General features: G+C 41.6%; 53 protein-coding genes and 1 pseudogene (2 of these 54 cut by a window edge). 20 read left to right on the top strand and 34 right to left on the bottom strand.

The window, feature by feature from the left end; translation table 11 throughout:
- On the top strand, positions 1–1,088 hold the 3' portion of the coding sequence (locus tag EDC44_RS06815) for a Gfo/Idh/MocA family protein (RefSeq protein ID WP_131976687.1). 58 nt of this gene lie to the left of the window's left edge; the window shows 1,088 of its 1,146 coding nt (coding positions 59–1,146); its start codon lies off the left edge, out of view; it ends in the stop codon at positions 1,086–1,088.
- A gap of 115 nt (positions 1,089–1,203) precedes the next feature.
- Positions 1,204–2,118 (top strand): N-acetylglucosamine kinase, encoded by a 915-nt coding sequence (nagK, locus tag EDC44_RS06810; RefSeq protein WP_131976737.1) that lies wholly within the window; start codon positions 1,204–1,206, stop codon positions 2,116–2,118.
- A gap of 48 nt (positions 2,119–2,166) precedes the next feature.
- Here nagK and EDC44_RS06805 read toward each other — a convergent pair whose 3' ends face one another.
- The 4 genes from EDC44_RS06805 to EDC44_RS06790 all read right to left on the bottom strand — a co-directional run bounded on the left by EDC44_RS06805 (position 2,167) and on the right by EDC44_RS06790 (position 7,297).
- On the bottom strand, positions 2,167–3,624 hold the full coding sequence (locus tag EDC44_RS06805) for a glycoside hydrolase family 32 protein (protein WP_131976685.1): 1,458 nt from the start codon (positions 3,622–3,624) through the stop codon (positions 2,167–2,169).
- A 143-nt stretch (positions 3,625–3,767) separates the two neighbouring features.
- Entirely contained in the window at positions 3,768–4,691 is a 924-nt protein-coding gene (locus EDC44_RS06800) for an aminoimidazole riboside kinase (protein WP_131976683.1), read from the bottom strand.
- A 55-nt stretch (positions 4,692–4,746) separates the two neighbouring features.
- Positions 4,747–5,934, bottom strand: coding sequence for a tyrosine--tRNA ligase (gene tyrS / locus EDC44_RS06795; protein WP_131976681.1), 1,188 nt, complete (start codon positions 5,932–5,934; stop codon positions 4,747–4,749).
- Between the two features lie 70 nt (positions 5,935–6,004).
- Positions 6,005–7,297 (bottom strand): tetratricopeptide repeat protein, encoded by a 1,293-nt coding sequence (locus EDC44_RS06790; RefSeq protein WP_131976679.1) that lies wholly within the window; start codon positions 7,295–7,297, stop codon positions 6,005–6,007.
- Positions 7,298–7,463: 166 nt separating this feature from the next.
- Here EDC44_RS06790 and manA point away from each other — a divergent pair, with 166 nt between their 5' ends.
- A complete protein-coding gene (gene manA, locus EDC44_RS06785) occupies positions 7,464–8,648 on the top strand; it encodes a mannose-6-phosphate isomerase, class I (protein WP_131976677.1) in 1,185 nt (394 codons plus the stop codon).
- A 47-nt stretch (positions 8,649–8,695) separates the two neighbouring features.
- On the opposite strand, the gene yedE is transcribed toward manA, so the two are convergent.
- A complete protein-coding gene (gene yedE, locus EDC44_RS06780; protein WP_131976675.1) occupies positions 8,696–9,757 on the bottom strand; it encodes a YedE family putative selenium transporter in 1,062 nt (353 codons plus the stop codon).
- A 935-nt stretch (positions 9,758–10,692) separates the two neighbouring features.
- Between yedE and EDC44_RS13220 the strand changes: the two genes are divergently transcribed.
- A complete protein-coding gene (locus EDC44_RS13220) occupies positions 10,693–11,619 on the top strand; it encodes a sigma 54-interacting transcriptional regulator (RefSeq protein ID WP_424276103.1) in 927 nt (308 codons plus the stop codon).
- Between the two features lie 54 nt (positions 11,620–11,673).
- Here EDC44_RS13220 and cysK read toward each other — a convergent pair whose 3' ends face one another.
- Complete coding sequence (gene cysK, locus EDC44_RS06770; RefSeq protein WP_131976671.1) at positions 11,674–12,624, bottom strand: cysteine synthase A; 951 nt, start codon at positions 12,622–12,624, stop codon at positions 11,674–11,676.
- A 224-nt stretch (positions 12,625–12,848) separates the two neighbouring features.
- Between cysK and EDC44_RS06765 the strand changes: the two genes are divergently transcribed.
- A complete protein-coding gene (locus EDC44_RS06765) occupies positions 12,849–14,153 on the top strand; it encodes a nucleobase:cation symporter-2 family protein (protein ID WP_131976669.1) in 1,305 nt (434 codons plus the stop codon).
- 304 nt (positions 14,154–14,457) lie between these two features.
- On the top strand, positions 14,458–14,793 hold the full coding sequence (locus EDC44_RS06760) for a zinc ribbon domain-containing protein YjdM (protein ID WP_131976668.1): 336 nt from the start codon (positions 14,458–14,460) through the stop codon (positions 14,791–14,793).
- A 61-nt stretch (positions 14,794–14,854) separates the two neighbouring features.
- Here EDC44_RS06760 and ndk read toward each other — a convergent pair whose 3' ends face one another.
- Complete coding sequence (gene ndk, locus EDC44_RS06755; protein ID WP_131976666.1) at positions 14,855–15,274, bottom strand: nucleoside-diphosphate kinase; 420 nt, start codon at positions 15,272–15,274, stop codon at positions 14,855–14,857.
- Positions 15,274–16,605, bottom strand: a complete 1,332-nt coding sequence (gene pepB, locus EDC44_RS06750; RefSeq protein ID WP_481219194.1) for an aminopeptidase PepB — start codon at positions 16,603–16,605, stop codon at positions 15,274–15,276. The genes ndk and pepB overlap by 1 nt, the downstream gene beginning before the upstream one ends.
- A 159-nt stretch (positions 16,606–16,764) precedes the next feature.
- On the opposite strand from pepB, the gene trmB reads away from it, so the two are divergent.
- Positions 16,765–17,535 (top strand): tRNA (guanosine(46)-N7)-methyltransferase TrmB, encoded by a 771-nt coding sequence (gene trmB / locus EDC44_RS06745; RefSeq protein WP_131976662.1) that lies wholly within the window; start codon positions 16,765–16,767, stop codon positions 17,533–17,535.
- A 37-nt stretch (positions 17,536–17,572) separates the two neighbouring features.
- Positions 17,573–17,914 (top strand): YggL family protein, encoded by a 342-nt coding sequence (locus EDC44_RS06740; RefSeq protein ID WP_131976660.1) that lies wholly within the window; start codon positions 17,573–17,575, stop codon positions 17,912–17,914.
- A 42-nt stretch (positions 17,915–17,956) separates the two neighbouring features.
- On the opposite strand, the gene EDC44_RS06735 is transcribed toward EDC44_RS06740, so the two are convergent.
- Genes EDC44_RS06735 through rph form a run of 3 tightly spaced genes read right to left on the bottom strand, consistent with a single transcriptional unit; the run spans position 17,957 to position 20,047 of the window.
- Entirely contained in the window at positions 17,957–18,634 is a 678-nt protein-coding gene (locus tag EDC44_RS06735; RefSeq protein ID WP_131976658.1) for a DUF8095 domain-containing protein, read from the bottom strand.
- Between the two features lie 45 nt (positions 18,635–18,679).
- Positions 18,680–19,321 carry an orotate phosphoribosyltransferase gene (pyrE, locus tag EDC44_RS06730; protein WP_131976656.1) on the bottom strand — a complete coding sequence of 214 codons (642 nt, stop codon included), beginning with the start codon at positions 19,319–19,321 and terminating at the stop codon, positions 18,680–18,682.
- A gap of 12 nt (positions 19,322–19,333) precedes the next feature.
- A complete protein-coding gene (gene rph, locus EDC44_RS06725; protein WP_131976654.1) occupies positions 19,334–20,047 on the bottom strand; it encodes a ribonuclease PH in 714 nt (237 codons plus the stop codon).
- Between the two features lie 109 nt (positions 20,048–20,156).
- On the opposite strand from rph, the gene EDC44_RS06720 reads away from it, so the two are divergent.
- Genes EDC44_RS06720 through glnE form a run of 4 tightly spaced genes read left to right on the top strand, consistent with a single transcriptional unit; the run spans position 20,157 to position 25,478 of the window.
- The gene (locus EDC44_RS06720) at positions 20,157–21,020 is read left to right on the top strand and encodes a YicC/YloC family endoribonuclease (RefSeq protein WP_131976652.1); all 864 of its coding nucleotides are present in this window, start codon (positions 20,157–20,159) and stop codon (positions 21,018–21,020) included.
- Between the two features lie 9 nt (positions 21,021–21,029).
- Positions 21,030–21,971: a tRNA-modifying protein YgfZ gene (ygfZ, locus tag EDC44_RS06715; RefSeq protein ID WP_131976650.1), complete on the top strand. Its 942-nt coding sequence runs from the start codon at positions 21,030–21,032 to the stop codon at positions 21,969–21,971.
- Position 21,972: 1 nt separating this feature from the next.
- The gene (locus EDC44_RS06710) at positions 21,973–22,590 is read left to right on the top strand and encodes an HI_0552 family protein (protein WP_131976648.1); all 618 of its coding nucleotides are present in this window, start codon (positions 21,973–21,975) and stop codon (positions 22,588–22,590) included.
- A 5-nt stretch (positions 22,591–22,595) separates the two neighbouring features.
- Complete coding sequence (gene glnE / locus EDC44_RS06705) at positions 22,596–25,478, top strand: bifunctional [glutamate--ammonia ligase]-adenylyl-L-tyrosine phosphorylase/[glutamate--ammonia-ligase] adenylyltransferase (protein ID WP_243647915.1); 2,883 nt, start codon at positions 22,596–22,598, stop codon at positions 25,476–25,478.
- A 77-nt stretch (positions 25,479–25,555) separates the two neighbouring features.
- Here glnE and EDC44_RS06700 read toward each other — a convergent pair whose 3' ends face one another.
- From EDC44_RS06700 to sfsA, 3 genes and pseudogenes are all read right to left on the bottom strand, one after another.
- The gene (locus EDC44_RS06700; RefSeq protein ID WP_131976645.1) at positions 25,556–26,164 is read right to left on the bottom strand and encodes a glutathione S-transferase N-terminal domain-containing protein; all 609 of its coding nucleotides are present in this window, start codon (positions 26,162–26,164) and stop codon (positions 25,556–25,558) included.
- Positions 26,161–26,438 (bottom strand): annotated as a pseudogene (locus tag EDC44_RS06695) (alternative ribosome-rescue factor A). The gene EDC44_RS06700 and the pseudogene EDC44_RS06695 overlap by 4 nt, the downstream one beginning before the upstream one ends.
- Positions 26,439–26,684: 246 nt before the next feature.
- Positions 26,685–27,398 (bottom strand): DNA/RNA nuclease SfsA, encoded by a 714-nt coding sequence (gene sfsA, locus EDC44_RS06690; protein ID WP_131976643.1) that lies wholly within the window; start codon positions 27,396–27,398, stop codon positions 26,685–26,687.
- A 222-nt stretch (positions 27,399–27,620) separates the two neighbouring features.
- On the opposite strand from sfsA, the gene pntA reads away from it, so the two are divergent.
- Together pntA and pntB are read left to right on the top strand one after the other, a co-directional pair.
- Positions 27,621–29,159, top strand: coding sequence for a Re/Si-specific NAD(P)(+) transhydrogenase subunit alpha (gene pntA / locus EDC44_RS06685; protein ID WP_131976641.1), 1,539 nt, complete (start codon positions 27,621–27,623; stop codon positions 29,157–29,159).
- A 10-nt stretch (positions 29,160–29,169) separates the two neighbouring features.
- Positions 29,170–30,567 (top strand): Re/Si-specific NAD(P)(+) transhydrogenase subunit beta, encoded by a 1,398-nt coding sequence (gene pntB, locus EDC44_RS06680; protein ID WP_131976639.1) that lies wholly within the window; start codon positions 29,170–29,172, stop codon positions 30,565–30,567.
- A gap of 82 nt (positions 30,568–30,649) precedes the next feature.
- Here pntB and EDC44_RS06675 read toward each other — a convergent pair whose 3' ends face one another.
- The gene (locus EDC44_RS06675) at positions 30,650–30,946 is read right to left on the bottom strand and encodes a DUF5377 family protein (protein ID WP_131976637.1); all 297 of its coding nucleotides are present in this window, start codon (positions 30,944–30,946) and stop codon (positions 30,650–30,652) included.
- A 188-nt stretch (positions 30,947–31,134) separates the two neighbouring features.
- On the opposite strand from EDC44_RS06675, the gene metX reads away from it, so the two are divergent.
- Complete coding sequence (gene metX, locus EDC44_RS06670) at positions 31,135–32,214, top strand: homoserine O-acetyltransferase MetX (protein WP_131976635.1); 1,080 nt, start codon at positions 31,135–31,137, stop codon at positions 32,212–32,214.
- 66 nt (positions 32,215–32,280) lie between these two features.
- Here the strand turns inward: metX and fur are convergent, their stop codons facing one another.
- The 4 genes from fur to EDC44_RS06650 all read right to left on the bottom strand — a co-directional run bounded on the left by fur (position 32,281) and on the right by EDC44_RS06650 (position 34,660).
- Positions 32,281–32,715, bottom strand: a complete 435-nt coding sequence (gene fur, locus EDC44_RS06665; RefSeq protein ID WP_131976633.1) for a ferric iron uptake transcriptional regulator — start codon at positions 32,713–32,715, stop codon at positions 32,281–32,283.
- Positions 32,716–32,815: 100 nt separating this feature from the next.
- Positions 32,816–33,340, bottom strand: a complete 525-nt coding sequence (gene fldA, locus EDC44_RS06660) for a flavodoxin FldA (protein ID WP_131976631.1) — start codon at positions 33,338–33,340, stop codon at positions 32,816–32,818.
- A gap of 1 nt (position 33,341) precedes the next feature.
- Positions 33,342–33,629, bottom strand: a complete 288-nt coding sequence (gene ybfE / locus EDC44_RS06655) for a LexA regulated protein (RefSeq protein ID WP_131976629.1) — start codon at positions 33,627–33,629, stop codon at positions 33,342–33,344.
- A gap of 101 nt (positions 33,630–33,730) precedes the next feature.
- Positions 33,731–34,660 carry an AEC family transporter gene (locus EDC44_RS06650; RefSeq protein ID WP_131976627.1) on the bottom strand — a complete coding sequence of 310 codons (930 nt, stop codon included), beginning with the start codon at positions 34,658–34,660 and terminating at the stop codon, positions 33,731–33,733.
- A 112-nt stretch (positions 34,661–34,772) separates the two neighbouring features.
- Between EDC44_RS06650 and EDC44_RS06645 the strand changes: the two genes are divergently transcribed.
- The gene (locus EDC44_RS06645; protein WP_131976625.1) at positions 34,773–35,219 is read left to right on the top strand and encodes a DUF441 domain-containing protein; all 447 of its coding nucleotides are present in this window, start codon (positions 34,773–34,775) and stop codon (positions 35,217–35,219) included.
- A gap of 25 nt (positions 35,220–35,244) precedes the next feature.
- Positions 35,245–39,141: an ATP-dependent RNA helicase HrpA gene (gene hrpA / locus EDC44_RS06640; protein WP_131976623.1), complete on the top strand. Its 3,897-nt coding sequence runs from the start codon at positions 35,245–35,247 to the stop codon at positions 39,139–39,141.
- A gap of 35 nt (positions 39,142–39,176) precedes the next feature.
- Here the strand turns inward: hrpA and EDC44_RS06635 are convergent, their stop codons facing one another.
- Genes EDC44_RS06635 through udk form a run of 3 tightly spaced genes read right to left on the bottom strand, consistent with a single transcriptional unit; the run spans position 39,177 to position 41,466 of the window.
- Positions 39,177–40,217 (bottom strand): hypothetical protein, encoded by a 1,041-nt coding sequence (locus EDC44_RS06635; RefSeq protein ID WP_131976621.1) that lies wholly within the window; start codon positions 40,215–40,217, stop codon positions 39,177–39,179.
- Positions 40,218–40,226: 9 nt separating this feature from the next.
- Positions 40,227–40,811 (bottom strand): dCTP deaminase, encoded by a 585-nt coding sequence (gene dcd / locus EDC44_RS06630; protein ID WP_131976619.1) that lies wholly within the window; start codon positions 40,809–40,811, stop codon positions 40,227–40,229.
- A 10-nt stretch (positions 40,812–40,821) separates the two neighbouring features.
- A complete protein-coding gene (udk, locus tag EDC44_RS06625; RefSeq protein WP_131976617.1) occupies positions 40,822–41,466 on the bottom strand; it encodes a uridine kinase in 645 nt (214 codons plus the stop codon).
- A 151-nt stretch (positions 41,467–41,617) separates the two neighbouring features.
- Between udk and EDC44_RS06620 the strand changes: the two genes are divergently transcribed.
- The 3 genes from EDC44_RS06620 to fbpC all read left to right on the top strand — a co-directional run bounded on the left by EDC44_RS06620 (position 41,618) and on the right by fbpC (position 45,916).
- A complete protein-coding gene (locus tag EDC44_RS06620; protein ID WP_131976615.1) occupies positions 41,618–42,658 on the top strand; it encodes an ABC transporter substrate-binding protein in 1,041 nt (346 codons plus the stop codon).
- Positions 42,659–42,740: 82 nt separating this feature from the next.
- Entirely contained in the window at positions 42,741–44,798 is a 2,058-nt protein-coding gene (locus EDC44_RS06615; protein WP_165870235.1) for an ABC transporter permease, read from the top strand.
- A 65-nt stretch (positions 44,799–44,863) separates the two neighbouring features.
- Positions 44,864–45,916 carry a ferric ABC transporter ATP-binding protein gene (fbpC, locus tag EDC44_RS06610; RefSeq protein ID WP_131976613.1) on the top strand — a complete coding sequence of 351 codons (1,053 nt, stop codon included), beginning with the start codon at positions 44,864–44,866 and terminating at the stop codon, positions 45,914–45,916.
- A gap of 73 nt (positions 45,917–45,989) precedes the next feature.
- On the opposite strand, the gene bioB is transcribed toward fbpC, so the two are convergent.
- The 12 genes from bioB to rsxC all read right to left on the bottom strand — a co-directional run.
- Positions 45,990–47,006, bottom strand: a complete 1,017-nt coding sequence (gene bioB / locus EDC44_RS06605) for a biotin synthase BioB (RefSeq protein WP_424276102.1) — start codon at positions 47,004–47,006, stop codon at positions 45,990–45,992.
- 25 nt (positions 47,007–47,031) lie between these two features.
- Positions 47,032–47,316 carry a DUF1294 domain-containing protein gene (locus EDC44_RS06600; RefSeq protein ID WP_131976611.1) on the bottom strand — a complete coding sequence of 95 codons (285 nt, stop codon included), beginning with the start codon at positions 47,314–47,316 and terminating at the stop codon, positions 47,032–47,034.
- Complete coding sequence (glyA, locus tag EDC44_RS06595; RefSeq protein WP_131976609.1) at positions 47,309–48,571, bottom strand: serine hydroxymethyltransferase; 1,263 nt, start codon at positions 48,569–48,571, stop codon at positions 47,309–47,311. Before glyA ends, EDC44_RS06600 begins: the two co-directional genes overlap by 8 nt.
- A gap of 339 nt (positions 48,572–48,910) precedes the next feature.
- A complete protein-coding gene (purD, locus tag EDC44_RS06590) occupies positions 48,911–50,197 on the bottom strand; it encodes a phosphoribosylamine--glycine ligase (RefSeq protein WP_131976607.1) in 1,287 nt (428 codons plus the stop codon).
- A 155-nt stretch (positions 50,198–50,352) separates the two neighbouring features.
- Positions 50,353–51,954, bottom strand: coding sequence for a bifunctional phosphoribosylaminoimidazolecarboxamide formyltransferase/IMP cyclohydrolase (gene purH / locus EDC44_RS06585; protein ID WP_131976605.1), 1,602 nt, complete (start codon positions 51,952–51,954; stop codon positions 50,353–50,355).
- A 150-nt stretch (positions 51,955–52,104) separates the two neighbouring features.
- Entirely contained in the window at positions 52,105–53,484 is a 1,380-nt protein-coding gene (locus EDC44_RS06580) for a sodium-dependent transporter (protein ID WP_131976603.1), read from the bottom strand.
- A gap of 8 nt (positions 53,485–53,492) precedes the next feature.
- Positions 53,493–54,128 (bottom strand): endonuclease III, encoded by a 636-nt coding sequence (gene nth / locus EDC44_RS06575; RefSeq protein ID WP_131976601.1) that lies wholly within the window; start codon positions 54,126–54,128, stop codon positions 53,493–53,495.
- 5 nt (positions 54,129–54,133) lie between these two features.
- Positions 54,134–54,814, bottom strand: a complete 681-nt coding sequence (locus EDC44_RS06570; protein WP_243647916.1) for an electron transport complex subunit E — start codon at positions 54,812–54,814, stop codon at positions 54,134–54,136.
- Between the two features lie 53 nt (positions 54,815–54,867).
- A complete protein-coding gene (rsxG, locus tag EDC44_RS06565) occupies positions 54,868–55,482 on the bottom strand; it encodes an electron transport complex subunit RsxG (RefSeq protein ID WP_131976597.1) in 615 nt (204 codons plus the stop codon).
- Positions 55,483–55,494: 12 nt separating this feature from the next.
- Positions 55,495–56,550 (bottom strand): electron transport complex subunit RsxD, encoded by a 1,056-nt coding sequence (rsxD, locus tag EDC44_RS06560; protein WP_131976595.1) that lies wholly within the window; start codon positions 56,548–56,550, stop codon positions 55,495–55,497.
- Between the two features lie 12 nt (positions 56,551–56,562).
- Positions 56,563–57,342, bottom strand: coding sequence for a hypothetical protein (locus EDC44_RS06555; protein WP_131976593.1), 780 nt, complete (start codon positions 57,340–57,342; stop codon positions 56,563–56,565).
- Position 57,343: 1 nt separating this feature from the next.
- Positions 57,344–57,671: the 3' portion of an electron transport complex subunit RsxC gene (rsxC, locus tag EDC44_RS06550; RefSeq protein WP_131976591.1), read on the bottom strand. Its footprint extends 1,964 nt past the window's final position; the window shows 328 of its 2,292 coding nt (coding positions 1,965–2,292); its start codon lies off the right edge, out of view; the stop codon is at positions 57,344–57,346.

Raw genomic sequence — 57,671 nt, 5'->3', positions numbered from 1 at the left:
CAATCCGCCGTTTAGGTTTTGTTGAAGTTGTTGCCATTGCCGAAAATAATCAGGATTTGGCCGATAAAAAAGCCAAAGAATTTAATATCCCTTTAGCTTACGGCAGTATTGACGATTTTTTAGCAAATCCGGATATTCAAGTCGTGCATAACTGTACGCCGAATCATATTCATGCAGAGATTAATAAAAAAATTATCAATGCGGGCAAACATGTTTTTTCAGAAAAACCATTATGTTTGACTCCGCAAGAAGCGGATGAATTAGTGTCGCTTGCTGAACAAAAAGGTATTGTTCACGGTGTCGGGTTTGTTTATCGTCATTTTGCCATGGTACAGCAGGCAAGAGCGATGTGTAAGAAAGATGAACTTGGCAAGGTTTTTGCCGTTCACGGACATTATTTGCAGGATTGGTTATTATTTGATACAGACTACAACTGGCGTATTGAACCGGAAATCGGCGGCATATCCCGCACGGTGGCAGATATTGGTTCGCATTGGTGTGATACCGTTCAATTCGTCACAGGGAAACGAATCGCATCAGTATTTGCTGATTTCAGCATTGTACATCCGGTACGTAAGGTCAGTAAAAATCAGGAAACTTTCAGTGTTGCTAAGCAAGATCAGGCTTTTGAAGAAAAACCGGTTGTGACGGAAGATTATGCCAATATTTTATTACGGTTTGAAGACGGTACAAAAGGCTCTTTTGTAGTATCGCAAGTGAGTGCCGGTCATAAAAATGATTTGAAACTCAATGTAGACGGCAGTAAAAAATCACTGTCTTGGAAACAAGAAAATCCTCAATATTTAAAAATCGGTTATCGCGAACAAGCAAATCAAATTATTTCAGATGATCCGAGTTTAGCGGATAAAGATATTGCATTAAGCATTCATTTTCCGGGCGGTCATATTGAAGGATGGCCGGATGCGTTCAAAAATATGTTGTTAAAATATTACAGCTTTATTCGTGATAATAAAAAAATCGGTGTTGATCACGCTGACTTTGCCACTTTCAATGAAGGTGCACGCATTGTACATATCGTTGATGCTATTGTACGGAGCAGCAAAGAACAACGTTGGGTAACTATCTGATATATTTAAAATATTAACTAAAGGGCAAGAATTTTCTTGCTCTTTGTTTTAGGACAAGACAAAATACAAAAGTGCGGTTAAAATAATAAAAATTTTAATCAATAAGGGGATGATGATGTTTTATGGATTTGATATCGGCGGCACAAAAATTGAATTAGCGGTGTTTAATGAAAAATTGGAAAAGCAATATTCCGAACGGGTAAATACCCCGAAAGACAGCTATGAAAACTGGCTGAATACCATTGTTGATTTAGTGCGACGAGCTGATGAAAAATTCGGTTGCAAAGGTACCGTAGGTTTGGGTGTTCCGGGATTTGTCAATAAGGAAACCGGTATTGCCGAAATTACGAATATCCGTGTAGCGGATAACAAGCCGATTTTAAAGGATTTATCCGCACGTTTGGAGCGCGAAATTCGAGCGGAGAACGACGCTAACTGTTTTGCTTTATCGGAAGCATGGGATGAAGAAAATCAGCAATACCCTTTTGTTTTAGGGCTTATTCTTGGTACCGGTTTTGGTGGCGGTTTAGTGTTTAACGGCAAGGTTCATTCCGGACAAACCGGCATGGCGGGTGAAGTAGGGCATATGCAGTTAAATTATCATGCCTTGAAATTATTAGGTTGGGACAAAGCGCCAATTTATGAATGCGGTTGTGGTAATCGAGCTTGTTTGGATACTTATCTTTCCGGTCGTGGCTTTGAAATGTTATATCGTGATTTACAAGGCGAAGCGTTATCAGCTCGTGAAATTATCGAACGCTTTTACAAGCAAGACGAAAGAGCGGTAAAATTTGTCGAACTTTTTGTGGAACTTTGTGCAATTTCATTGGGCAATATCGTTACTGTATTAGATCCGAATTTAATAGTATTAGGCGGCGGCTTGTCGAATTTCGATTATCTCTACGATGCCCTGCCAAAAGTCCTACCTAAACATTTAATGCGTACAGCTAAAGTACCGATGATTAAAAAAGCGATACATGGTGATTCGGGTGGTGTGCGTGGTGCGGCAGCGTTGTTTTTAACGAGGTAATTTTAAAGAAAAAGTGCGGTAAATTCTACCGCACTTTGTGTTTCCGGATTACAAATAATCAATCGCTTTAGGATATCCCACTTCCAATTTCAAAGTGCGGTCGGTTTTGAGAATATTTTCTCGATCAGCAATAAAGAATCTTGATGTCATTGCTTTTTCGCCGTTGTTTAGGAAAATTTCGGCTACGGAACCGTCCAAAAAGATTTCTACTTGTTGTAAATTGTCAATTTCGCAATAACGCTGAGTACCGAATTTTTCCATTAATTCGGTTTGTTCGCTTAATGTTCGATCTAAACAAAGCATACCGTTTTCATAGGAAAGCGTGAGTGTTTGATCTTTTGCATTGCGGAATAATTCCAGTTTGAACGGGTGGTTTTCAGCGTTAAATGTCACATAAGCGCGGTCTAAATCTTTAATTTCAGCCTGATGTTCCACGGTGATGCTCTCAAGTGCGGTGAGATTTTGATAAATTTCTGTGATTGGCTGTTGATATAAACGATCACCTTGTAAACGAATAGCGCGGGGCATTGTGAGCATTGAATGCCATTTATATTGATCCGTCGGATAACTGAGATCCGGCAAACCGATCCAGCCGAACATAATGGTTTGCTGTTGGTTGCTTAAGCCGGCAAAGGTTTGTGGGGCATAGAAATCAAAGCCTTGATCCAATTCGGCAATTTGTGTGCTGTTCAAGGTTAAACCGTCTAATTCACCGACTGCATAAGTGGCGTGATAGTTGTTTTGGAATTGATGAGCTTCGCGGGATTTGCCTTGTGGCGACCACACAAACACATCTTTATCGCCCAGTTTGAACAGATCCGGACATTCCCACATAAATACGTGATCATTCGGGAAATTTGGCAAGGTCAATTCTCCTAATAAACGCGGGGTGTCATCGAGATTGTCCATTTCAAATAAAATTGCCGTGCCGGTAAGATTTTCCCGCTGTGCACCGCATACAAAACGAATTTTGCCCTCAAAAGTGTAGAATGGTTTGGGATCACGCACGTGTTCGGTGTAGCCTTTAGGAGCCTGTTCAATCAGCGGACGTTTGCTGACTAAAGTGCCGTCTTTGCGGAAAATCGCTAGATTTTGAAACGGTACACGTTGATTGTCGGAGAGACGACGGGTATTGCCGGTGTAAAAAACTGCAAAATGCTCCTCATTTACAGGCAGTGCACCGCCGGAATAACAGCCGTGGGATTCAAATAATTCGCACGGAATTAAATTATCCGCAGTTTGGAATTGTTGGAAATCACGAGTAATGAAATGTTTCCAGTGCTTCATTCCGTGCAGAGCATCAAAGGGAAACCATTGATAAAAAAGATGATATTTTTCGCCGTCAAAAATTAGTCCGTTAGGATCGTTTAATAAGCCGGTTGGCGGAGCAAGGTGATAAACGGGACGGAAATCTTTGTCGGATTCCACCGTACTTTTCACTCCTGCCAATTCGCCCGGTTCTGCGGCGAGAATGCTTTTGTATTTACCGTTGTTGAAAATGATCATTTGAAATCTCTTTTTATCTTAATTGTGGGACAAATTTCATAAGCCGTGGGTTCACCATAGGTTAAGCATTGTTCTATAATTAGGGCTACAAAGTAGCCCGAGTATGCTTAACCTATGGAGAAGCTATAGGTTAAAATCGTAAATTAATTTTCAAGGTATTGTTCTAATTGATCTTTATTCGGCAATGCCGCCATTGCACCTTTTGCGGTAGTGGCAAGTGCACCGCAGGCATTGGCTTGGCGGATAATTTGTATTAAGGTGTCAGTTTCCCGCCAGTCGGTATTTTGCGATAAACCGGTCAATAAACCGCCTACAAAGGCATCGCCCGCACCGGTGGTATCAACGGGTTGTACTGGTTTACCGACAATCAGATCTTTTTTACCGTTTAGGTGATACAATGCTCCGTCTTTCCCCATTGTGATAATAATTAGTTTATTGGGATAAAGTGCGGTGATTTTTTCAAAGGCTTTTTCAAGGGTATCTGTATCCGTTAATAGAGTTAATTCTTCTTCAGAGAATTTTAATACATCGGCAAGCGCAACCGCTTGATTGACTATTGTTTTCATTTCATCGAAACTTGTCCACAAACTTTCCCGCAAATTCGGATCGAAAGAGAAATAACCGCCAACCGCTTTGATACGTCGGATCGCTTCAAAGGTGGCTTCACGGGAAGGATTGTTGATTAAGGCAATAGAGCAGCAGTGCAGCCATTCGCCTTGCTGAAAGTCCGGCAAGTCGGAAACTTGCAAAAATTGATCCGCACTTGGGTTAACCATAAAGGTAAAACTGCGTTCCCCGTTAGTTAAGCCTACAATTACGGTGGATGTGCGTTGCTTCGGATCTAAAATCATAAAATCCGTATTCACGTTTTCTGCTTGTAAGGTTTCCTGCATAAATTGGCCTAGCGGATCCAAACCCACACGCCCGATAAAAGCACTTGAACTGCCTAAACGTGCTACGCCCACCGCCACGTTTGCCGGAGCACCGCCTGCACAACGTAAATAATGATTATCACCGTCCGGAATTAAATCCACTACCGCATCGCCGGTTACCCAAATTTTGCTCATATTTTCCCCCTAATACAACAAAAAGGGCGTATGAAATACGCCCCGATCTTATCAATTATTTCACAGTGACTCTGGCAAATTTACGTTTTCCCACTTGATAAACCGCGGTACCTTTAGCTGCATTGCCTTTCACATCATCGGTTTTTTCACCGTCGATTTTTACGCCGCCTTGTTGTGCCATACGAATCGCTTCGGAAGTAGAGACAACTAAACCGGCTTCTTTTAATAATTGTGCCAAGCCGATTTCGCCCTCAAAGGTAAATTCCGGCATTTCATCAGGCATTGCACCCTTTTGGAAGCGGTTGATAAATTCTTGTTCAGCTGCATTGGCATCCGCTTTGCTGTGGAAACGGGTGATAATTTCTTTGGCCAACAAAATTTTCACATCACGGGGGTTTTTGCCGTTTGCTACATCGGTTTTAAGTTGTGTGATTTCGCTTAATGAACGGAATGACAATAAATTATACCAATCCCACATTAAGTCATCGGAAATGGACATAATTTTACCGAACATTTCGTTTGGCGCATCAGTAACACCGATATAGTTGCCCAGGGATTTAGACATTTTTTTCTCGCCGTCTAAACCTACTAATAACGGCAATGTAATCGCCACTTGCGGTTTTTGACCGGCAGATTTTTGTAATTCGCGGCCTACTAATAAATTGAATTTCTGGTCTGTACCGCCTAATTCTACATCGGCTTCCAATGCCACAGAGTCGTGACCTTGCAATAACGGATAAATAAATTCGTGAATGGCAATAGGTTGTTGATTACTAAAACGGTTTTTGAAATCATCACGTTCAAGCATACGGGCGACAGTGTAGTTGCTGGCTAAACGGATCATCCCTTCCGTCCCTAATTTACCCAACCATTCAGAGTTGAATACAATGCGGGTTTTTTGCGGATCTAAAATTTTGAAAATTTGTTGTTTATAGGTTTCCGCATTACGCAATACATCTTCACGGCTTAATGGAGGACGGGTGGTATTTTTACCGGACGGATCGCCCACCATACCAGTGAAGTCACCGATTAAGAAAATCACTTCGTGACCAAATTGTTGGAATTGACGTAATTTGTTTAATACAACAGTATGTCCTAAATGGATATCCGGTGCGGTTGGGTCTGCCCCTAATTTCACTTTTAACGGACGATTTTCTTTTAATTTTTCGATTAAATCTGCTTCGGAAAGCACTTCATCTACACCGCGTTTGAGTTCCGCGAGAACAACATTAATGTCAGTCATTGATTTTCCTAATGTTATTAAATGAAATAAATGTCTCTATTATAAAGGTTATTATTTGAATGAAAAGCGATTATTCCGCTTTTGTTACGGTCAATCTGGTTTTGCCTTCATCAAGCCCGCGGGCATAACGTCGCGGTAAATTTGCCGTCACCGTACCGGAGGCACTGACTTTATCCCGATAACTGCAAACAAGGCGTTCTTCAGGATAATAATTTAACGATAGATCTTCGTTAAGCAGTGGTACTATCCGGGTATATAATTTCCACTCAATATCTGTACCCGGTGCCAATTCGGTTTGTGCATTAAAAGTCACAGTGGCTTCATCGCAACCGATATGGGTAATTTTATAATTAAAGAAACGATCATCCATCGGGTGTGCGTTCATAAAACCGAATAAACGGTCGCTGGCATACAGACTTTGACAGGCATAACGCCAAATATAATCCCGTAAGAAATATTGATCGGCAAAGCGTTTATCTAATTTTACCGTATTTGCCATATAGGTTTCGATTTGTTCTCGCATATTCGGAATCGCTCCGCCTATAGCGCCCCATAGACCAGCCAGCATTAATTCTGTATGAGATCCTGAATCGCGAATAGTATGGAATAATTTACCGCTTTCCATCCATTCTTTCACTGCTTTGGCTTCCCGTTGTGAGATCACCGAGTCTGCATCACGGAAAATCACAAAATGTGCCTGCGGATCGTCTAATGCCAGGAAACGCCACATGGTTGCCGGGATTTTTTTCGTTTCTTCATCGACTAAAATCACTTCAGCCCCATTTTCACGCAAGCGTTGCACGGATTGTTCGTTGACGGTTTCATCCACGTAAAAACGTAGTATCCAGCCGGGATACACATCTCTTGCCACTTGCGTATTCATCACTGAAGGTTCTATATAAGCAGATTTTGAACCAAATAGTGAGAAGGCAATAATATTTTTACCTTGTGTGCGGACATCAGTCGGCAGCGGCGGAAGTGTCGGATTGTTCTTTAACATTTTTTTGTGACGCAATTTTAAGGCTTCTAATCCCGCTTTACCGGAATTTTCCCAATCGGACATTGAACCGTAAGCATGAGCCATTGCATCATACGCGTTAATATTAGCAGGATCACGGGCTAACGCCTTGTTAGCCAATTTAATACATTCTTCCCAGCGTTCTAAATGAATGCAGATGGTTGATGCATCACTGAGCGGATCAGCTCTGGCAGGGATCAGTTTATGTATTTTAAGTAGGGCATCTAAGGCTTTTTCATATTCACCGACGGCAAAGTGTTGACGGAATGCGTTGCTTAGCACGTCTAATTCTAAATTAATATTTTTTGCCGATTTTTTGCTCTGTTTTGCAGGTTTCTTCGCCATGTTGCTTCTCAATAAAATAAAGTTGACTAATTATTGCAAAGATCGATTAAATGTCAATGCCGGCAACGGTGAGATGTTATGTGACAAATGATAAAATTGCTTTGGAAAGATATGCGTATTACGGTATGATCCCATTATTGCAATAATCAGAGAGAGAAGCAGCAAAATGACACATCTTTATAAATTGAAAGGCACATTACAGCATTATATTTGGGGTGGTGCGGATTATATTCCGAGTTTGTTACATATTGAAAAATCAAACGATTATTATGCGGAATTATGGCTGGGAGCGCATAGTTCATCGCCGTCGTTGCTTGAAACAGCACAAGGCGATATATCTTTGGTTGAATTTTTACAACAAAATCCGACCGCACTTGGTTCGCAATCCCGTCAAATTTTTGGTGATGAATTGCCGTATTTACTGAAAATTCTGGATGTCAAAAAGCCTTTATCCATTCAATTGCATCCGACCAAAAAACAAGCGGAAATCGGCTTTGCCGCAGAAAATGCCGCAGGGATTGCATTAACGGATCCAAAGCGGACATATAAAGATAATAACCATAAACCGGAAATGATGATTGCTTTATCCGATTTTTGGTTGTTACATGGTTTTAAGAACAAAAGTAAAATTATTGATACGCTGAAAACCCGCCCGTCTTTGACCGCACTTGCGGATAAATTGAACAATCAAGATTTACATTCGTTTTATGCCGATATTATGCAGGCGGAGCAATCTCAATTGGCACAATGGTTATTGCCTATTATTGAACAAAATCAAGGCAAGGATTTACCGTTAGATAATCCGGATTATTGGGTGTGTTACGCGATGGAAGCCATGGATATCCGCAAAGAAAAATTGGATGCGGGTTTGCTGTGTTTCTATTTATTCAATATTGTGCACACCAAAGCTGGCGAAGGCATTTTCCAGGATGCGGGCATTCCGCACGCGTATTTACGCGGGCAGAACATTGAGCTGATGGCCTGTTCCGATAACGTGATTCGCGGAGGGCTTACTCCAAAACATGTGGATATTGCCGAATTACTGAAAGTAGTGGATTGCACGGAGATCGCACCACAAATTATTGCCCCCGCACCGCAGGCAAAATATACTTATCCTACACCGGCAAAAGATTTTGCTTTAGAAAATGTGGGTTATGCTGTCGGTCAATTACACCAAAGTGCGGCTAAAAATGCGGAAATTTTATTCGTAATGCAAGGTTGTGTGAAAATTTTCGATAAACAGACCGCACTTGAGCTAAAACAAGGTGAAAGTGCGTTTATCTGTGCCGATACGCAGTATCAAATTGAAGGTGTTGAAGGCGGATATTTGGTAGTAGCAAAATTGCCGTAAACGTATTCAAACAGAAATAAGGCGTACCTAATGATACGCCTTATTTGTTATGTTGTGCTTTTATTGGTAAAACCGATATAAAGACAGAATATAAAACCCAGTGCCAAAGCATAAGGCGTGAAGCCTGTAATGCCGGCACCGGAAGCGGCAAGTGAGAAATTATGTGCGGCAGCCGCACCGAGTAACATACCTAAAACGAACAGTGCAGAATCGTTATCACCTTCGCCGATATGTACTAATTGTTTACCCGGGCAACCGCCACCAAGGGAAAAACATAAGCCGCATAACGCCATACCTAAGAAGTTCCATATGTATTGATTGTGGGCAATAGGTTGGTTTTCAAAACCTACATGGAATTGGCCTAAGGCGGTATTAGTGATTGCCGCAAAGACAATCAAAGCAATCACTCCGTTTAATAAATGGGCATCGCGGAATAAAATAAAATTACGAAATGCGCCGATGGTGCAGAAACGGGATTTTTGCATTAGCACACCGAGTAATAAACCACTGCCTAAAGATAACCATACATTAGCATGTTGTGCACCAGGTCCTTTTTCTGAGAAGAAAATAGCACCGTTTTCACCGGTTTTAAATTGGGTAATTAAAAAGACGAATAATAATGCGGTAAACAACAGTGCCACCATACCTGATGATGTACTTTGCACTTCGGCTTTACCTAAAGAAAAGCCGCGTTTGGCAAAGAAAATACCGCCAACCACTCCGGCGAATAAACCGATAATACCGGCGACTGCGGTGAGATCTCCGCCACCTAAACGCAAATAAGCCCGCCACGGACAACCGAGGAAAGTCAAGGCACCGATCATCGCAAAAAAGCCGAGTACAAGTCGGGTGATAGGTGCCGAACCGCCGCGGGCTCGAAATTCTTTGGCGAAAAAGGCACTGGCTAGTGCACCGAATATCAAGCCGATGAGTTCAGGACGGATATATTGTAACGGAGCAGCTCGATGTACGCCTAAAGCACCTGCTGTGTCGCGTAGGAAGCAGGCCGCACAGAAGCCCATATTACCGGGATTGCCATTATAGGTTAGCAGAGGAGCAATGATACCAAGTGCAGCACCTGCAACCACAGGCCAAGTTAATATTTTCATAATTAGACCCTTGTGATATCAGAAGTAAAGATGTTTTAAATTGTAATGCTTTGAAAATAAGCGGGTTGATTATAAGAGAAAATTACAAATAAATATGTGACTGAAGTCAAATATTTGAAAATTTTATAAAAAACGACCGCACTTTATACATATAAGCTAAGGTGTAAATAAATTTTGCCAAAGCCCTATGAAATTCTGTACACTGGGCGTATTATTTTTTATTAATGTTTATAGCGGATATTTTTCGATGAATAGGAGTAATAATGCGGTTTTCTATTGAATGTATCGATCGTGTAGGGGTAGTGCGAGAAGTATTGGATTTTCTCGCACATGAGCGGGTGAGTGTGCTCGGCATTGAAGTACAAAAAAAAGAAGGCGATGCCGGAGTCATTTATTTGAAAGTCGATGCGATGGATGAAGCCCGTCGTAGTTATTTTATTCAACAATTTTTGCAAGTGCCGGATATCAGCAAGGTGGAAATTGTTGAATATTTGCCGAATGAGCGAAATAAAATTGAATTGAGTGCTTTGTTTGAATCATTGCCAAGTCCCGTGTTATCCGTGGATTTAGATGGAAAAATTGATTTCGCCAATGCACAAGCGAATAAATTATTGTTACCGATTTTTAATTTGGAACAAAGTAAAAAAAATCAAATCAAACAGCTGCATGGGCGTTTGTTATCCGAAATAATACCGCAATTGTCACATGAAAGCTGGTATCGTACTTTTTTACACAAAGCGCGCTTACCGGAATCCCAATCTCTCAAGCCTTTATCAAATTCCATTGAGATTGATGAAAAAATTTGGCGGATTGATTTGTTGCCTGTACATATTCATGAACAGGAGAACACTAAGGTTGTCGGTGCGGTAGTCATCATCGAATCCCATGATCAATTACGCATTGATTTACACCGTTTTAGTGCCAATCAAAGCCATGTGTTTGATGATGTGGTGGCGAAGAGTCCTAAAATGCAAATGTTATTGGAAAAAGCCAAAAAATTTGCATTGTTGGATGCGCCGTTATTGATTCAAGGGGAAACCGGAACGGGAAAAGAATTGCTGGCAAAAGCCTGTCATCATCTGAGTTTTCGCAGCGAAAATAAATTTATCGCAGTAAATTGTGCCGGCCTACCTGCTGAGAATGCCGAAAGTGAAATGTTTGGCTATTATGACGGCGAAAAGAAAAGCACCGGTTTTTTTGAATATGCCGATGGCGGAACGGTATTGTTAGACGGTATTAGCGAACTTTCTTTGGCATTGCAGGCAAAATTATTGCGATTTTTAAATGACGGCACATTTCGTCGCGTCGGTGAAGAGCAGGAAAATTATGCCAATGTGCGGGTTATTTGTACGACTCAAGGATTGTTACAAGATTATGTGGAACTGGGAAAAATTCGGGAAGATTTATTTCACCGCTTGAACGTATTAGCTCTCACTATTCCGCCGTTACGCGAACGGCGTGAGGATATTCCTGATTTAGTAGATTTATTTGTCAATCAAATTTGCCAACAATTACGCATTTCTCGACCGCACTTTAGTGCCCCGTTTTTGCAATATTTGATCAATTATCCTTGGTCCGGAAACGTACGCGAACTTTATAATGCGTTATATCGGGCTTGTTCTTTGGCAGAGCACGGTGAATTATCAATTGAAGGGCTTAATTTATTGGATAAAGAATTGACGATTTTGAATATCGAACAGTTTGGTGATGAAACGTTAGATGATATTATGCATCAATTTGAAGCGGCAGTATTGCGGAAATTCTTCGAGCAATATCCGAGTACGCGGAAATTAGCTACACGCTTAGGCGTATCACACACGGCGATTGCCAATAAATTGCGTCAATACGGCATTAGCAAATAAACAATATAAGCAAAGGGACATGATGATGTCCCTTTATATTTTTCGATTTGAAAATTAACCTTCAATGCCTTCGAATAATGCGGTACTTAAGTAACGTTCCGAGGCAGAAGGTAGAATTGCAACGATTAATTTATCTGCAAATTCAGGCAATTTAGCCAAACGCTCTGCTGCCGCAACTGCCGCACCGGATGAAATACCGGCTAAGATACCTTCTTCCGCCATTAAACGACGTGCGGTTGCCAATGCAGTGTTGCTGTCTACGGTTTCAACGCGATCGATTAATGTTAAGTCTAAGTTTTTGGGAATAAATCCTGCACCGATACCTTGGATTTTATGTGGGCCCGGTTTGATTTCTTCACCCGCTAAGGTTTGTGTAATTACCGAAGATTCTGCCGGTTCAACCGCTACGGAAAGAATTTGTTTACCGTGATCTTGTTTAATTGCACGGCTCACACCGGTAATTGTACCGCCTGTACCGACACCGGCAACCAATACATCAATTTTACCTTCGGTATCTCTCCAAATTTCTTGACCGGTGGTTTTTTGATGGATCTCCGGGTTTGCCGGATTTTCAAATTGTTTTAACATAACATAACGGTTCGGATCGGAAGCTACGATTTCTTCGGCTTTTGCAATCGCCCCTTTCATGCCTTTTATACCTTCGGTTAATACTAAATTCACTCCTAAACCGCGTAATAAACGTTTACGTTCTAAGCTCATCGTTTCCGGCATCGTTAAGGTGATTTTATAGCCGCGGGCTGCTGCTACGTAAGCTAATGCGATACCTGTATTGCCGCTGGTTGCATCCACAATTTCTTTACCTTTGGTTAAAGTGCCGTCTTTTTCCGCTTGCCATACCATGTTGGCACCAATACGGCATTTCACGCTAAAGCTCGGATTGCGAGACTCGATTTTTACTAATAAATTGCCGTTGCTGCCAAAGTTTTTTAAACGAACTAAAGGGGTATTACCGATGGTTAAAGAATTGTCTGCGTAAATTGTCATAATAAATCCTCTTATAGTGAATGTTTGTTTTCGTTTAGCATAGTTTTATCATAGGTTATTATAGTCAAAAAATAGTTATTTGTTCTATTTTATAACTAAAGACTATTTGTTCAGGTATTACTACAAAATTTTATGTTGAATGGTTGGTGAGTTTAACAAATTAGCGTATAATTTGCCCACTTTTTTGGCCTTCGGCTTTTTTATTTATTTTCTAAGGAAATCCAATGAATCATTTACTTTATTCGGTTGAAGATAAGCCGCCATTCGGGTTGAGTTTATTACTTGCCGCTCAACATTTGCTTGCCGCCTTAGGCGGTATCATTGCCGTGCCGTTAGTGATCGGTAACGTACTTAAATTACCGACGGAAGACACGATTATTTTAGTGAATGCCGCCTTATTAATTTCCGGTATTGTGACTATTGTGCAATGCCGTGGAGTAGGTCCTGTCGGTATTCGTTTGCCTAGTGTTATGGGAACCAGCTTTACATTCGTTGCCGCCGCACTTGCTATTGGTTTTAGCGAAGCGGGAGTGGCAGGTATTCTCGGTGCTTCATTAGTCGGTTCATTAGTGATGATTATCGGTAGCTTTTTTATGCCGTATATTCGTAAATTATTCCCGCCGGTAGTTACGGGAACCGTAGTTATGATGATCGGTTTAAGTCTGATTCCTGTGGCAGTGGACTGGTTTGCCGGCGGTCAACGCGGTGATGCTCACTATGCTACACCGGAAAATTTATTGATGGCGAGTTTTGTCTTAGTGATTGTGGTTGCCTTGGTACAATGGGGTAAAGGCATTTTCTCTGCGGCAGCTATTGTTATCGGTATGATGACAGGCTATGTCGTTGCACTTGCTTTGGGTTGGGTGAACTTTGACGGTGTGCATGCCGCCGAAGCATTTGCCTTGCCAAAACCGTTGCACTTCGGTTTAGAATTTCCGATATCTGGTATTATCGGCATGAGTATTGCTTATTTAGTAACGATTGTAGAATCCAGCGGTAACTTCTTAGCACTAGGGAATGCCACTAAAACGGAAATTACCGGTAAACATTTACGCGGTGGAGTATTGTGTGATGGTCTGGGCTCAGCATTAGCAGCATTAATGTCCACCACACCGTTCTCTTCGTTTTCACAAAATATCGGTGTGATTTCACTAACCGGTGTTGCCAGCCGTTATGTCGTTGCATTGACTGGTGCATTATTGGTTTTGGCCGGTTTATTCCCGGTATTCGGTGCCTTAATCGTTTCAATTCCATTGCCGGTGCTTGGCGGTGCGGGATTAATGATGTTTGCCATGATTATCGCAGCGGGTATTCAAATGCTGGATAACATCGAGCGTAGTAAACGAAACGGTTTGATTATTGCGATTTCTATCGGTTGCGGTTTGGCTGTAACAACCCGTCCGGAATTATTAGATAAACTACCGCACTTTTTCAAAGAAGTATTAGGTTCGGGAATTACCGTCGGATCTTTGTTGGCATTAATTCTAAATTTGATCTTGCCACAGGATAAAGTGGAAAGAACTGAATAAAAAATATTGAACCGAAATAAAAAAGAAGCCTACGGGAAGTAGGCTGGATAGGATAGGATAGGATTTATATATGATTTATTATTATATTAGAACAATTTCTGCCCAATCGTTCTAATTCCTCTCCATTCTATTGTAAATTTTTGTAAAGAAAAATTGCTTATAAGGAAAAACACCTTTTACTATTAGCAAATAAAATGATTAGACCAGTGAGTATTGTTATCTATTATTGAATAATATGGATTTTTTTATTTTTTATTAAAAATTTATAAATTGTTGTTTTTATATACCATTATAGGAGTGATTAATGGAAAGTATGCCAAAGTGCCCGCAATGCAGCGGTGAATATGTTTATCATGATTCTATCAATTTTGTTTGTCCGGATTGTGGTAATGAGTGGTCTGGTGACATTTCAAATGGAGTCGAAGAAGAAAAAGTATTCAAAGATGCCAACGGGAATGTATTACAAGACGGTGACTCTGTTATTTTAGTCAAAGATCTGAAAGTGAAAGGTTCGTCGATCGTGATTAAGAAAGGCACCAAGGTAAAAAACATCCGTTTAGTGGACGGCGATCATGATGTCGATTGCAAAATTAACGGACAAAGTTTTTCATTAAAATCAGAATTTTTGAAAAAAGCATAAATTTTTATAAAACCAACCGCACTTCATTTGGATGTAATCCTGTACGAAGTGCGGTTATTTTTTAGAAAATTTCGCTATCCACAAAGAAATAGGCAATTTCTCTTTCCGCAGAAGCAATACTATCCGAACCGTGAACGGAGTTTTGTGTTTTACCTACGGCAAAATCATGACGAATGCTACCGCACTTTGCCGTTTCCGGATTCGTCGTGCCGATTAACTCACGGTAATCTGCGATTGCATTTTCTTTTTCCAATACCGAAACTACAACCGGGGCAGACATCATATAGTCGCATAACGGGACAAAAAATTCTTTGCCTTTATGTTCCGCATAAAAACCTTCAGCTTGTGCTTGGTTTAATCGCAACATTTTAGTTGCCACGATCTTAAAACCGGCTTCTTCAAAACGATTAAGAATTTTTCCGATCAAATTACGTTGTGTTGCATCGGGTTTGATAATTGAAAGAGTGCGTTCGATCGCCATTATTCACCTGCCTTTTTTATTTTCTTTATTTTGGTTAATTTTGTTGCTTTAGTTAACAATAAATTTGCCAGAGTTTGTACGCCAATACCGGTCGCCCCCGTTGCCCATAAATCGCTTGGAGCTTTGCGGAATGTGGCGGAACAGTCGATATGCAGCCAATTTTGTTGATAATTTTCCACAAAGTGAGATAAAAATGCTGTTGCCGTACTTGCTCCGGCACTCACAGCTACCGAGCCGGTATTGCTAATATCTGCGAAAGACGAGCTGATTTGGGAACGGTGAAATTCTTCAAAAGGCAAACGCCAGAACGGTTCCTGTTCCGCTTTGGCGGATTGTAATAATTCGTTTACTAAATCGTCGTCCATTGATAGTACGGAATGATAGTCGTTACCTACCGCCACTTTTGCCGCCCCCGTCAAGGTTGCGCAGTCGATAATTAATTTTGCCTGATCTTTGCTCGCATCAATTAAACCGTCCGCCAGCACCAAACGCCCTTCTGCATCGGTATTTAACACTTCCACGGTTTTGCCGTTACGGTATTTAATAATATCGCCCAGTTTAAAGGCTCGACTGCTTACCATATTTTCTGCACAACATAAGTATAGTTTTACACGATATTTTAAACCGCGTGCAATGGCTAAACCCAATGCACCGGTAAGCAACGCGGCACCGCCCATATCGGAACGCATAGAATCCATGGCATTACTCGGTTTAATGCTGTAACCACCGGAATCAAAGGTAATTCCCTTGCCTATTAATGCCGCCAATATCGGTGCGTCAGGATTACCTGTCGGGTTAAAATCCAACTGTAACATGGCTGGTAAGTGTTGTGAGCCGCAACCTACCGTCCAAATGCCGTGATAACCGCGTTCACGCAGAGCCTCACGGGAAATAATCTCAAAACTTACCGCACTTTTATCACCAAACGCATTTTCAGCCTGTTCGCTGATAAATTGTGCCGCACGTCGAGCCAAGACTTCCGGAGTAATCACCTCAGCCGGTAAGTTAATGATTTCACGTACGAAATCGCCACATTGCAAGCGGGCAAACAATTCATCGGTGTCTTTACCTAATTCCGGAAATTCAATGTTTTCGTCTTGTTTTGCCGTGTAGAATCCTTGATAAAACGCCCAACATTGTTCTATATCCCAATTACCCGTAAGTTCTACATCTTTAATACCTTGTCCGCGTAATTTACGAGCTGCCTTTTGTACCGAAGTGCGGTCACTTTTCGCTTTAATATGTACGGTTGCTTTATCTTCGGCAAAACTCACTAACGCATTTTTTCCCCAAACTTTATTAGCCTGTTTAGTGGAAAGAATAATTTTCATTGACATAATTTGTCCTTGTTTATTTTCATAAATAATTCCTGCACTTTACGCAAAAAATTGAGAGGAATCAAGGGGATTTATCGACACTTTAAACTTTCCTCCAAAACCCGTATAATTCCGCACTGAATTTCATTACAACGGACTTATAAACAAATCAAAATGTCATCAAATAATCAAATTGAACAAGGAAGTTTTGCCGATGGTAAACGTAAAGTTGTAGAGACGGCGGAGTTTACGGCGGATGGACGTTATAAACGTAAGGTGCGGAGTTTTGTGCTGCGTACAGGGCGGTTGAGCGAATTTCAGAAAAAAGCGATGAATGATAATTGGCATTTGTATGGTTTAGATCATCAAATGCAACCTTATGATTTTAAAACGATCTTTGGTAATGATAATTCGGTGGTGTTGGAAATCGGCTTCGGTATGGGGAAATCGCTGGTGGAAATGGCGGAGCAAAATCCTGATCGCAATTATCTCGGTATTGAAGTGCATACGCCCGGAGTCGGGGCTTGTATTGCCTATGCCAAAGAAAAAAATGTGCGGAATTTACGCGTGATTTGTCACGATGCCACGGAAATTTTGCGCGATTGTATTGCCGATGGCTCCCTTGGCGGGTTGCAATTATTTTTCCCTGATCCTTGGCATAAAGCAAAACATCATAAACGCCGGATCGTACAACCGCAATTTGTAGAAAGCGTGGCGAAAAAATTAGCCTGCGGCGGATTTATTCATATGGCCACAGATTGGGAAAATTATGCCGAACAAATGTTAGATGTGTTACAATCTACTGCAAGTGCGGTGGGAATTTACAATACTTCCGCAACCAACGATTATATCCCCCGCCCGGATTTTCGTCCGCTTACCAAATTTGAGCAACGGGGACACCGTTTAGGTCATGGCGTGTGGGATTTGTATTTTGTCAAAAATTAGTTATCATTCAATGGATTATCACTCAAAGGAGAATATTATGGCAACGCAACGTAATCAAAGACAACGTAAAAAAATGCACTTGGGTGAATTCCAAGAACTCGGTTTTTTAGTGAACTGGCAATTTGCTGAAGGCACTGATATTGAACAAGTAGATACTGCGGTTGATCGCTTTATTGCTGAAGTAATCCATCCGAACGGTTTAGCTTACGAAGGCAGCGGCTATTTACACTGGGAAGGCTTAGTATGCTTGGAAAAAATCGGAAAATGCGATGAAAGCCACCGTGAATTAGTAAAAAACTGGTTAGAATCTAACGGCTTACAACAAATCGAAATTAGCGAGTTGTTTGATATTTGGTGGGATTATCCGGTTAAAGGATAAAATAAATGCGAAATGCGGTGATTTATTCACCGCATTTGTGTTTTATCGGCAAACAATATTTGTCAAAACACTGATTTTTTCAAATAAATTGGATTCTGCTAATTTTTGTCCATTGCTTTGTTCTTGAGCTTGTATTTGTGCCAGTATTTTTGGATCTGAGACTGTGAAGTCCGGACGATAAGATAGCCCTGTGGGTTGACTGTTTTTACTTATTTTTGCACTAATAAAGCTAGTATAATAATTAGTGAAATCAAGATAATAATTTGTCGCTATATTTAACTGAATACCATTTTGGGATTTAAAATCCGAACACAAACTATTTTTGGCAATATACTGGGCATGAGCTAAACGACCTTTGCCGAATTCATAGAAATTAAATATTTTAGCTTTAGCTAATTTTTGCATATCTTCGATGTTATGAGGGTTTAATGAGGCTTGGTTTTTTAAAAAAAGCGTATTCATCGCTTGTCCATTAGCATCAAAAATATAGTAAATATAGCCCAATATATCGCCATTAGATTTTATAGCACGACCTTGCACTGATTTTTTATCATTTGACCCATAAGCCGTTTCCATTTTTGTAAAAGATATGAATTTTACCGAACCATCAATATCTTTATAAGGACGCTCGATTTGATCTTCTCCGTTTAATCCTAATCCGGAGCAAGCCGTTAGAGCGAATGTTGCAGCTGTTATCATTATCGTATTTTTCAATTTCATTTATTTTCTCCTGTTGATTTACAATAGTGATGTTTTATAACAACGTTAAACCCCATACTGCTCGCGATAAGCCTTCATTGACGGTAAAAATTCCCGATAATTTTCATCATTTTCAATAAATTGCATTAAATCATCTAAGTCAATAATAGACAGTACGGTGCATTGATAATCCCGTTCCACTTCTTGAATGGCGGATAGTTCGCCTTTGCCGCGTTCTTTGCGGTTTAAGGCGATTAATACTGCACTTAAGCTAGCTTTATTGGCAGCGATTAAATCCATACTTTCACGAATAGCCGTGCCTGCGGTGATGACATCGTCCACCAAAAGCACTTTGCCTTGCAACGGACTGCCGATTAAATTGCCGCCTTCACCGTGATCTTTGGCTTCTTTGCGATTAAAGCAGACAGGTTTATCAATACCGTATTGGTTGAATAACGCCACAGAAGCCGTGGTGCCGATAGGAATACCTTTATACGCCGGGCCGAAAATGACATCAAAATCCACCGCACTTGCCTGAATCGCAGCCGCATAAAATTCTCCTAAACGAGCCAAATCTGCCCCGCTGTTGAATAATCCCGCATTAAAGAAATATGGGCTTTTTCGGCTGGATTTTAAAGTAAACTCACCAAATTTCAATACATTACGGCTTAATGCAAACTGAATAAATTGTTGTTTGTAGTTTTGCACTTGATACTCCGGTTATGCCAATGCTTTGCGTTGTTCTGCAAAAATCCGGTCGCAGCCTTGTTTCGCTAAATCCAATAATTGCAATAATTCATCGTGACTGAACGGTTCGCCTTCTGCAGTGCCTTGCACTTCGATCATTCTGCCGTCTTCTAACATAACCACATTCATATCGGTTTCGGCGGCAGAGTCTTCCACGTATTCCAAATCGCACACCGCTTCACCATTGACGATACCCACAGAAATTGCTGCCACTAAACCTTTTAACGGACTATTTTTTAATGTGCCGTTTGCTACTAAGCCGTTAATGGCATCGGTTAACGCCACACTGGCACCGGTGATGGAGGCGGTACGAGTGCCGCCGTCGGCTTGGATCACATCGCAATCTAGGGTGATAGTGCGTTCGCCAAGGGCTTCTAAGTTGATCATTGCTCGTAAAGAACGGGCGATAAGACGTTGGATTTCCATTGTGCGACCGCTTTGTTTGCCTTTTGCCGCTTCACGTTGCATTCTGCTATGGGTGGAACGTGGTAACATGCCGTATTCTGCAGTAACCCAACCTTGGTTTTGTCCTTTGAGAAAGCGGGGAACGGTTTCTTCTATGGTGGCGGTGCAAAGCACCTTAGTATCACCAAATTCCACAAGTACGGATCCTTCGGCGTGTTTGGTGTAGTTACGGGTGATTTTAATTGAGCGGGGTTGGTTTAATGCTCGGTTATTTGGTCGCATTGTCTCTCCTTTTGAAATTCTTAGATTAAAATTGGGGGATATTCTAGCACGCGGGGAAATTTATGGGTACAATGTTTTAATCTTAAGAATAATAAAAAGGAAAAACAAAATGATATACAGTATGACCGCTTTTGCCCGTCATGAAATCAAAAAAGATTGGGGCGATGCCGTTTGGGAAATTCGATCCGTTAATCAACGCTATTTAGAAAACTTCTTCCGCTTGCCGGAACAATTTCGCGGATTGGAAAATGCTTTGCGTGAAAAACTCCGCCAAAATCTTACCCGCGGTAAAATTGAATGTTCTTTACGCATCGACAGTAAAAAACAGACTGCCCAAGAATTGAATTTAAACAAAGAGTTAGCACAATCAGTGATTCAATCTCTGCAATGGCTTAAACAGCAAACAGGCGAAGGGGAAATCAATTTAACGGATGTGTTACGCTATCCTGGCGTGGTGGAAACGCCGGAGCAGGATTTGGATTTAATCAGCCAGGATTTACTGGCGGGATTTGACGAATTATTACAAGACTTTATCGCTATGCGTGCCCGCGAAGGGGAAAAATTACAGTCAGTGATTCAACAACGCCTGACCGCCATTGATGCAGAAGCAGTGAAAGTGCGGTCGTTTATGCCGGAAATTTTGCAATGGCAACGGGAAAAATTACAGCAACGTTTTGATGAAATCCAAATACAGGCGGATCCGACCCGTTTAGAACAAGAAATGGTATTACTTGCTCAACGTGTGGATGTGGCAGAGGAATTAGATCGCCTGCAAATGCACGTGAAAGAAACCAACGGCATTTTGAAAAAAGGCGGTGCGGTCGGGCGTAAACTGGACTTTATGATGCAAGAACTCAACCGCGAATCCAACACGTTGGCATCAAAATCGATTAACACCGATATCACCAATTCTGCCGTGGAATTGAAAGTGCTGATCGAACAAATGCGTGAACAAATTCAGAATTTGGAATAAGGAAAGGTTATGACAAGTTGTCAATATGCATTATTAACGCAAGAAAAATCATTGATTATCGCTGATCTGACGCAATATACCGTGATCGAAGCCTGCGGTGATGAGGCGGAAAAATATCTGCAAGGCCAGTTGACTTGTGATGTGGCTAAATTAGCGGTAGGCCATTCCACCTTAACGGCAAATTGCGATCCGAAAGGAAAAATGTTGTCTTTATTCCGCTTAATCCGTTTAAGCCCGACACAATTTTATTTATTAATACACAAAGATTTGTTGGCATTAGGTTTGGCGAATTTGAAAAAATATGCAGTTTTTTCCAAAATTACTTTTACGGAATTAAACGCTCAAATCGTTGGTATTGCCGGTGAACAGGCTCAAGATTTTGTCGCTCAAAAGTGCGGTCAGATTTCGGATAAAACTCAACCGGTTCTGCAAAATGAGATGCAAGTGCAACTCTATCTCGAAACCGCTCAACCGCGCTATATATTAATCAATCATCAAACGGAAACTATTGATTTTAATTCAGATTTCGCACAATGGGATTTATTGGATATTCAAGACGGCATGCCATTGCTTGCGGCAAAAACACAAAACGAATTTTTACCGCAAGCCTTGAATCTGCAATTATTGGAAACGGGGATTTCTTTCCAAAAAGGCTGTTATATCGGGCAGGAAATGGTGGCACGGGCGAAATATCGCGGAGCGAATAAACGGGCGATGTTCACCTTAGCCGGTAAAACCGACAGTCTGCCGGAAATCGGTTCCGAAGTGGAAATGCTGTTGGAAACCAACTGGCGGAAAACCGGTACCATTATAAGTGCGGTGAATTTTGACGGAAATTTATGGTTGCAAGTAGTGTTGAATAAAGATATCGAACCAAACACCCATTTCCGTTTGCCGAGCGATGAAAGCCGTTTATGCTTATACCCGCTGCCTTATACATTGGAAAACTAAAATGCTGACGGCAAAATCCTGCGAATTGTTTGATATTCCGTTTTTTCAGTTTTCCCAATTAAAAAAATACCAACCTGAAACCATTTTGCAAATCAAAGCGGATTACAAACAGGCGTGGAATGAGTGGAAAGCCTTAATTTTACAGGTTTCCCGTAATCTCGGCACGCCTTTTGCCGAACCGCATATTGAAAAATGGTGCAACGGATGGCAAGTGCGGGCACATTTTTTCGCTTATTTTAAATACGAATATCATAAAAATTCCGCGGCGATTTTGTCTGTTTTGCTTAACCGTCGCCGCTTGCAAGTTAGCTTAGACTGGCATTGTTATCGCGCAGATCGCTCGCAAATCAATGTGGATCAATATAATCAATGGCTGACGGATTTTGATTTTGCCGGATATACAAATTTCGATCTCTGGCGTGGCGACGACAGCGAATACGATGATTTCCAAACTGCCGAGCATTTCATTCAATCCGATCTTAATTTACGCACCGCCGATGATTTTTGGTGTATCGGCAAAAATCTGGAAAAAGACCAACTGGCACAAACCGATTGTGCGGAATTTATCACGCAGACTATTCGGGATTTGCTGCCGTTGTATGAAAAATGCCATCAGTAAATATTATGAATAATACAGAAACGCTTACCCATCTCACCGCACTTTTGGCAGAACAGCCTATTTCCACGGATTTATCCCAACATCCGCAAATTCCCCAAGCTATTTTAATGTCGGACTTTGTAACAAATGTTTGCAAAAAACAACCGCACTTTTTGGCAGAATGGGCGGTAAAGCCGATTCAATTTTCAGATTGCGGCAATTATGGTAGTCAGCTTAACGCGTTGTTGGCAGAAACTGAGGATGAAGAACAGCTTTATCGCGTGTTGCGGCAATTCCGCAATCGGGAAATGGCAAAATTATCTGTGTGTCAAACCCTGAATTTAGCGACGGTGGAGCAGATTTTTATCCGTTTATCGCAGTTGGCGGAAAGCCTGATTATTGGGGCAAGAGATTGGTTATATACCACACTTGCCACCGAAATCGGCACGCCGACCAATAACAAAGGCGAACCACAACCACTGTTGATTTTAGGAATGGGAAAATTGGGCGGCTTTGAGCTAAATTTTTCATCGGATATCGATTTGATTTTTGTTTACCCGGAAAACGGCGAAACCGCCGGTGCACGCCGCACGGTGGATAATGCCAAATTTTTCACTCGCTTGGGGCAGCGTTTGATTAATGCGTTAGATCAATTTACGCCCGACGGATTTGTGTATCGCACGGATATGCGGTTGCGACCTTTTGGTGATAACGGTGCATTGGCATTGAGTTTTAACGCAATGGAAACCTATTACCAAGAACAAGGACGGGATTGGGAACGGTATGCCATGATAAAAGGGCGGATTTTGGGCGAAAATCCCCATTGTCCGCATCAAAAATATCTCCGTCAGCTACTGCGGCCTTTTGTCTATCGCCGTTATATTGATTTCAGCGTGATTCAGTCTCTGCGGGAAATGAAAGGCAAAATCGAGCGGGAAGTGCGTCGTCGCGGATTGACGGATAATATTAAACTCGGTGCGGGCGGTATTCGGGAAATCGAATTTATCGTGCAAGTGTTTCAGTTGATCCGCGGTGGACGGGAAGTGCGTTTGCAGCAACATTCGCTATTAAAATTATTGCCGGTAATTGCAGAATTGGAATTGATCACACCGCAACAAAAAAACGATTTATTGCAGGCTTATTTATTCTTGCGCCGTACGGAAAATGTGTTGCAGGCCATTAATGACGAGCAAACCCAAACCCTACCGGAAGACGAATTAAATCGCAGCCGTTTAGTGTTGGCGACACAAACCTTTACTCAATGGGACGAACATCAACAAACAGTCACAGTGCATTATCCGATTCACGATTGGGCAGGTTTTTATATTGTATTGAATGAACACCACCGCAAAGTGCGGTCGGTTTTTGATACGCTTTTCGGAGATAAAGCGGAACAGGATGAAACGGAAGCCGAAAACGAATGGCAGGATTTTTTAGAGACGGATTTTGATACTGCCGAATTTGAGCAGATTCTGCAGGAAAATAACGTCAACAGACAGGATTTCGATGAAATCATCGAAAAATTGCAGTTATTTAAAACAGAAACCGGTCGTCGCCCGATTGGTATGCGCGGGCGTAAAATTTTATCACAATTAATCCCCTTGTTATTGCCGCAGATTTTTTTTTATAAAAACTACCGCACTTTATTGCCCCGCATTCTTAATATCATCGATAAAATTCTTACACGCACCACCTATTTAGAGCTATTGTTGGAAAATCCGCAAGCCTTAACCCAGTTGCTGCAACTGTGCGAAGAATCGCAAATGATCGCTGAACAAGTGGCTCGCCATCCGATTTTACTGGATGAATTATTAGATCCGAAATTGTTACGTAATCCACCGCTTGCTGATAGTTATCATACTGAATTACAACAATATTTATTACGGTTGCCACAAGATGACGAAGAGCAGTTTATTGATGCGTTACGCCAATTTAAACAGGCCTGTTTATTGCGTGTAGCTGCAGCGGATATTCTTGGCGTGTTGCCGGTGATGAAAGTGAGCGATCATCTCACCTTTCTGGCAGAAGCGATAATCAATGCGGTGGTGAATTTGGCGTGGCAGCAAATCACCGCCCGTCACGGCGTGCCGGATCATTTGGCGGAAAATGAAAGAAGCTTTTTAGTGGTGGGCTACGGCAAATTAGGCGGGGTGGAACTGGGTTATAAATCCGATTTGGATTTAGTGTTTTTATACGATGCTTTGCAAAACGGCCAAACTATTGGCGGTAAACGTCCCATTGATACGGTGCAGTTTTATTTACGGTTAGCCAAAAAAGTAATCAGCATTTTTAATATCAATACCAGTGCAGGGGTGTTGTATGAAGTGGATATGCGATTGCGACCGTCCGGCGAAGCGGGAATGTTAGTGAGTAGTTTGGCTGCTTTTGCGGATTATCAAAAAAATGAAGCCTGGACATGGGAAACACAAGCCTTGGTTCGGAGTCGCGCGGTATTTGGCGAAGCCGCGTTATGCAAACAATTCGAGCAAATCCGCCAAGCTACCTTGGCATTGCCGCGGGATCTGCAAAAACTCAAACAAGACGTACGGGAAATGCGGGAAAAAATGTATGAACATCTTGCAAGTACAGATGAAACCTTATTCAATATTAAAAAAGATCGTGGTGGTATTACAGATATTGAATTTATCGCCCAGTATTTAGTACTGGCCAACGCACCTCAATATCCGCAGTTGGCGAAGTGGTCGGATAATGTGCGAATTTTCGAGATAATGGCGCAAAGTGCGGTGATTTCTCACGAAATTTCAGAGAAGCTGAAAGCCGCTTATACCGGTTTACGCAATAAAATCCATCATTTGAATTTATTAGGCGAACCGTCCGTTGTGCCTGCAACGGAATTTGCCGATGAACGGGCGTTTGTTCAGAGAATTTGGAAGGAGTTGTTGGAATAAAGGATTTTTTCCCTCTTCCTCTGAATGAAGAATGCACTGTATTTTCTCCACCCTCTCTTGCAATCGGGCGAGGAATATTAACAAGGCTTCGTCGCCGAAAGTGCGGTATATTTTTCGTTCATTTTTTCTGCCCATTGTACTAATTCTGGTGCAATATCATTGAGTGAATAACCAATCACATTTTCACGAAACGCATACCAATCGATTAATGCTGTTAATGTAATCGTACCGATATTGAGATCCTCGCCGATTGTGGATAAACGTTCGGCTAAATAGCGGAAACTGCGTTGATTGCGTTCGATCAGTTGCTGATGACGGCTGTTCCACCATTCCGATTCCGGTCGCATCATGCGTTCCACTGCCATCGGCATTGTGTTTTCCATAATACCATCCACCAGAGAATGTAATCCTAGTGCCTTAAATTTGCTTTCATTTTGCGGGAAAAGCGTGCTATTTTCACCGATACTGTCGAGATATTCGGAAATCACCAAACTACCGAACAACCATTCTCCGTTTTGTAACTGCAATGCAGGAATACGACCAAGTGGGTTGTCTTGATTATGCGGTGCGTTAGGATCTGCCGCTTTGGTGTTTAACACTTCAATTTGTGATTGTAAATTGTGATGAACGATAGTCACCGAAACTTTACGCACAAAAGGACTCATTGTAGATGACCAGAGTTTCATAGTATTCTCCTTATTTGTGATGAAATTAGCGCAATAAAAAACCCGATTATTAAAATTCTAACACAGAACGTTGATAATCGGGCTTTTCAAAATAGTTGTTTGCGTGTTTGGCTTTACGTTGATAACTGCCTTTGCCTTTCAGTTTTTTCTCAATGCGTTGTCGGAACAGCGGATCCCGCACCAGTGCAAATAATGCATTATCGCGGATTGTACCTTTATTGTGTTCATATACCGGCGTATTTTGCACAGTTTGAACCTGTTTTTTCTTTTCCATAAATATTTCCTTTGTTATGGTGGTTTAAAAGTTGAGCTATTTTATATAAAAAACGTAAACTTTCAAGCTATTTGATTAAGTAGCGGATTTTATGATGTGTTAAAAAAGAAAAGACGGCTCTTTGTGGGGGAAAACCGTCTGAAAGTTGGAGTGATTATCTATTATTGTTTGAATGCTGCTAATGATAATAATTCTCAATTATAAATGCAAGCACTTTTTTACATTATTTGATAAATTTTTCATTGGTCAGATCAGCGGCACTGCATGGGTGAGCGAAAGTGCGGTAGGAATTCCGAGAGAAAATTCAAATTCGCAAGCATAACAATAGACTTCAACGCCTACGGTGATGGCTTCTTCGAGCAGTTTTGCATAAGCGGGATCGATATATTCCGCTACTTTAAAGCAATCGAAGCCGTTGTGTAATCCGGCGAAAAAAATGACCGCTCTTTTACCTTGTTGTTTTACGCTTATTAATTCACGTAAATGTTTTTGTCCGCGGGTCGTGACGGCATCGGGAAACATACCGATATTGTGTTTCAGCAATGTCACGGATTTCACTTCCACATAGCAATCCGGTAAGCCTTCACTTTTAAGTAAAAAGTCGATACGGCTGTTTTCTTCGCCGTATTTCACTTCCGGCAGAATTTCATCGTATTCCGCTAATTCTTTGATGATTCCATTTTGTAAGGCCTCAAAAGTAAGTTGATTGGAACGATGCGTGTTAATGCATACCAATTGGCCATTTTTCAGTTGTGTCAGCTCCCAAGAACAGGGATATTTTCGTGTTGTACTTTTGGAATCAGAATACCAAACGGTATCGCCTTGTTCACCGCAACCGGTCATTGCACCGGTATTGGCACAGTGAATAGTAAGCGTATCACCGTTAGGTTTGGTTACATCAGCCATAAAACGTTTATAACGGCGAATGAGTGTAGCGGATTGAAGTAGTGGTAATTGCATAAAATATTATCTCAAAAGCTAAAAAATTTTTAACAAAATTTTAAACGGAAAAGCAACCGCACTTCAACAGGTTATATGAATTAAATTAATTGTAAATTTCTGTAAAAATCCTTTTCAATTTTGAAGCAATAAATGGTAGAGTTACAAACAGTCATTTTTGATTTTGATTAAGGAGGGGATTGCGATCCCTAAATATAAACCAACCAATTTGAAGGAATCGTTATGCTTATTGGTGTACCTAGAGAGTTGCTGGATAATGAATCCCGTGTGGCTGCCACACCGAAAACTGTTCAGCAGATTTTAAAACTGGGTTTTGACGTGATCGTGGAACACGAGGCAGGTTTTAAAGCCAGTTTTGAAGATCAGGCATTTGTGGAAGCAGGTGCTAAAGTGGGTTCTGTACAAGATGTTTGGAATGCGGACATTATTTTTAAAGTGAACGCCCCGACCGATGCGGAGATTGCATTGATTAAAGAAGGTGCGACATTGGTCAGCTTTATTTGGCCGGCTCAGAATCCCGCTTTAATGGAAAAATTATCTGCCAAGAAGATCAATGTGTTAGCAATGGATGCCGTGCCGCGTATTTCTCGTGCTCAAGCCTTGGATGCCTTGAGTTCGATGGCGAATATTTCCGGTTATCGTGCGGTGATCGAAGCGGCAAATGCTTTCGGTAGCTTTTTTACCGGTCAAATTACCGCAGCGGGTAAAGTGCCGCCGGCGAAAGTGTTGGTAATCGGTGCGGGGGTGGCAGGTCTTGCTGCAATTGGTGCCGCTAACAGCCTTGGTGCGATTGTGCGTGCTTTTGACTCTCGCCCTGAAGTGAAAGAGCAAGTGAAAAGTATGGGCGCTGATTTCTTAGAAATTGATTTCCAAGAAGAAGGCGGTAGCGGTGACGGTTATGCGAAAGTGATGTCCGAAGAATTTAATCGTCGTGCAATGGCGCTTTATGCAGCACAAGCGAAAGAAGTGGATATTATTATTACTACCGCAGCGATTCCGGGTAAACCGGCTCCGCGTTTAATCACCAAAGAAATGGTGGACTCAATGAAACCGGGTTCTGTGGTTGTGGATTTGGCGGCATTAACCGGCGGTAACTGCGAATATACCAAACCGGGTGAAATTTTTGTTACGGATAATCAAGTCAAAATCATTGGTTATACTGACTTCCCGGCACGTTTACCGACCCAATCATCTCAATTATACGGTACTAACTTAGTCAACTTATTGAAATTATTAGCACCGAATAAAGACGGTCAAATCGATATTAATTTTGAAGATGTCGTATTACGCGGCGTGACCGTGGTAAAAGAAGGCGAAGTGACTTGGCCGGCTCCGCCGATTCAGGTTTCAGCTCAACCGAAACAAGCAGCGAAAGCGGAAAGTGCGGTGAAAAAAGAAGAAAAATCAATGGATCCGAAAGTGAAATACGGTGCAATGGGTATTGCAGCCTTATTATTCTTATGGATCGTTTCAGCCGCTCCGGCATCTTTCCTTTCCCTATTTACGGTATTCGTGCTTTCCTGCGTGGTAGGTTACTATGTGGTATGGAATGTAAGCCATGCCTTGCATACGCCGTTAATGGCGGTAACCAATGCGATTTCCGGTATTATTATCGTGGGTGCATTAGTGCAGATTGCAAAACCAACCGGTAACTTATTTATCGATTTGTTGGCGTTTATTGCGGTTTTAGTGGCAAGTATCAACATCTTTGGCGGCTTTAAAGTCACTCAAAGAATGCTCGCAATGTTCAGAAAAGGTTAAGGAGAGAAAAATGTCTGAAGGTTTAGTTCAAGCATCATACATTGTTGCAGCAGTCCTCTTTATTATGAGCCTTGCGGGTCTGTCTAAACACGAAACGGCGAAAGCTGGTTGCTGGTTCGGTATCGTGGGGATGACCATTGCGTTAATCGCAACAATTTTCGGACCGGAATCCGACGGTACACTGTGGATCATTATTGCTATGATTATCGGCGGCGCGTTAGGTATTCAACGTGCATTAAAAGTTGAAATGACCGAAATGCCGGAATTGGTGGCAATTTTACACAGTTTCGTTGGTTTGGCAGCGGTATTGGTGGGGTTCAACAGCTTTGGTTTGCACCATATCGATCCGACCGTAAGCGAAGCGGAACAGGCGGTATTGAATAATATCCACAACGTTGAAGTGTTTTTAGGGATTTTTATCGGTGCGGTGACATTCACCGGCTCTATCGTAGCATTCGGTAAATTACGCGGTATTATTAATTCAAAAGCCTTGATGTTACCACATCGCCATAAATTGAATCTAGCGGCATTAGTGATTTCAGCATTATTTATGATCGGTTTTGTGAACGGCGACGGTCACAGCGTATTCCCATTAATTGTGATGACAGCGATTGCATTGGCATTCGGTTGGCATTTAGTTGCCTCCATCGGTGGTGCAGATATGCCGGTTGTGGTTTCAATGTTGAACTCTTATTCCGGTTGGGCAGCGGCGGCGGCAGGCTTTATGTTGAATAACTCATTGCTTATTGTAACCGGTGCTTTAGTCGGTTCATCCGGTGCGATTTTGTCTTACATTATGTGTAAAGCCATGAACCGTTCATTTATCAGTGTAATTGCCGGCGGTTTCGGTAATGATGTGCAGGCAGGCGGCGAGCAGGATTACGGCGAACACCGTGAAACTTCCGCAGAAGAAACCGCGGAGATGTTGAAAAATGCAAGCTCTGTAATCATCACACCGGGATACGGTATGGCTGTGGCCCAAGCACAATGTCCGGTAGCGGAAATCACACAAAAATTACGTGAACGCGGTGTGAATGTGCGTTTCGGTATTCATCCTGTAGCGGGTCGTTTACCGGGTCATATGAACGTGTTATTGGCAGAAGCGAAAGTGCCTTATGACATCGTGTTGGAAATGGATGAAATCAACGAAGATTTCGCTGATACCGATGTGGTATTGGTGATCGGGGCAAACGATACCGTAAATCCGGCCGCAATGGATGATCCATCCAGTCCAATCGCCGGTATGCCGGTGCTTGAAGTATGGAAAGCGGCAAACGTTGTGGTATTCAAACGCTCCATGGGCGTAGGTTACGCAGGCGTTCAAAACCCGTTATTCTTTAAAGAAAACACTTTAATGTTATTAGGTGATGCGAAAGAAAGCGTGGATAGCATTTTACGTGCATTATAAACAGTAAAATTAAGCTAAAATTAACCGCACTTTGTGAAAGCAAAGTGCGGCTTGTTTTTTTGGGAGATTTTAAGAATAAAAATTACTTGGTAGCAGCACTTAGAGAGCCGATTTTAACTCCCATTAAACCAAGTGCAATAGGATCCAGATAATCACCGGCAAATTTGAAAAATTCTTTTAAATCGGTAAAAGATTGTTGCTGTTCAATTTTATCTTCCACTTTGCGGGTAAACACATAGCTGACTTGGTTGTCGTCTAGCAGTGCTTCAAAACTAATATAAGTGGTTTCAAATAAATGACTTTGAGCCCCTTCTTCGCCCGGATCGCTTAAACGCACAGTCCGGTTATTGCTGAAAAGAAGTTCGGTTTTGCCGCTCATAGTTGCTCCTGTTTGCTGTTAAATGTCTGTATTTTGAGTATTTTAACGATGAAAGCGGGTAAAATCCATCAAAATTGCGACACTCTTATTATTTAGCCGTCTAAACGGCTAAAATTTCTTGACAATAAGTTATACTAACGGTAGTTTATCATCTTACGAATCAGTTGTTTTATCGCTCGGAATATGTAATGACACAGGTACAAAAAGTTACGCTTTTTACAGACCAACCGCTCAAGCTTGTCTTCGGTGGTGAGTTATCGCATATTGATGTGGTGTATCAAACCTACGGTGTGCTAAATGCGAATAAAAGTAACGCAGTGTTGCTATGTCACGCCCTTACCGGTGATGCAGAGCCTTATTTTGCTCCGCCTTCGGAAAAGTCCGGTTGGTGGCAGTCTTTTATGGGTGATGGCTTGGCATTTGATACATCTAAATATTTCTTTGTTTGTTCCAATGTGTTGGGCGGTTGCAAAGGTACTACCGGTCCGGCTTCTATTAATCCGCAAACCCATAAACCTTATGGCAGCAGTTTTCCTGCGATTACCGTGCAAGATATTGTAAAGGTGCAAAAAGCCTTGATTGATTATTTGCAATTAACGCATTTGCAAGCAGTGGTAGGCGGTTCATTCGGCGGTATGCAGGCAACTCAATGGGCGATTGATTATCCGGAGTTTGTGAGCAATGTGGTGAATTTATGCTCATCATTATCGTTGAGTGCCGAAGGTATCGGTTTTAACCACGTGATGCGTCAAGCAATTGTCAATGATCCGAATTTCAATAATGGCGATTATTATGAGGGAGAACATCCCGACAAAGGTTTATCTATCGCCCGTATGTTGGGTATGCTGACTTATCGTACCGATGTGCAGTTAGCCAAAGCATTTGGTCGAGTGACAAAAAGCGAGAAGCAATATTGGGGTGATTATTTTCAGGTGGAATCTTATTTGAGCTATCAAGGCACGAAATTTTTAGGTCGTTTTGATGCCAACACCTATCTGCACTTATTGCGTGCGTTGGATCTGTATGATCCAAGCATCGGATTTTCCGATTTAAAGACCGCACTTTCTCGAATTAAGGCTCGCTATACACTGGTTTCAATCAGCAATGATCAATTATTTAAACTCATTGATTTAAGAAAAAGTAAGCAACAATTAGAGCAGGCAAGCGTAAATTTGGATTATCATGAATTTGCGTCGGATTATGGACATGATGCATTTTTAGTGGATTATGATCTGTTTGAGCGTGTGATTATGGATGGAATGCAATAAAGGGCGTAATAGACAAAAAAGTGGGTAACAATTACCCACTTTATTTTTTATTTATAGCAGCTTCAGTTATTTTTTTTCTTCACAATTAGCAATATCACTACATTTGCCATACATATATAAATTATGTGAAGCAAGTTCAATACCGTGCTCTTTACTGATTTCGCGTTGACGTTTTTCAATCACTTCATCGTTAAACTCAAACACTTTACCACAATCCACGCAGATAATATGATCGTGATGTTCTTGCGGGGCTAATTCAAAGACGGATTTATTGCCTTCAAAATTATGGCGAACCAAAATCCCCACTTCATCAAACTGGTTTAAAACGCGATAAACTGTCGCTAAACCAATTTCTTCACCTTGTTCAAGAAGTAACTTATAAATATCTTCTGCTGAAAAGTGTTGTAATTTATTTTGTTGCATTAATGCCAAAATGGTTAAGCGAGGTTCAGTCACTTTTAAGCCTACTTTTTTCAACAATTTGATATTTTGTTCAGACATATTGATTGCCCCTTTTTACTTTGCCGTAAAATTATTATCCTTACATATATTAAGGCTAATGATTCTCAATTTCAACAGATTTATGTTATAAAATATAAGATTAAGCCAATTCGCTTAAACACATTTCGTCGTAAACTTGGTTCACCCATTGTTTTACGCGTTCGGCCGTTAATTCCGGTTGACGATCTTCATCAATACATAAGCCGACGAAAGTATTATCGTCCACTAAGGCTTTGGATTCATCAAACGTATAACCTTCCGTTGGCCAATGACCCACAATAGTCGCACCGCGTGGTTCGATAATATCGCGTACCGTTCCCATAGCATCACAGAAGTATTCCGAATAATCTTCTTGGTCACCACAGCCGAAAATTGCCACTAATTTTTCAGAAAAATCAATATCTTCTAAAGTCGGGAAGAAATCATCCCAGTCGCATTGCGCTTCGCCGTAATACCAAGTCGGAATACCGATTAATAAGAAATTGTATGCTTCAATATCTTCTTTACTTGATTTTGCAATATCGCGAATATCAACTAATTCATTACCTAATTGTTTTTGAATCATTTTTGCGATATTTTCGGTATTACCGGTATCGCTGCCATAAAATACACCAACAATTGCCATATTATTTTCCTGTGCTCCGAATATTTAAGTAATCTTGTAAAATTGTTTCAATCAGTTCTGCTCGCCCGATATTTTGTAAGCTTGCTAATTCTTCTAATTGTTGAACTATATTTGTATGTAATTTTAGTTCTACCCGACGCAATCCGCTGGATTTATCCCGTTTAAGTTGGTTGCGTTTATTAATACGAATTTGCTGTTCCCGAGTTAACGGATTTGTTCTCGGTCGCCCGACTTTCGGTACATTGGTAAACAGATCTAAAGTGATACAATCCGCTTCTTGTTTTGCCATTATTTAAACCTTTTGGCGAGTCAAATGAGAATGATAAGCCCCTTTGAAATTTGGGCGAACTATAACATAAATTCAACAAAAAGAAAAACGATTAAAACCGATTATATTAATTGGTAAACCGCGATCACCAATGGCATTGTAATAATGCAAAGCACAGTTGTAACACCATAAATCGCACTGGCTTTATTCGCATCTTTTTTAAATAATAATGCCATTTGGGTCACTGTTGCCGCCGCCGGCGAAATAGTCGCTAAGAAACTGATCATCATGATTTTATCTGCATTCGCTACCCAATGAGTAAAATCCAACGGTTTGATTATCAGTAAAATACAGAACGGCACAATGATAAGACGCAGTAATGTCACCAAATAAACCCGCTTTGAACCTAATAACATTCGCATTGGAATCGAAGCCAATAGCATGCCGGCAATTAACATGGCATTCGGACCGATCATAATTCCGATTGCTGAAAATGTACCGGTGATCAAAGACGGTAATTTTATTTGTAAAATAAACAGGGATAATCCGATAATAATAGACAGAATATTGATATTCATCAGAATTTTTTTCAGTGACAATTCACTTTTACCACATAATAAAATTCGACAATGTGTCCAAAACAGAAAAATTTGCACCGCAATAAAACCACAAGCATAAATAACCCATTCAGGGCCGAAAAGTGCGGTTACTAAAGGAAAAATTAAATTACCGGAATTAGAATAAATGGTTGCGATATGTTCCACAGGATCAAGCTTTAACAGCTTTTTGAACAATCGTCCCAAAGCAAGCAAAATGATATGCAGAAATATCGCCATTGCAAAAGAGAGCAGTAATCCTTGTTTAATATCCGGTGTGTAACTGACCTGAAAGGCATTGATGATCACACAAGGACTGATAATATACAGCCCGATGATGGAAAGGGGATAGCTGTCCTTAGAAGCCAATAATTTTGCTTTTACCAAAGCAAAACCTGCCAACATCACTAAAGCAAGTTCGGCGACTTTTGCACCGAGCAAAAAGGCGAGATCCATAATTAACACGTAAAATAAAAAGTAAGTGCGGTTTATTTTATCAACAAATGCTGTAAATTTGCTATAATTCTATAAAACTTTTCAAAAAATAACCGCACTTTCAAGGATTTCTATGTCACTTCAACTTAATTCCATTGCATTATTGCTGGTAGTGCTCATTGTTTTGGGTGTACTCAGCCATAATTCGTCGATCACGATTGCTTCGGCGGCGCTATTGATTATGCAACAAACACCCTTGATGAAATATGTTCCTCTGGCAGAAAAATACGGTCTGAAAATCGGCATTATTATTTTAACGATCGGCGTACTCGCTCCTGTCGTATCAGGTAAAATTCCTATTAATAGTATCGCCCAATTTTTGAATTTAAAAATGCTGTTTGCCATTGCCGTGGGTATTTTAGTCGCTTGGTTGGGGGGGAAAGGCGTGCCTTTGATGAGTGCTCAACCTACATTAGTCACCGGTTTGATTGTCGGCACCATTATCGGTGTTTCATTTTTAGGCGGCATTCCCGTCGGTCCATTGATTGCAGCCGGCATTTTAGCTTTATTTATTAAATAACTCTTTGTAATTGCTCTGAAATAGAATGAAAAATAAATTTACTCTAAAAACACCTTTTACTTCCGAACAAAAGGCATTGATTGCACAGCTTTCCGATGTGATGTTGACGGACAACCGCCGTTTATTTGCCCGTATTAAGGGATTAAGCAATATAAAAAATAACGAATCCCGCAATGCAGTGATAACGGAAATTGAGCTGGATATCCAGCAAGCCAAAGTGCGATTGGAAAATCGGAAAAATTCAATGCCGAAAATCACTTATCCAGATCTACCGGTGTCTGCACGTCGTGATGAAATTTTGAAAACCATTCAGCAACATCAAGTGGTCGTCATTGCAGGGGAAACCGGTTCGGGCAAAACCACGCAGTTGCCGAAAATGTGTTTGGAATTGGGATTAGGCACCAAAGGCTTGATTGGTCATACCCAACCGCGACGCATCGCTGCCCGTTCGGTGGCAACCCGTATTGCGGAAGAATTGCAAACGGAACTGGGTTCTATCGTGGGTTATAAAGTGCGTTTCAGCGATCAAGTGAGTGAAGACAGTCGCATTAAATTAATGACCGACGGGATTTTGCTGGCAGAAATTCAAACAGATCGTTATTTAAATCAATACGATACTATTATTATCGATGAAGCTCACGAACGCAGCCTCAACAATGATTTTATTCTCGGTTATTTGAAACAGCTATTGCCACGTCGTCCTGATTTAAAGGTAATCATTACATCGGCGACTATTGACGTGGAACGCTTTTCCAAGCATTTTAATAACGCCCCGATTATTGAAGTGTCCGGACGGACTTATCCGGTGGAAGTGCGATATCGTCCCATTGTGGAAGACGAAGAACAAGATCAACTGCAAGGCATTTTAAACGCGGTGGATGAATTGCAAGCGGAAGGCCGTGGCGATATTTTGATTTTCCTCAGCGGCGAGCGTGAAATTCGCGACACGGCAGAAGCATTGGAAAAACGAGAGCTAAAATTCACCGAAATCCTACCGCTCTTTGCCCGTTTATCGGCACAAGAGCAGAATCGTATTTTTCAGTCGTCCAATTTAAACCGTATTGTACTGGCAACTAACGTGGCGGAAACATCGCTGACTATTCCGAATATTAAATATGTTATCGACCCCGGCACGGCTCGCATTTCTCGATACAGTTATCGTACTAAAGTGCAACGTTTGCCGATTGAACCGATTTCGCAGGCTTCGGCTAATCAGCGTAAAGGCCGCTGCGGACGGGTGAGCGAAGGCATTTGTATTCGTTTGTATTCGGAAGATGATTTTAACAACCGCCCGGAATTTACCGATCCGGAAATTTTACGTACCAATTTGGCATCGGTGATTTTGCAAATGACCGCATTGGGTTTGGATGATATTGAAGCCTTTCCTTTTGTAGATGCCCCGGATCGTCGCAATATTCAGGATGGTATCAAACTGTTGGAAGAATTAGGCGCATTTGATACCAAGGGGCATAAACGCCTGTCGCAAGACGGTCGCCGTTTGGCACAGTTGCCGGTAGATCCCCGTTTGGCAAAAATGCTGTTAAGTGCGGTAGAACAAGGCTGTTTACACGAAACAATGATTATCGTATCCGCCCTTTCCATTCAGGATCCGCGAGAACGTCCGCAGGAAAAACAGCAGTCTGCCGACGACAAACACCGCCGTTTTGCAGATAAAAAATCCGATTTTTTAGCCTTTTTGAATTTATGGAAATATCTGCAAACTCAGCAAAAAGAACTGGCTAAAAATCAGTTCCGCCGTTTGTGCCAAAAGGATTATTTAAATTATTTGCGGGTGCGTGAATGGCAGGATATTTATCAGCAAATCCGTTTAACCGTGCGGGAAATGGGATTGCCGATTAATTCCACAGAAGCAAAATATGAGCAAATTCATACCGCACTTTTAAGCGGATTACTTTCTCATATCGGACAAAAAGAAGCGGAAAAACAACAATATTTAGGGGCGAGAAACGCACATTTTGCTATTTTCCCCAATTCCGTGTTATTCAAAAAACAGCCGAAATGGGTGATGGCGGGCGAGTTGGTAGAAACCAGCAAGCTGTGGGGGAGAATGGTGGCGGATATTGAAGCGGAATGGATCGAACCGCTGGCGAAACATCTCACTAAAAGCTCTTATTCCGAACCACGCTGGTCGAAATCCCAAGGGGCAGTGATTGCCGATGAAAAAGTGAGTTTATACGGCGTACCGATTGTGGCGAATCGATCGGTAAATTACGGCAGTATCGATCCGACAGTGAGCCGAGAGATCTTTATTCAGTCGGCGTTGGTAGAAGGTAATTGGCATACCAAGCATAAATTTTTCCTGCAAAATCAACAACTCATTAAAGAGATTGAAAATTTAGAGCATAAATCCCGCCGTCGCGATATTTTGGTGGATGATCGTACTTTGTTTGAATTTTACGATCAACGTATCGGCACGGATGTGGTGTCACAAAAGCATTTTGACAGTTGGTGGAAAAAGGCACAAAAACAAGATCCGGAATTGCTGAATTTTGAAAAGAATTTCTTAACTAAAGACAATGCGGGAACGGTAAGCGAACTGGATTTCCCGAATTTCTGGCATCAAGGCAATATGAAACTGAAACTCAGTTATCAGTTTGAACCGGGTACTGAAGCGGATGGCGTGACCGTACATATTCCGTTACCGTTACTCAATCAAGTGGAAATGACAGGCTTCGACTGGCAAATTCCAGGTTTACGCCATGAGTTAATTATTGCTTTAATCAAATCTTTACCAAAGACCTTACGACGAAATTTTGTGCCTGCTCCGAATTACGCCGATGCGTTTTTAGGTCGTGTTACATCCACGGATAAACCACTAACGGAAACATTAAGCCACGAATTTCGCCGAATGACGGGTGTGAGTGTGGATACGGAAAGTTGGAGTTGGGAACAAGTGCCGAGTCATTTGAAAATGACCTTTCGGGTGATTGATGATAAAGGCAGAAAAATTGCCGAAAGCGGAGATTTGGATCTATTGAAATTCCAACTGAAAGATCAAGTACAGGAAAGTATTTCAGCGGTGGCGGATGACGGCATTGAACAAAGCGGTGCTCATATTTGGAATTTTGGCAGCTTACCGCAATTTTACGAACAGAAAAAACGTGGATTTACGGTGAAAGCCTATCCCGCCATTGTGGATGAAAAAGATGCGGTAGGCATTAAGTTATTTGAAACGGAATTTGAGCAGGCGGTGGCAATGCAACAAGGATTACGCCGTTTGTTATTGCTTAATGTGCCGTCGCCGATTAAATATCTGCACGAAAAACTGCCGAATAAATCCAAACTGGGTCTTTATTTCGCTCCGTTCGGCAAGGTGTTGGAATTGATTGACGACTGTATCGCCTGTGCGGTAGATAAGCTGATTGCGGATTTCGGCGGAGTAGTATGGGACGAGCAAGGTTTTGAAAAATTGCGGGATTTTGTGCGTGAAAATCTCAACGATGTGACGATGGATATTGCTCAACAAGTGGAACGAATTTTAACGGCAACTTTTGACATCAACAAACGGTTAAAAGGCAAAATGGATTTCACAATGGCGTTCGCCTTGTCGGATATCAAAACGCAAATCAGCGGATTGATTTATCCCGGCTTTGCGGAAAAAACTGGCTACGCTCGCCTGCCGGATTTACACCGTTACATTAACGCCATCGACAAACGTATTGATAAACTGGCACAGGATGTCAATCGTGATCGGGCATCAATGTTACGGGTAGAGCAGGTCACCCAAGCCTATCAACAACTATTGGCAAAATTGCCGAAATCTAAACCGCACTCTGACGATGTGAAGGAAATCCGTTATATGATCGAAGAACTGAGGGTGAGTTTATTTGCCCAACAACTGGGCACAAAATACCCGATTTCCGATAAACGAGTGATGAATTGTATTGGGAGTGTGAAGTAGTATATTGGGTCGGCAAATACCGATCCAAATTTTTCTTATTTTAACCTCTCTTTCAACATCTTTTTCAATCCATCACGAAAATCTTTGGTGATTTCGATTTTATACTGCGGTGAACGGCAGTCACCGTAGAAACGGAGCGGGAGTGTGATTTTGGCGTATTTAGGATCTTTGGTTTGCAGGTTGATGATAAAATTACACTGCATGGAATCAAGATCCATTTCTCCTTCGCCTGATCCCACCAGATCTTTGGTTATGATTCGGCTTTTTTGCACGTTAATTTTTTTATCGGTAAAGGTAAATTCGCTGTCCATTAAATCAAATTTAGTATTGATATTTTTTTGTGCCAATTCGTCTTTTTGATAATTAATCGGTAGGCGCTGAGCGACGATTTCTAATAAATTCAGGTTGTTCATCACGCCGTCTTTGGTTTGAATATTAATTCGCCCTAAATAATGATTTTGTCGGCGTTCGATATCAGCCTTAAAATTGCTGATACCATCAATCATTGTGGGCGCGCTTAAAATGGCTTGAATTAAATTGGTCGGAATATTTTGCCCGCTAATTTGTGTAGTTTGATTATTTTGTGTGATTTTAAGTTCACCGTTATTTTTTTCTTTGATTTGAAAAATAAAATTCTTTTTGGTGAGCTCGCCGTTTAAATCAAATCGAGTTGATTGATTGATTTGAGTTTGTTCGGTTTCAATTTGATAATGTGATTTAGATTGTTGTGTCAAAGCGATTTTCGCCAGGCTGATCTTGTATGAGCGGTTGTTGAATCTAAAAATTATTTTATTTTCTACCGCACTTACTTTAGGATTCGGAGTGGTTTCAATGCGGATACCTGAAAATTCTGCGTTGATATTTTCCAATTCGATATTGCCGATTTTATAATTGATATTGTTCAGGCGTAATTTTTGTGACAAAAAATCGGATTCGATATTTTCAGCCGCTAAAGTAATACCTTGTTGACGGGCAAAATCAATCACTTTAGTTTCTAAGGTAGATTTTAAATAATACAAAAAACCCGCTGTTGCAACGAGCAAAATCCCAATAACAAGAGCGAGCTTTTTCCACATAATCAAATCCTATTTATCTTCATTAATACGGCTTGCTACCGCACTTTGCTGGTTTTTGTATTTGGCATCTTGGCGGCGGTTGTATGGGCGTGCAGCTTCACCGCTGAGCACTTCAAAACTTAATGCGCCGATGACCATATTCGGGCGTAGTGCCAACGGCAATTTGCCGGAATTGTAAAATTCCAACACGATTTTACCTTCCCAACCCGGATCGATACGATGAGCGGTAACGTGCACCATTAATCCCAAGCGAGCCAATGATGAACGACCGTCTAACCAACCGATGATATTGGCAGGCAGTTTAACGGATTCCAAGGTTGTTGCCAACGCTAACGCACCGGGGTGCAGGAAAAAGGCTTCATCATCAGGGATCACGATTTCATCACTCATCACGGATTCCAATTGTGCGGTCACTTCTTCTTTCGGCCCGCTTAAATCAATGTAAGGTGCGGAGTGTTCGCGGAATACGCGGAAAGAATTGCCCAAGCGTACATCAATGGTAGCGCCATTGATTTTATCATTGCTTGGTCGAGGTTCAATGGCAATTTTGCCGTCATCTAAATAACGTTCAATATCGGTATCGCATAATCTCATTTTTTTATCCTTATTTTTTGCCTAGCAAATGCATAATTTGTGCTTTCAACATATTGATTGCCGTACGGTTTTTACCACCGCGCGGAATGATAATATCGGCATATTGCTTAGACGGTTCAATAAATTGTAAAAACATCGGACGTACCGTGGCACGATATTGTTCCACGACGGATTCCATTGAACGCCCGCGTTCTTGCATATCCCGCTGTAAACGGCGGATAAAGCAAATATCCAACGGCGTATCTACAAACACGGAAATATTGACTTCATTACGCACGCGTTCGTCGGTGAGCAATAAAATACCTTCTAAAATAATAATTTTCCGCGGTTCAAAATGCTGATATTTGCCGGTGCGGGTATGCGTGACATAATCATACACGGGAATATCCACCGCCCGATCTTTTTTCAATGCCCGCAGATGTTCGATCAATAAATCTCTGTCCATTGAATTCGGATGATCGTAATTGGTTTTGATACGTTCTTCAAAGGCTAAATGCGTTTGGTCTTTATAATAACTGTCTTCGGGAATAATGCCGATTTCTTTGCAGCCGAGCTCTTCGCACAGTTCTTTATATACGGTGGAGGCAATCAGACTTTTACCTGATGCGGAAGCGCCGGCAATGGCAATAATAATGCAAGCGGGCTGATTTAACATATAACCTCTAAATAATTGATAAAGTTGTTAGATTATAAATAAAAATTGAACATTTAGCAGTAATTAAATAGTTTTTGTGAGCTAACTCACAGAAATTTTTTATGTATCGCCATAAAATAATACCGTTTTTTAATGGACAAGGAGTATTTTAATGAAGCGTTCAAGCATTTCTTTTGCAATTTCGACCGCTCTTTTAGGCGGTTTACTATTTACAGCACAGTCGGTGGAAGCCAAAGGGCGGTTGGTTGTATATTGTAGTGCCACGAATATTCTGTGTGAAACGGTAACTCAAGCTTTTGGTGAGAAATATGATGTAAAAACATCTTTTATTCGTAATGGATCCGGTAGCACTTTCGCAAAAATCGAAGCGGAAAAAAATAACCCTCAAGCGGATGTATGGCATGGCGGCACATTGGATCCGCAATCTCAAGCAGGTGAATTAGGATTATTACAACCGTATCGCTCGCCAAATGTTGATCAAATCGTCGAACGTTTCCAAGATCCGGCAAAAATGAAAGGCAATTATAGTTCTGCCGTATATATGGGAATTTTAGGATTTGGGGTGAATACGGAACGTTTGAAAAAACTCGGTATTACTGAAATGCCAAAATGCTGGAAAGACTTAACGGATCCGCGTCTGAAAGGTGAGATCCAAATAGCTGATCCGCAAAGTTCCGGTACGGCTTATACGGCTATTGCCACCTTTACCCAATTGTGGGGGGAAGATGAAGCTTTCAATTATTTCAAAGCATTACATCCGAATATTTCGCAATATACAAAATCGGGCGTTACACCGTCCCGCAATACCGCTCGCGGTGAAGCGGCAGTCGGTATCGGTTTCTTACACGATTACGCACTTGAAAAACAAAACGGTGCACCATTGGAAATGATAGTACCCTGCGAAGGTACTGGTTATGAATTAGGCGGCGTGAGTATTCTGAAAGGTGCTCGCAACTTAGATAATGCAAAATTATTTGTGGATTTTGTGCTATCTAAAGAAGGCCAGGAATTAGCATGGAAAAAAGGCGAATCTTTACAGACTTTAATCAATAAAACTGCTGAACAATCGCCGGTGGCATTCGACCCGAGCAAACTTAATTTAATCAACTACGATTTTGAAAAATACGGTGCGGCAGATGAACGTAAGCGTTTGATCAATAAATGGGTTGATGAGGTCAAATTGGCGAAATAAACTTTTTTAAGCAAGTGCGGTACATTTTAAGAAAATTTTTAAAACGACCGCACTTTTATTATTTTATTTACTGCGAGGTAGTATGAATTCCGCAAAAAATTCTCTATTTCAGTCAACAAATTTTTGGATCTTGTTGGCTTTTTTAGCCTTCTTGGTTTTGCCCTCTATGGCACTGGATTACGGATTATTAGAGTCCACGGCCGATGAATTTTGGGAGGCGATGGGATGGTCGTCAGCCAATATAACTTGGCTATGGTTTGCTTTATTGGCATTATTTTGGTTTATTCCGCTCGGCAAATTTTCTACGGAAAAACAAGCTAAACTTGAATTGGCACTGATTGCTTTTATTGCGGTATTTTCTTTTGTTACCGCCACGATTTATAAAGTGAGTATGGGCTATTCGGTGATTATTTTAATCACTAGTTTGAGCGCGCTTGCCACACTTTCTTTGGCAAAACTGAAGGTGATGCAAGGGGATAAATTTATTATTGCTTCATTGTTGGCAATTATTTTATTGATCTTTTTCTTTATCGTGTATCCGACTCTGGCCATTTTTGTATCAATGTTTTATGACGGCGATACTTTTTCACCGGAGCAAGTTTGGCGAATTTTAAATCAAAACTATATTGTTCGGGTTATTTCCAATTCTTTATTGCTTTCCGGTTTTGTGGGATTGGTTTCAACCTTTTTTGGTTTGGCTTTTGCGCTTTATACCACTCGCATAGCCAAACGCACGGCATTTATCGGTAAAATTTTCTCGATTTTGCCTATCGTAACACCGCCGTTTGTAGTGGGACTTGGCGTAACATTGATGTTAGGACGTTCCGGTTATGTCACGGAATTTTTAGATACTTATTTCGGCTTTAAAGAGCATAACTGGTTATACGGTTTTAACGGTATTGCCATTGCACAGATTTTGGCATTCGCCCCCATTTCTTTTATGATTTTAGACGGTGCATTGAAATCCATTCATCCGTCCATTGAAGAAGCCTCTTACACACTGCGGGCGAATCGTTATCAAACTTTCTATAACATTATTTTCCCGTTGTTGCGTCCTGCATTGGCAAATTCATTCTTGATCGTGTTTATCCAATCTTTGGCCGATTTCAGTAATCCGTTGGTATTGGGTGGTAGTTTTGACGTGATTGCTACGCAAATCTATTTCTATATCGCCGGTTCGCAACTGGATTATGCTTCTGCCAGTACATTGGGTTCTATGTTATTGATTTTCTCTTTATTGGTTTTCGTCGTGCAATATATGTGGATTGGCAACCGATCTTATGTCACGGTTTCCGGTAAATCCTATCGCGGTGACGTGCAAGATCTGCCGGGCGGATTAAAATCAGCGATTATTGCCTTGCTCGGTTTCTGGGTATTATTCAATTTGGTGTTATACGGCAGTATTTTCTATGGCAGCTTTACCGTGAACTGGGGCGTGGATTACACCTTTACTTTAAATAACTACCAAATGCTGTTCGGACAAGGTTTAAGCGACGGGGCTTGGCCGTCATTGATCAACACCATGATTTATGCAGGAATTGCCGCACCATTGACCGCACTTTTCGGCTTATTGATTGCGTATATTGTGGTGCGTAAAGATTTTCAGGGTAAAAAAACTTTGGAATTTTTAACCATGTTGTGCTTTGCCGTGCCGGGAACCGTTGCCGGGGTGTCTTATATTCTCGCTTTTAACGATGCTCCGATGTATATCACTGGCACAGGAATTATCATCATTATTTCTATGGTCATGCGTGATTTGCCGATTGGGATGCGTGCCGCCATCGCGGGGCTGGGACAGTTGGACAAATCTTTGGACGAAGCTTCTTTATCTCTTAAAGGCAGCTCTTTTAAAACCATTTGGTTTATCGTCTTTCCATTGTTGAAACCGGCATTATTATCCGCGTTGGTCACCAGTTTCGTGCGTGCGATGACCACGGTGAGTGCGATTATCTTCTTAGTTACCGCCGATACCCGCGTTGCCACCGCCTATATTTTAAACCGTGTAGAAGACGGCGAATATGGTGTAGCCATTGCTTACGGTTCAATTTTAATCGTAGTGATGATGAGTATTATTTTATTATTCGACTGGTTGGTGGGCGATACCCGTATCTCTCGTTCCAAAGCGAAAAAAATGAACTGATCCGTAGGGGGCATTTATTGTCCACCGAAAGTAGGCACAGAATATTTGAATTAAGGTAAATAAATATGTCTCAAAACGATAATTTCTTAGTATTAAAAAATATCACTAAAGCTTTTAGTAAATCCGTGGTGATTGACGATTTGGATTTAGTGATTAAACGTGGCACCATGGTGACATTGCTAGGCCCGTCCGGTTGCGGTAAAACCACCGTATTGCGTTTGGTGGCAGGTCTGGAGAACCCGACTTCCGGTCAAATTTTTATTGACGGTGAAGATGTGACGAAATCGGCGATTCAACATCGCGATATTTGTATTGTTTTCCAATCTTATGCGTTGTTCCCGCATATGAGCATTGGTGATAATGTGGGCTATGGTTTGAAAATGCAGGGTGTGGGCAAAGAAGAACGCCAACAACGAGTAAAAGAGGCTTTGGAGTTGGTGGATTTGGGCGGATTTGAAGATCGCTTTGTGGATCAAATTTCCGGTGGTCAACAACAACGGGTGGCATTGGCTCGCGCCTTGGTGTTGAAACCGAAAGTGTTACTGTTTGATGAACCTTTGAGTAACTTGGATGCCAACTTACGCCGTTCAATGCGGGAAAAAATCCGCGAATTACAACAGCGTTTGGGTATTACATCTCTTTATGTGACCCACGATCAAACGGAAGCGTTTGCGGTATCCGATGAAGTGATAGTGATGAACAAAGGCAGAATCATGCAAAAAGCTCCGGCGAAAACGTTGTATCAACAACCTAATTCATTGTTTTTAGCCAACTTTATGGGCGAATCCAGTATTTTCCCTGCAATTTTGCAACAAAATAAAGTGAACGTAAACGGTTATGAATTTTCTTTAGAAAATGCACCGCACTTTAATATTGTCGACGGTGAATGTATGGTCGGTGTGCGACCGGAAGCCGTTACACTTAAAACCGAAGGCGGTGAAGCTCAACGCTGCACAATTAAAAGTGCGGTGTATATGGGCAATCATTGGGAAATTGTTGCCGAATGGCACGGACAAGAATTATTGGTCAACAGCCGCCCGGAGCAGTTTAACGGTGATTTAAAACAAGCCTATGTGCATTTTTCTGAACAGGGTGTATTTTTATTAAATAGGGAGTAATTCCGGTGTAAAAAAGTGCGGTGAAAAATAAAAATTTTTTCACCGCACTTTAGGTATTTACAGCCTGTTGAATTTAATTACGATCCAACGGATAACGATTTTCCGCAGTTTCAGGTTCTAAATCTAATTTAGCCATTAACAGCTGATCGCCGTCTTCTTCAGGGTTTTCCGTAATCAATAATTTATCACCGTAGAAAATGGAATTTGCCCCTGCCATAAAGCACATAGCCTGCATTTCTTCCGACATGCCTTGACGACCGGCAGATAAACGCACATAGCTTTTCGGCATTGTAATACGGGCAACGGCAATAGTACGAACAAACTCCGTCCAATCTAATTTTTCCGCATCAAACAGAGGAGTACCTTCCACTTGCACTAACTGATTAATCGGCACCGATTCCGGTTGAGGATCTAAGTTGGCAAGGCTGGCAATTAAACCCGCACGCTCTTTGCGGGTTTCATTCATACCAATAATTCCACCACAGCAGACTTTTAAACCGGCATTACGTACTTTACCTAATGTATTGATACGATCATCAAAACGGCGGGTACCGATAATTTCACTATAATGTTCCGGTGCCGTATCAAGATTGTGATTATAATAATCTAGTCCTGCTTCTTTCAGATCTTCTGCCATACCGTCTTGCAATAAACCGAAAGTTCCGCAAGTTTCCAAGCCCAAAGATTTAACGGCTTTAATAATTTCCGTCACTTTTTCCATATCTTTCGGTTTCGGTCCACGCCAAGCGGCTCCCATACAAAAACGGTTGGCACCGCGGGATTTAGCAATTTTGGCTTTTTCCACGATTTCGTTAACGTCTAATAACTGTTGATTTTGCACTCCCGTTTGATAACGGGCAGACTGCGGACAGTAACTGCAATCCTCCGGGCAACCGCCGGTTTTGATGGACATTAGGGTGGAAAGTTGAATTGCTTTCGGATTGAAATGTTCGCGGTGAATTTGTGCCGCTTTGTAGATTAAGTCAAGAAACGGGGTTTCAAATAATGCTTCGACTTTGCATACCGACCAATATTCCAGTGACGGATGCGGTGTTAGGGATGAAATTGTAACAGGTTGAGCGTTAATCATAATCATATCCTTAAGAAATTTACGGTTAATATGTGACCCAATATAGTGAAAATGGCAAAAAAATCAACCAAAATAAAGCACTTATAATGACAACCAATTTAAAACTGCGGTGCAATGTTTTATGCCTAAAATGTTGCATAGTGAGATGTAATCCAATAAAACCGCCCATAAAACTCAATAAGAAAAACACGTTTTCTGCGGTACGTTGAGCTTTCTTTTTAGCTTGTTGTTTATCCCGATACATTAAAAAATAAGCGGCGATATTCACCGCCGCCAGATAAATGATAAATATTGTGTAGAAATTAAGCATAAACCGGTAAACGTTTGCAGATATCAAGTACTTTTTGTTTGGTTGCTTCGATTACCGCTTCGTGATTATCTTTACCGATACTGTCGATAACATCACACATCCAGCCTGCAAGTGCCGTTACATCAGCTTCATTGAAGCCGCGACGGGTTACAGATGGCGTACCAACACGGATACCGGAAGTCACAAACGGTTTTTGCGGATCGTTTGGTACGGAGTTTTTGTTTACGGTGATGTTTGCCGCACCTAATGCGGCATCCACTGCTTTACCGGTTAAACCTTGTTTGATGAAGCTTACAAGGAATAAGTGGTTTTCAGTGCCGTTAGAAACCACATCAAAACCGCGTTGTTTAAACACTTCAACCATCGCTTGTGCGTTTTTCAATACTTGAGCTTGATAAGCTTTAAATTCCGGTTCCATGGCTTCTTTGAAACATACCGCTTTTGCCGCGATCACGTGCATTAATGGACCACCTTGACCGGCCGGGAATACCGCACTTTGTAATTTTTTGTACATATCTTCATCGCCGGATGCGGATAAGATCAAACCGCCGCGCGGACCTGCTAAGGTTTTGTGAGTTGTGGTTGTCACGATATGTGCGTGTGGAACCGGATTAGGATAGATACCTGCAGCAATAAGGCCTGCAACGTGTGCCATATCAACGAATAAGTAAGCACCCACTTCATCAGCGATTTCACGCATTTTTGCCCAATCGACCACTTGTGAGTAAGCAGAGAAACCGGCAACTAACATTTTTGGTTTGACTTCAAGAGCCTGTTGACGTAACGCATCATAATCGATTAAACCTTCGGCGGTAATACCGTATTGTGCCGCTTTATAGATTTTACCGGAGAAGCTCACTGAAGCACCGTGGGTTAAGTGACCGCCGTGTGCCAGGCTCATGCCTAAAATAGTGTCGCCCGGCTCAAGTAACGCCATATAAACTGCTGCATTAGCTTGTGACCCTGAGTGAGGTTGCACGTTAGCATAGTCTGCACCGAATAATTCTTTTGCACGGTCAATTGCTAATTGTTCAACGATATCCACGTATTCACAACCGCCGTAGTAACGTTTACCCGGATAACCTTCCGCATATTTATTGGTTAATTGTGAACCTTGAGCCTGCATCACCCGAGGGCTGGCATAGTTTTCGGAGGCGATTAATTCAATATGTTCCTCTTGGCGGCGATCTTCATTTTGGATTGCTTCCCATAATTCGGAATCGTAGTCAGCGATGTTCATATTTCTTTTTAACATTGATGTAGTCCTTCTTGAGTGGAGTGAATTGACGTTGTTATTCTAAAGGGTTTGAATCTTTTTATACACACTTTTTTTGTAAAAAATTAACTCATAATTTTAATTTTTAAAATGAATAAAATTCATAGTCAGTAAATCAACATGATTCGATTGATAATGCATCAGGTTTAAGTTAACACTGTCTGGGCTTTTATTCCATATTCTTTGTTTATGACTTTCATTCACAGCAATAAATAATGAAAAAACATCAAAAGTGCGGTGAAAATTTGTTGAGTTTTCATGAATGTTAAGTTTGAATGAAAATAAAAATGGTGGATAAAATACCCACCATCAAACGTATTACGCTTTTTCTCTCGCCACTGCACGATAACCGATATCGCGACGATAGAAACGCCCTGTCCATTGAATTTTTTCGGCTAATTCAAGGGCTTGCTGTTGTGCAGCATACACACTGTTACCCAACGCCGTGGCACATAATACACGACCGCCGTTAGTGAGCAGTTTGCCGTCTTTTAATTCTACACCCGCTAAGAAAACTTTTTGATTTTCTACCGCACTTTGCGGGATTCCGCTGATTTCATCACCTTTGCGATAATCGCCTGGATAACCTTCGGCTGCAAGCACAATACCAAGTGCTGCTTGTTCACACCATTGCGATGTCATAGTGTCCAATTTTCCATCAATGGCAGCCAAACAAAGTTCCACTAAGTCGGACTGCAAACGCATCATAATCGGTTGTGTTTCAGGATCACCGAAACGACAGTTGAACTCAATTACTTTCGGTTGACCGTTTTTATCAATCATCAACCCGGCATATAAAAAACCGGTATAAATATTATTTTCTGCTGCCATGCCACGTACAGTCGGATAGATAATTTGTTCCATTATTCGGTGGTGAATTTCTTTTGTCACGACGGGAGCAGGAGAATAGGCCCCCATACCGCCCGTATTTAAGCCTGTATCATTTTCACCCACGCGTTTGTGGTCTTGGCTGGTTGCCATTGGCTCTACATTTTTGCCATCCACCATGACGATGAAACTGGCTTCTTCGCCCTCTAAAAATTCTTCGATCACCACTCGACTGCCTGCTTCGCCGAAGGCGTTGCCGGAAAGCATATCACGTACGGCCGCTTCCGCTTCTTCGAGTGTCATTGCGACGATCACGCCTTTACCCGCGGCTAAGCCGTCTGCTTTGATGACAATCGGTGCACCTTTTTTTTGTAAATAAGCAAGAGCGGGAGCGACTTCAGTAAAGTTTTTGTATTCGGCCGTCGGAATATTGTGGCGAGCCAAGAAATCTTTGGTAAAGGCTTTAGAGCCTTCTAATTGTGCTGCCGCTTGGGTTGGACCGAAAATTTTAAGACCTGCCGCACGGAAAGCATCTACCACGCCGATAACCAGAGGTGCTTCAGGACCGACGATAGTTAAACCGATATTGTTATCCTGTGCAAATTTAACCAATGCAGGGATATCGGTAGCCGAGATAGCGACGTTTTCAATACCTTTTTCCTGTGCAGTGCCGGCATTACCCGGTGCAACGAAGACTTTGTTTGCCAACGGGGATTGTTTCACTTTCCAGGCAAGGGCATGTTCACGACCGCCGTTTCCGATGATAAGAATGTTCATTTTTTGTACCTATTTGTAGGGGCGAAATATTTTTCGCCCTGCGTTGTAATTGAAATCCGGTTTCGCCGATGGCGACTTTCTTTTCTTTGTTTTGCCAAAGAAAAAGTAAGGTCGCCAACGGCGAAAGCCTGCCGCAGGCGATCCAAAATCACAGATTAATGACGGAAATGACGCATTTTCGTTAATACCATCACCATATTATGCTCATCCGCCGCATCGATCACTTCCTGATCCCGCATTGAGCCGCCCGGGTGAATAACGCACTCAATGCCGACGGCTGCCGCCGCATCAATACCGTCACGGAATGGGAAGAACGCATCGGATGCCATCACACAACCTTTTACTTCCAGACCTTCGTCCTGTGCTTTAATCCCTGCAATTTTTGCTGAATACACACGGCTCATTTGCCCGGCACCGATACCGATAGTTTGATTATCTTTTGCATACACGATGGCATTGGATTTCACAAATTTCGCTACTTTCCAGCAGAATAACAAATCTTGCAATTCTTTTTCCGTCGGCTTACGTTTGCTCACCACTTCCAAATCATCAAGGCTAACCATACCAAGATCGGCATCTTGCACCAACAGACCGCCGTTCACCCGCTTCACATCCAAACGAGGCTCAGCGTTGTGCCATTCGCCACATTCAAGCACGCGTACATTTTTCTTTTTACTGGTGATTTCAAGGGCTTCTTTAGAAACTTTCGGGGCAATAATCACTTCCACGAATTGACGATCTACGATTTCTTTAGCCGTTTTCGCATCCAGTTCACGGTTGAATGCGATAATGCCGCCGAAGGCAGAAGTCGGATCGGTTTGATAAGCTCGGTTGTAGGCTTCTAAAATATTACCGCCTAACGCCACGCCACAAGGATTCGCATGCTTTACAATCACACAAGCCGGCTCGTCAAAGGATTTCACGCATTCCAACGCCGCATCCGTATCTGCAATATTATTGTAAGAAAGGGCTTTACCTTGCAATTGTTGAGCGGTGGAAACAGAGGCTTCTTTCACTTCGGTTTCTACATAAAATGCTGCATTTTGATGACTGTTTTCGCCATAACGCATCGTTTGTTTACGCACGAAATTTAAGTTTAAAGTACGTGGGAATTGACCGCACTTCGCTTCTTTGTCTTCTTCGTCCGCAGTAAAATACGGTTTTACCAATTTGCCGAAATAGTTAGCGATCATGGAATCATATTGTGCCGTATGTTCAAAGGCTTTAATGGCTAAATCAAAACGGGTTTCTAAAGTTAAGCTATTTTTATTGTTATCCATTTCCGCAAGGATTGCGTTAAAATCGTGATTATTCACTACAATCGCCACATCTTTATGGTTTTTCGCCGCAGAACGCACCATTGTCGGGCCACCAATGTCAATATTTTCCACGGCATCTTCAAGCGTGCAATTCGGTTTTGCTACAGTGGCAGCAAACGGATAAAGATTGACAACAACCATATCAATCGGATCAATACCATGTTGTGCCATCACATCGCCGTCTAGCTCACGACGACCTAAAATCCCTCCATGTACTTTCGGGTGAAGGGTTTTTACTCGACCGTCCATCATTTCAGGGAAGCCTGTGTAATCGGATACTTCCGTTACCGGTAAGCCTGAATCCGCTAATAATTTTGCAGTTCCGCCGGTTGATAATAATTTAACACCACGTTGAATAAGAGCTGACGCAAATTCCACGATACCTGTTTTGTCTGAAACGCTTAATAAAGCTTGACGAATAGGGCGATTTGGTTGCATTGAAAATTCCTTTGAAAAATAAATGAATAGAAATTTAGGTGGCACATTATAACGCAAACGGTTGTGTTTATGTAGATTTTATGTTTGAAATTTGTAATAGCGGATAACTTCTGCACCTTAAATCATCAATTTAAGGTGCAGAAAAATAAATTAGATAATGTTAAATACAAAAATTGCGATAATAATCAACGGAACAACGTATTTTACATAGTTGAACCAAATGGTGGTAAACAGGGAATCCGGCGTTAGAGAGAGTTCTTGTTTGGCTTTATCTTTTAATACAAACCCTACAAAAATCGCACAACCCAGTGCGGTCAGCATAAATAAAATATTACCGCTGACAAAATCGAAAGCATCAAAAATGCTTTTGCCAAAGAATGTCGCTTCTTTCCACACATTATCCCCTAAAATTGACGGAATATTGCCTAATGCAAAAATACCGAACAAAGTGACGAAAATTGCTTTACCGCGACGCATTCTGAGTTTTTCCTGTAATGCGGTGATCAATACTTCATAAATGGTCAATGATGTAGTGAGTGCGGCGATTAATAGTAATGAGAAAAATACGATAGCAAAGAATTTGCCTGCCCATAAATGAGAGAACACAATCGGCAGACTTTGGAATACCAAGGTCGGACCAGCATTCGGTTCGATACCGAAACTAAATAATGACGGGAAAATCATAAAGCCTGCCAATACGGCGATAATGGTATTGGTAAAACCGGTAATTACTGCGGTTTGGATCAGATTTTCTTCTTTATTTAAGTAGCTGGATAGGGTAATCAATACGCCGAAACCGAGACTTAAAGCAAAGAAAACTTGACCTAACACGAAGATAAATAATTGCGGTGTGATTTTTGAAAAATCCGGTTTCAAATAGAAGGTAATGCCTTCCATTGCACCGGGTAAAGTAATATTGCGGATCACCATACCGATTAAGAAAATAAACAACAACGGCATTAAATATTTCACCGAACGTTCGATTCCGCCGATAATGCCTTTTGCCAAAATAAAATAGTTAATCAACACGAAAATCAGCGTATAAATAATAATGTTGAAAGGGCTGTTGGTGATATTTTCCGTATAAAAACTTTGTGCAATTTCTTTGGTAATCGGTGTTGAAATATCTAATTTGCCGCTGATGATGCTGATAATATAATCCATCACCCAACCGCCGAGTACCATATAATAAGCCATAATCCCGAAAGCACCGAGCAAGCCCATATAACCCACGATTTTCCAATATTTAGAAATGCCTTTATCGTGCAAACGATCGCCGAAAGCATCAATGGAATTTACCCGCAAACGACGGCCGATTACATTTTCCACTAAAATCATCGGAATGCCGATTAAAATCATTGCAATACAAAATAATAGCACATAAGCTCCGCCGCCGTTTTCCCCCACTAAATAAGGGAATCGCCAAGTAGCGCCGAAGCCGACGGTGGCGCCGGCAACGGTCATTACATAGGTTAAACGGCTTGACCAAGTTTGTCTTTCTTGAGTTTTAGCTTGATTTTTAGTTGACATAATCCTTCCTAAATTTCAGTTTTTTCTTTAAATTCACATAAATCTTCAATAATGCAGGAACCGCAACGGGGTTTGCGGGCAATGCAAGTGTAACGACCGTGCAAAATCAACCAATGATGCACGTCTACCTTAAATTCGGGCGGCACGACTTTATTTAGTTTTTCTTCTACTTTCAGTACATCTTTACCCGGTGCAAAACCGGTGCGATTGGCAACCCGGAAAATATGAGTGTCCACCGCAATGGTGGGGTGTCCGAAGGCGGTGTTTAGCACCACATTAGCGGTTTTTCGTCCTACACCCGCTAAGGCTTCCAAGGCTTCTCGGCTTTCCGGCACTTTGCCTTGATGTTTTTCCACCAAATCCCTACAGGTTTTAATGATATTTTCTGCTTTGCTGTTATAGAGCCCGATGGTTTTAATATATTCCTTTAAACTGTCCACGCCGAGCGCTAAAATTGCCTGTGGCGTATTGGCAACAGGAAACAGTTTATCCGTGGCTTTATTTACTCCTTTATCGGTGGCTTGCGCCGACAATATCACCGCAATCAGCAATTCAAAAGGCGAGTCATATTTCAGCTCCGTGGTCGGGTGGGGGTTGTTATCCCGCAGGCGAGTAAGAATTTCAATACGTTTTTGTTGATTCATTTTTATTAGCTCTGTTTTTTCCACGCATCCATAATATTTTTCACTGCTAAAATCAAACCCAATCCTAAAAACGCGCCGGGTGGCAGGATGGCGAGCAGGAATGTGTTGTCGGCGTGGTAGAATTGGATTTTCAACATGCCTGCCCAGTTACCGAGCAGGTTTTCAATGCCGTCAAATAAAGTGCCTTGACCTAAAATTTCACGTAATGCACCCAGTAAGAATAAGCTGAATGCCATCCCTAATCCCATTGCGAAACCGTCAAAGGCGGAATGAGCAATGCTGTTTTTGGATGCAAAGGCTTCCGCCCGACCGATAACGATACAGTTGGTGACAATCAGCGGAATAAAAATCCCCAAGGCTTGATAGAGCGTATAAGTATAAGCGTTCATCAGCAGTTGTACCACAGTCACGGTAGTGGCGATAATCATCACATAAATAGGAATGCGGATTTCCTGCGGAATATATTTGCGAAACAGGGAAATTACCGTGTTGGTACAAATTAACACGAGCATAGTGGCAAATCCCAATCCCAAGGCATTTGTCGCCGAGCTGGACACCGCCAACAGCGGGCAAAGACCTAATAATTGCACTAAACCGCCGTTGTTTTTCCAAACTCCTTGGATAAATAATTCTTTCCAGATGCTTGGTTGATGGGAAATTGTCGGATTTATTACCGCACTTTCCATTTCATTTTTATCGGCAGAATTGATTGTGTTTTCATTTTCTGACATATTTCATCCTAATTACAGCGGGGAAAATCGTTAATTTGTGCCGGTTTAAACCGATTTAACATTGCCAAGGCAGAACGCTTGGTTTGATTGACCACCGCTCTTGGGGTGATCGTGGCTCCGGCAAATTGATCGAATTTACCGCCGTCTTTTTTTACTGCCCATTCTGGCAAATTATCCGGCGTAATCATTTGATTAGAAAGAGATAAAATCCAATTTGAAATTCGGGTTTCGATTTTATCGCCCAATCCCGGCGTTTCATGATGTTCAATTACCCGCACGCCCAATACTTCGCCTTGCGGCGTTAATCCTACCAATAAACGAATATCGCCGGAATAGCCGTCGGGAGCGGTGGTTTCAAAAGCATAAGCGGTGATTTGCTGATTTTTTTTCGCAATATACAGCTTTTCTATGGTTGAAAGTGCGGTCGGTTTTACGCAGGTTTTCAGCAAGTCGTTATCCGCATATTGAGCGGGAATCACTTCCGCTAATAAGGCTTTTTGATTGTTATCAATGGCTTGCTGAATCGGTGCTTTGGTTAAAAAATACACTCCGCTGGAAATTGCAGTGCAAACTAACGCTACACCGGCAAGCATCAGAGCAAATTTTAAAGTGATTGATTTCATTACGTTTTCCTTCTATCTTGCACGGCCGTAAACACGCGGTCGGGTGTAATGATCGATTAATGGCACGCAAATATTAGCGAGCAGGATCCCAAATGCGACACCGTCCGGATAGTTACCGTGGAAGCGGATCACATATACCAATACGCCCAATAAAATACCGAAAATCACTTTGCCCTTGATGGTGATGGATGCGGTGACCGGATCCGTTGCAATAAAAAACGCACAGAACATCATTGCTCCGCTGAACAAATGCCAAAGCGGATTGGCGGTGTGTTGCGGGTCAATAAACCAAGTAACGGTGGCTAAAACCGCAAAAGTCGCTAAAAATGCCAAAGGAATTTGCCAGTGGATAATTTTTTTCCACACTAGGAACAATCCGCCGAGTAAAAAGGCGAGATTTAACTGCCACCAGCCTAAACCGCCCAGTTGTGGGAAGCCGGTGAAAATCGGTGAGGCGAATACATCGGAAAGTGCGGTGGTTTTTAAGCCGGTTTTGACGGCATCAAGCGGTGTAGCTTGAGTGATACCATCAATATTTGCGGTGAGTTGGCGTAAACCGAAGCCGTCCGTGGTGTTGCCGGCGAACACTAAATGCAACGCATCGTTGAGTGTTAGCGGTTCGTGCAACAGGCTTAATGGCGGTGTCCATGTGGTCATTTGTAACGGAAAAGCAATCAACAGCACCACATAGCCGACCATCGCAGGGTTAAACGGATTTTGTCCCAATCCGCCATAAACGTGTTTGCCAAGCATCACGGCACAAAATGTACCGATTAAAATAATCCAGTAGGGAGCATAAGACGGAATTGCCACCGCTAAAATCAGGGCGGTCACAGTCACGCTGAAATCCGATAGATAAAAGAGCGGTGTCTTTTTACGTAATAATGTTACGCCAAATTCTAACAACCAGGCAAAACTCACAGCCAATAAAATTTGCACAAGCACGCCGAAGCCGAAAAAATATATCTGCACCGCAATCGCCGGTAACATCGCAAATAGCACCCACAACATCACACGGGCAGTCAGTTTGCCGGAATGTGTATGGGGCGAACTGGTCATTTTAAACATTTGTTTTTATTCCTAATTTTTTATGCGGACAAAATGTTGCCCGTTAAATTTATATTGAATTTTTTCATTAGTCGGTTTTCCTGAACCATATCCGTCTTCTGATGGCATAATTACAGGAAAACTCAAAGTTTGAGTTTGTTCATCATAAGTAAAATCAGGATAGCTCACATCATTGTTGATTAATGTAGGATCAAAAGCTACATTAATTTCATTAGTTAATTTGGATGTTTGAATGATATTGGCATACTCTAAACCATTATTGGTAATTTGGTAGAATATAGCTGAAATCATATGATTACGACCGTCACCAATAGAAAGATCGACGGCTAAATAATAGATTTTATCCAGTAATTTTATTGTTGATAATTGATAAGTGAGCGGTCCAATCTCAAATCCATTCGCATGTTCAGTGGTGATAACTACATTATTTTGGTTATCAATATATTGATATATTGCGGAAGCATCGTGCATTGAACCACCGCTTTGCTCATCCCAAGAAAACGTACGTAATTTATTATCATCGGAACGTAAAATATATACACCAGCTTCTCCGGTTTTGATAAATTCACATTGCATTGATTCTGGTGTTTTTAAATAAGCGGATAATGTATCGGTAAATTGTTTGATCGCAATTTCTAATTTGTCATAATCTCTTTCTTCATACTTGCCGTAGCTACCGTATTTTTTCATATTTCCATAGCTATCTGCCAGCCGTATATCAATTTGTTCACAATTTTGAGCGTATAAATTTGCACTAAAAAGTGCAGTAAGAACGAGAAAGAATTTTTTCATTTTATACATCCTTATTTTGTTCTGATGCTTGAGCTGCTTTTTTGGCCTTTGCTCTCGCAATCGCCGCCGCAATTGCCGCTTTTTTCGGATCAACAGATTCTGCTGAATTTTCAACCGCACTTTCAGTTTTTTCAGCAACAGGTTGAGCAACGGCTTGCTGTGCTTCTTTCTTTGCTTTAGCTCTTGCGATCGCCGCCGTAATTGCCGCTTTTTTCGGATCAACAGATTCTGCGGAATTTTCAACCGCACTTTCAGTTTTTTCAGCAACAGGTTGAGCAACGGCTTGCTGTGCTTCTTTCTTTGCTTTAGCTCTTGCGATCGCCGCCGTC

Origin of the sequence: Cricetibacter osteomyelitidis (assembly GCF_004340985.1) — a bacterium.
In the GTDB taxonomy this organism is placed as follows: domain Bacteria; phylum Pseudomonadota; class Gammaproteobacteria; order Enterobacterales; family Pasteurellaceae; genus Cricetibacter; species Cricetibacter osteomyelitidis.
The sequence above is the reverse complement of the archived record's forward strand: the minus strand, read 5'-3'. Positions and strand labels throughout refer to the sequence as shown.

What these genes read in the sequence shown, in the direction of transcription:
- purH (WP_131976605.1), bottom strand. Translation starts at nt 51,954, where the DNA reads ATGCAACCAAATCGCCCTATTCGTCAAGCTTTATTAAGCGTTTCAGAC.
- EDC44_RS06800 (WP_131976683.1), bottom strand. Translation starts at nt 4,691, where the DNA reads ATGAGCAAAATTTGGGTAACCGGCGATGCGGTAGTGGATTTAATTCCG.
- rph (WP_131976654.1), bottom strand. Translation starts at nt 20,047, where the DNA reads ATGCGACCAAATAACCGAGCATTAAACCAACCCCGCTCAATTAAAATC.
- glyA (WP_131976609.1), bottom strand. Translation starts at nt 48,571, where the DNA reads ATGTTAAAAAGAAATATGAACATCGCTGACTACGATTCCGAATTATGG.
- ybfE (WP_131976629.1), bottom strand. Translation starts at nt 33,629, where the DNA reads ATGGCAAAACAAGAAGCGGATTGTATCACTTTAGATCTGTTTACCAAT.
- ndk (WP_131976666.1), bottom strand. Translation starts at nt 15,274, where the DNA reads ATGGCGATCGAACGCACTCTTTCAATTATCAAACCCGATGCAACACAA.
- trmB (WP_131976662.1), top strand. Translation starts at nt 16,765, where the DNA reads ATGTCATCAAATAATCAAATTGAACAAGGAAGTTTTGCCGATGGTAAA.
- EDC44_RS06760 (WP_131976668.1), top strand. Translation starts at nt 14,458, where the DNA reads ATGGAAAGTATGCCAAAGTGCCCGCAATGCAGCGGTGAATATGTTTAT.
- manA (WP_131976677.1), top strand. Translation starts at nt 7,464, where the DNA reads ATGACACATCTTTATAAATTGAAAGGCACATTACAGCATTATATTTGG.
- pntB (WP_131976639.1), top strand. Translation starts at nt 29,170, where the DNA reads ATGTCTGAAGGTTTAGTTCAAGCATCATACATTGTTGCAGCAGTCCTC.
- yedE (WP_131976675.1), bottom strand. Translation starts at nt 9,757, where the DNA reads ATGAAAATATTAACTTGGCCTGTGGTTGCAGGTGCTGCACTTGGTATC.
- nagK (WP_131976737.1), top strand. Translation starts at nt 1,204, where the DNA reads ATGTTTTATGGATTTGATATCGGCGGCACAAAAATTGAATTAGCGGTG.
- EDC44_RS06805 (WP_131976685.1), bottom strand. Translation starts at nt 3,624, where the DNA reads ATGATCATTTTCAACAACGGTAAATACAAAAGCATTCTCGCCGCAGAA.
- nth (WP_131976601.1), bottom strand. Translation starts at nt 54,128, where the DNA reads ATGAATCAACAAAAACGTATTGAAATTCTTACTCGCCTGCGGGATAAC.
- EDC44_RS06645 (WP_131976625.1), top strand. Translation starts at nt 34,773, where the DNA reads ATGTCACTTCAACTTAATTCCATTGCATTATTGCTGGTAGTGCTCATT.
- EDC44_RS06675 (WP_131976637.1), bottom strand. Translation starts at nt 30,946, where the DNA reads ATGAGCGGCAAAACCGAACTTCTTTTCAGCAATAACCGGACTGTGCGT.
- EDC44_RS06600 (WP_131976611.1), bottom strand. Translation starts at nt 47,316, where the DNA reads ATGCTTAATTTCTACACAATATTTATCATTTATCTGGCGGCGGTGAAT.
- cysK (WP_131976671.1), bottom strand. Translation starts at nt 12,624, where the DNA reads ATGACAATTTACGCAGACAATTCTTTAACCATCGGTAATACCCCTTTA.
- purD (WP_131976607.1), bottom strand. Translation starts at nt 50,197, where the DNA reads ATGAACATTCTTATCATCGGAAACGGCGGTCGTGAACATGCCCTTGCC.
- EDC44_RS06555 (WP_131976593.1), bottom strand. Translation starts at nt 57,342, where the DNA reads ATGAAAAAATTCTTTCTCGTTCTTACTGCACTTTTTAGTGCAAATTTA.
- EDC44_RS06580 (WP_131976603.1), bottom strand. Translation starts at nt 53,484, where the DNA reads ATGTCAACTAAAAATCAAGCTAAAACTCAAGAAAGACAAACTTGGTCA.
- fldA (WP_131976631.1), bottom strand. Translation starts at nt 33,340, where the DNA reads ATGGCAATTGTTGGTGTATTTTATGGCAGCGATACCGGTAATACCGAA.
- EDC44_RS06615 (WP_165870235.1), top strand. Translation starts at nt 42,741, where the DNA reads ATGAATTCCGCAAAAAATTCTCTATTTCAGTCAACAAATTTTTGGATC.
- glnE (WP_243647915.1), top strand. Translation starts at nt 22,596, where the DNA reads ATGAATAATACAGAAACGCTTACCCATCTCACCGCACTTTTGGCAGAA.
- EDC44_RS06710 (WP_131976648.1), top strand. Translation starts at nt 21,973, where the DNA reads ATGCTGACGGCAAAATCCTGCGAATTGTTTGATATTCCGTTTTTTCAG.
- EDC44_RS06740 (WP_131976660.1), top strand. Translation starts at nt 17,573, where the DNA reads ATGGCAACGCAACGTAATCAAAGACAACGTAAAAAAATGCACTTGGGT.
- EDC44_RS06570 (WP_243647916.1), bottom strand. Translation starts at nt 54,814, where the DNA reads ATGGAAAGTGCGGTAATAAATCCGACAATTTCCCATCAACCAAGCATC.
- sfsA (WP_131976643.1), bottom strand. Translation starts at nt 27,398, where the DNA reads ATGCAATTACCACTACTTCAATCCGCTACACTCATTCGCCGTTATAAA.
- tyrS (WP_131976681.1), bottom strand. Translation starts at nt 5,934, where the DNA reads ATGACTGACATTAATGTTGTTCTCGCGGAACTCAAACGCGGTGTAGAT.
- EDC44_RS06735 (WP_131976658.1), bottom strand. Translation starts at nt 18,634, where the DNA reads ATGAAATTGAAAAATACGATAATGATAACAGCTGCAACATTCGCTCTA.
- fur (WP_131976633.1), bottom strand. Translation starts at nt 32,715, where the DNA reads ATGTCTGAACAAAATATCAAATTGTTGAAAAAAGTAGGCTTAAAAGTG.
- bioB (WP_424276102.1), bottom strand. Translation starts at nt 47,006, where the DNA reads ATGATTAACGCTCAACCTGTTACAATTTCATCCCTAACACCGCATCCG.
- EDC44_RS06790 (WP_131976679.1), bottom strand. Translation starts at nt 7,297, where the DNA reads ATGGCGAAGAAACCTGCAAAACAGAGCAAAAAATCGGCAAAAAATATT.
- pntA (WP_131976641.1), top strand. Translation starts at nt 27,621, where the DNA reads ATGCTTATTGGTGTACCTAGAGAGTTGCTGGATAATGAATCCCGTGTG.
- EDC44_RS06765 (WP_131976669.1), top strand. Translation starts at nt 12,849, where the DNA reads ATGAATCATTTACTTTATTCGGTTGAAGATAAGCCGCCATTCGGGTTG.
- rsxD (WP_131976595.1), bottom strand. Translation starts at nt 56,550, where the DNA reads ATGTTTAAAATGACCAGTTCGCCCCATACACATTCCGGCAAACTGACT.
- dcd (WP_131976619.1), bottom strand. Translation starts at nt 40,811, where the DNA reads ATGAGATTATGCGATACCGATATTGAACGTTATTTAGATGACGGCAAA.
- ygfZ (WP_131976650.1), top strand. Translation starts at nt 21,030, where the DNA reads ATGACAAGTTGTCAATATGCATTATTAACGCAAGAAAAATCATTGATT.
- EDC44_RS06720 (WP_131976652.1), top strand. Translation starts at nt 20,157, where the DNA reads ATGATATACAGTATGACCGCTTTTGCCCGTCATGAAATCAAAAAAGAT.
- hrpA (WP_131976623.1), top strand. Translation starts at nt 35,245, where the DNA reads ATGAAAAATAAATTTACTCTAAAAACACCTTTTACTTCCGAACAAAAG.
- metX (WP_131976635.1), top strand. Translation starts at nt 31,135, where the DNA reads ATGACACAGGTACAAAAAGTTACGCTTTTTACAGACCAACCGCTCAAG.
- EDC44_RS06620 (WP_131976615.1), top strand. Translation starts at nt 41,618, where the DNA reads ATGAAGCGTTCAAGCATTTCTTTTGCAATTTCGACCGCTCTTTTAGGC.
- udk (WP_131976617.1), bottom strand. Translation starts at nt 41,466, where the DNA reads ATGTTAAATCAGCCCGCTTGCATTATTATTGCCATTGCCGGCGCTTCC.
- EDC44_RS06700 (WP_131976645.1), bottom strand. Translation starts at nt 26,164, where the DNA reads ATGAAACTCTGGTCATCTACAATGAGTCCTTTTGTGCGTAAAGTTTCG.
- EDC44_RS06635 (WP_131976621.1), bottom strand. Translation starts at nt 40,217, where the DNA reads ATGTGGAAAAAGCTCGCTCTTGTTATTGGGATTTTGCTCGTTGCAACA.
- rsxG (WP_131976597.1), bottom strand. Translation starts at nt 55,482, where the DNA reads ATGAAATCAATCACTTTAAAATTTGCTCTGATGCTTGCCGGTGTAGCG.
- fbpC (WP_131976613.1), top strand. Translation starts at nt 44,864, where the DNA reads ATGTCTCAAAACGATAATTTCTTAGTATTAAAAAATATCACTAAAGCT.
- EDC44_RS06650 (WP_131976627.1), bottom strand. Translation starts at nt 34,660, where the DNA reads ATGGATCTCGCCTTTTTGCTCGGTGCAAAAGTCGCCGAACTTGCTTTA.
- pepB (WP_481219194.1), bottom strand. Translation starts at nt 16,605, where the DNA reads ATGAAAATTATTCTTTCCACTAAACAGGCTAATAAAGTTTGGGGAAAA.